Below are 55,789 nucleotides of genomic sequence, written 5' to 3'. Positions count from 1 at the left end.
ACGACGGCGCCGGCCTCGACTACAACCGGCCCCCGCGGCTGCGTCCGGCCGAGCGTCAGACCCACTTCCGGCTGCCCTCGCCGCCCGGAGAGTTCGAAGCGCGGCCGCTGCCCTGGCTCATGGCACTGTTCCCGCTGGTCGGCGCCGTGGTCGCGGCCATGATCTTCCAGCGCTGGTACTACCTGATCATGGCCGGGTTGAGCCCGATCATGCTCTTCGGCAACTACTTCAACGACAAGAAGCACGGCCGCAAGTCGCATGCGAAGCAGATGAAGGAGTACAAGGAGCACAAGGAGCGGATCGAGAAGGACGCCCAGGACGCTCTGCGCACCGAGCGGCTGGACCGGCGTCAGGCGATCCCCGACCCCGCCGCCGTACTGAACTTCGGCACCGGTCCTCGTACCCGGCTGTGGGAGCGGCGGCGCACCGACGCCGACCATCTGCTGTTGCGGGTCGGCACCGGCCGTGTCCAGTCGGTGGTCGTCCTCGACGACCCGGAGCAGGACGACCACAAGCGCCAGGTCACCTGGGACATCGAGGACGCGCCGGTGGCGCTGCCGCTCAAGGATCTCGGTGTCATCGGCATCGCCGGGCCCGGCGACTCGGCGCATGCGCTGGGGCGTTGGGTCGTCGCCCAGGCCGCGGTACTGCACAGCCCCATGGATGTGCAGTTCTACGTGCTGACCGAGAACGAGGCGCACAGCCGCTGGGACTGGACGCGCTGGCTGCCGCACGCGCGTCCGTCGGGCGGCCAGGACGCCAATGTCCTGATCGGCACGGACGCCGAGACCGTGGGCGCCCGGGTCGGTGAACTGACGCAGTTGCTGGACGCACGGCAGAAGGCCATGAAGGAGTCCGGAGGCGCCGGTGCCTCCCTCAGTGACGCCGACATCGTGGTCGTATGGGACGGGTCCCGTCGCCTGCGTTCGATGCCGGGTGTCGTACGACTGCTGCGTGAGGGACCGGCCGTCGCCATGTACGCCATCTGCCTGGACGAGGAGGAACGGTTCCTGCCCGGAGAGTGCCAGGCCGTGGTCGTCGCCGAGCCCCGGCGGACCGAGGAGGCCCCCGGCCAGGCCGGCGGGTTCGCGGCCCCGGCCGCCCCCTCCGCCGGCGGGTTCCCGTCCTTCCACGCCTGGCACCAGACGGCCGAGAACGCCTCCCAGGGCACGGAGAAGGCTCCCGAACTGCGACTGCGGGTCGAGCAGAGCGGCCATCGCCGCATGAGCGACGTACGGCCCGACTTCGTCTCACCCGCCTGGTGCGCGCGGCTGGCCCGCTCGCTTTCTCCGCTGCGCGACATCAGCGGCGAGACCGAGGACTCCGCGCTGCCGGGCTCCAGCCGGCTGCTCGACGTCCTCCAGCTGGAGCCGCCGACGCGGGACGCGATCGCCGCCCGCTGGCGCATGGGCGGGCAGTCGACGATGGCCGTCGTCGGTGAGTCGTACGACGGTGCCTTCGGCATCGACATCCGGCGCGACGGGCCGCACGGTCTGATCGCGGGTACGACCGGTTCCGGTAAGTCGGAGTTGCTGCAGACCATCGTGGCCGCGCTCGCCGTCGCCAACACCCCCGAGAACATGACCTTCGTCCTCGTCGACTACAAGGGCGGCTCGGCGTTCAAGGACTGCGTGAAGCTCCCGCACACCGTGGGCATGGTGACCGACCTCGACGCCCACCTCGTCGAGCGGGCCCTTGAATCGCTCGGCGCCGAGCTGAAGCGGCGCGAGCACATCCTCGCCGCCGCCGACGCCAAGGACATCGAGGACTACCAGGACCTGGTACGCAGGGATCCCTCGCACCCACCGGTCCCCCGACTCCTCATCGTCATCGACGAGTTCGCCTCGATGGTGCGTGACCTGCCCGACTTCGTCACCGGTCTCGTCAACATCGCCCAGCGGGGCCGTTCGCTCGGTATCCATCTGCTGCTCGCCACCCAGCGGCCCAGCGGTGTCGTCTCCCCCGAGATCCGGGCCAACACCAACCTGCGTATCGCCCTGCGCGTGACCGACGGCAGCGAATCCAGCGACGTCATCGACTCGCCAGAGGCCGGTCACATCTCCAAGAGCACACCCGGTCGCGCGTATGTGCGCCTGGGACATGCCTCCCTCGTCCCGTTCCAGTCCGGCCGCGTCGGCGGGCGCCGGCCCGGGGCGGCCGACCCGCAAGCGCTCGCGCCGTGGGCCGGCCCCCTTCAGTGGGAGGACCTCGGACGCGCCACGCTGGTGAAGCCGAAGGCCGAGGCGCGCGAGGAAGAGGAGATCACCGACCTCAAGGTCCTGGTGGACGCCGTACAGGAGGCCAATCAGGCGCTGGGGATTCCGGCACAGCACAGCCCGTGGCTGCCCGCTCTGGAGGAGACCCTCCTGCTCGACGCCATCCCGCCGGTCCGCAGCGCGGGTTCGCTGCCCGCTGCCCCGTACGGCGTCGAGGACCTGCCGGCCGCCCAGGACCGCCGCCCGGTGGCCGTGGACTTCGCGACGTTCGGGCACCTGCTCGTCGGCGGCGCGCCGCGGACGGGCCGCTCGCAGCTGCTGCGGACGATCGCCGGTTCACTGGCCCGTACGCACTCGGTGGCCGATGTCCATCTCTATGGGATCGACTGCGGCAACGGCGCCCTCAACGCGCTGACCCGTCTGCCGCACTGCGGAGCGGTCGTCGGACGCAACCAACTGGAGCGGGTCGTCCGGCTCTTCGCCCGGCTGAAGGGTGAACTCACCCGCCGCCAGGACCTGTTCGCCGACCGGGGGTACGCCGACATCGGCGAGCAGCGGGCCGCGGCGACCGAGGACGAGCGGCTGCCGCACATCGTGCTGTTGCTCGACCGCTGGGAAGGCTGGCTGCCCACGCTCGGCGAGTACGACCACGGCGACCTGACCGACCAGCTCATGGCCATGATGCGCGAGGGCGCGAGCGTCGGCATCCATGTGGTGATCACGGGCGACCGGCAGATCCTGGCCGGGCGGATCGGCTCGCTGACCGAGGACAAGTACGGCCTGCGCCTTGCCGACCGGGGCGACTTCTCGATGCTGGACATCAACTCCCGCAAGGTTCCCGAGGAGATCCCCCCGGGCCGGGCCTTCAGGAACGAGACGGCGACGGAGACACAGTTCGCCCTGCTCTCCGAGGACACGACCGGTCAGGGCCAGGCCGCCGCGCTGATCGCCATCGGCGAAGCCGCGGCGGCCCGTGACACGGCCGTCCCGCGTTCCCGCCGTCCGTTCAGGGTCGACGTCCTGCCGAGCCGGATCTCCTTCGCGGACGCCTGGGGGATGCGTGACACGGAGACGAGCACGTCCCCGCTGTGGGCCCTCGTGGGCGTCGGCGGCGACGAGCTCACCGCTTTCGGTCCCGACCTCGCCGAGGGGGTTCCGGCCTTCGTGATCGGCGGTCCCGCCAAGTCCGGTCGCAGCACAGTGCTGTTGAACTTCGCGCGCTCCTATCTCGGGCAGGGCGTGCGCCTGGTCGTCGCGGCGCCACGCCAGTCGCCCCTGCGTGAACTGGAGGGCCAGGAAGGTGTCCTGAAGGTCTTCACGGGACGCGACATCGAGGACGACGACCTCGAGGAGGCCATCGCCTCGGCGACACCGGAGCAGCCCATCGCCGTCCTGGTCGACGACGCCGAAGTGCTGGACGACTGCGACGCGGAGGACGTCTTCAAGAAGATCCTTCAAAGCGGCGTCGAGGACGGTCTCGCCCTCGTCATCGCCGGTGACGAGGAGGAGATCTGCGACGGGTTCTCCGGCTGGCAGGTCGACGCGAAGAAGGCCCGCCGCGGAATCCTGCTTTCGCCGCAGGACTCGTCCGCGGGCGATCTGATCGGTATCCGCACAACGCGGAGCATGGTCGGCGGTCCCATCGCACCCGGGAAGGGGATGCTGCACCTCGGCAGCGGGGAGCACATCACGGTCACCACGCCGATGTGACGATCACCGTCATACGGCGGGACGGTCGCGGCGATGGCAGCGTTCGCTGTCGCGGACACAGGAGTGACGGATGGGGCGGCGGACGAGGAGGGCGGGAACGGTGAGCGGATCGGCGAGGCCGAAGCGACGACGGGCGGCCGCACCCGCCCTCGGATACGGCGGTTCCGGCGGCGGCAGGCCTGCGCTGCCGGGGCGCAACTGGAAACGCACCCGCGCCGTCGGTTTCGCCTGCCTCGTCCTTCTCATCGCCCTTGGCATCATCGTCGCCCTGATCCTGGGCCCGCTCGCGTGGGCCGGCGACCTGTGGCGCGAGGTGGCTCCGGACTGGCCGGGCGGCGGCTACGGCTTCGCCGTCACGGCGGGACTGCTGCTCCCCGTCTCGCTGCCGCTCTTCGGCATTCCGCTGGCCCGGGTGAACTGGAAGCGGAGCAGGGTTCGTTCCCTGCGGTGGATCGCGCTCTCGCTGCCGGGCGCGGCTCTCGCGGTCCTCGTCTCGGCCATTGCGATGCAGACCTGGCACCCCACGCGCCGCAGTAGTGGAAGCTGTTCCTCCACCGAGTACTGCTGGATCAGCGGCCGTTACCCGTACGTCTCCCTCGTGGGCCTGGCCGCGACCCTCGTCGGCTCGGCGCTGCTCTTCACGGCCTACGCCGCCTACGACAAGCGGCGCCGCGCCGCCGGCACCAAGACCGCGTCCGCTACTTGACCTTCGACATCCGAGCCACCGGATCCCCCGCCTCCGCGTTGTCCGTCTCGTACTTGAGGTCGTCGCCGACGGGAGTCAGCCGTACCTCGTGTTCGCCCGTCGTGCACACGTCGCGGTTGGACTCGTCGGCGATGCTCGTGGCGATGAGCTGCTTGGGTGTCACCTGTTTCAGGATGAGTACGTCGTCGCAGATGCCGCCGATCTGGTCGGTCTGGCGGAAGGTGCCCAACTCCTTGCCCACGGCGGCCTGGTGGACGGTGACGCGGATGGTGCCCATGGGGAGGGTGCCGTTGAGGGCCAGGCCGTCGCCCTCCCAGGTGCCGAGGTAGGAGGCGGGGATGGACTGTTCCCCGGTGGCTGACGCGCTCGGTGTCGCGTAGCCGGAGTCCGCTGCCGAGGTGTCGCTCGGGCCGTTCGACTTGTCCCCGCCCGGCATCAGGTCGAACAGGAACACCGAGCCCACCGTCACCGCCGCCAGCGCCCCCGCGACCGCCAGGGCGACCGTGCAACTGAGCCTGCGGCCACGGCCGTTCATGCCGGTCGCGGAGGTGGCGGCCACGCTGACGGAGAGCTTGCCGGGACGTTCGGCGGGCGGAGGCGTGGCATCGCGCGGATCGCGCTGATCCGGTAGGTGCACGGGAGCAGGTGGCGTCATGACCGGCGGCGGGCCGAACTCCCCGCCCACGGAAGGACCGTTGATCCCCACCGAAGGGTTACTGAACTCCACCGGCCCGGAAGGCAGCCCCGCCTCCCCCGCCTCCAAGTTCAGCAACCCCACCACGCTCCGGCTGACCTGCTCCACCATCGGCCCCGGCAGCCACCCCGCCGCCACCAGCCGGGCCGCTCCCTCCGGGGCGAGGCGCCGGGCCACGTCATCGGGAGCCGGCCGCGCGCCCGGGTCCTTCGCGAGGCACTCCGCGACCAGTTGCCGCAACTCGCCCTCCAGCGAGCCGAGTCGGGGTTCCTCGTGGACCACCTTGTAGAGAAGGGAGGCGGAGGAGTCGCCGGGGAAGGGCGGCTCGCCGGTCGCCGCGTACACCAGGAGCGCGCCCAGCGAGAAGATGTCCGCGGGGCCCGCGACCGTCTTGCCGAGGATCTGCTCGGGTGACATGTAGCCGGGGGAACCGACGGAGACGCCGGTCGAGGTCAGTGACGCCGTGCCGTCCGTGGCGCGTGCGATGCCGAAGTCGATGAGCAGGGGGCCGTCGAGGGTCAGCAGGACGTTGGAGGGCTTGACGTCCCGGTGGACGAGGCCCAGCGCGTGGACCGCCGAGAGCGCTTCGGCGAGGCCGGCGCCGAGGACTCGTACGGAATGGAGCGGCAGCGCGCCGGCGTCCGCGACGGCGGCCGCCAGCGAGGGACCGGCCGCGTACCCGGTCGCGACCCACGGCACCGGCGCCTCCGGGTCCGCGTCCAGGACCGGCGCCGTCCACGCGCCGCCCACCCGCCGCGCGGCCTCGACCTCGCGGCGGAAACGGGCGCGGAACTCCTCGTCGAGCGCGAAGTGCGGGTGCACGATCTTGACCGCGACCGTACGGCCGCCCGCGCTCCGGCCCAGATACACGCGCCCCATGCCGCCGGAGCCCAGCCGGCCGAGCAGCCGGTAGGGCCCCACGACCGTGGGTTCGTCAACTCCCAGCGGCTGCATGGCGCTCACAGCTCAACCCTCCCCCGTACGTACCGCACGCACTGCTCAGCAGAGTAGTGCCGTACGAGGTGTCCCGGGCCTCAGGACTCCAGCAGCCGCACGCTGACGTCCGACGGGAACCCGGTGGTCGAGCCGACCCGGCGGGCGAACTCCCGCACGGCCGCCAACTGCGGGCCGCCGAAGCGGAAGTCGAGGGTCGTGAAGTACTGCTCCAGGACCTTCTCGTCGAAGGCCTCCCAGCGGGCAGCCTGCTCGGCGACCTTGCCGACCTCGTCCAGGGACAGGTCCCTGGACGCCAGGAACGCCTCGTGGACCTTGCGGGTGACGGCCGGTTCGCGCTCCAGGTAGTCGCGGCGGGCCGCCCAGACGGCGAAGACGAACGGCAGGCCCGTCCACTCCTTCCACATGGCGCCGAGGTCGTGGACCTGCAGGCCCAGCTTGGGGCCCTCGGTCAGATTGGCGCGCAGCGCCGCGTCCCCGATGAGTACGGCGGCGTCGGCCTCCTGCATCATCAGCGAGAGGTCGGGCGGGCAGGTGTAGTACGACGGCTCGACGCCGACCTGCTCGGCCAGCAGGAGCTGGGCGAGGCGGACCGACGTGCGAGAGGTCGAGCCGAGGGCGACGCGGGCGCCGTCCAACTGGTCGAGGGGGACCTGCGAGACGATCACGCAGGACATCACCGGGCCGTCGCAGCCGACCGCGATGTCGGGGAAGGCGACCAGCTCGTCGGAGTGCTTGAGGAACTCGACGAGCGTGATGGGCCCGATGTCGAGGTCGCCCTGCACCAGCTTCTCGCTGAGCTTCTCGGGGGTGTCCTTGGTGAGCTCGAAGTCGAGGAGCGTGCCTGTTCTCGCGAGCCCCCAGTAGAGGGGCAGGCAGTTCAGGAACTGGATGTGGCCGACGCGCGGCCGGTTGCGAGAATTGTCCACATCGCGAGGCTAGCCCCAGTGGGGTACGGTGCAGGCTTCGGGTCCCCGAGTGGTTTCGAAACCACCCGGACCCCTCGTGTCAACCCCTGTGACAGACACTGATCCACTGCGACGTCAACCCAGACCCCGCGCTGGTCAAACCTCCGGGTGACGTGATCTTGCCCTCTATTGCTTTCAGCTGCCCGGGTAGCTAAGCTCGCCGCAAGTTGCAGTTTGGTTTCCCTTGCAGTACAGAGCCTGCGGAGCATGTGACCGCGGGCTCTCGTCGTTTTCAGATGAATGCAGTTGTTTACACGCAGATGTTTACACCTTGCAGGTTCTGGAGCAGGGCAACCCTTTGGGCCCAAGGAGGGCTTATGGCTACCGGAACCGTGAAGTGGTTCAACGCCGAAAAGGGCTTTGGTTTCATCGCCCAGGAAGGCGGAGGACCGGACGTCTTCGTCCACTACTCCGCGATCAACGCCAACGGTTTCCGTTCACTCGAGGAGAACCAGTCGGTCTCCTTCGACGTGACGCAGGGTCCGAAGGGCCCGCAGGCGGAGAACGTCACCCCGCTCTAAGCCTGCGGCTCCATGAGCCCAGCGCTTTGAACAGGATCGGATAGCAGTACCCAAGGAGCCCCGCGCCAGCCCGGCGTGGGGCTCCTGCCTTTGCCCGTACGAGTGCCTGAACGCGTGCCCGTACGAGTGCCTAGATGTGCTGCATGACCAGTACGAACGTAGTCCCCGGCACCAGTGCCTCGTACGCGTGCGGCACGTCTCCGCGGTACGAGAGATAGTCGCCGGGTCCGAGCTCCACCGTCTCGCCCCGCGGGCCCGCCACCAGACGCCCGGTGCTGACGATCAGATGCTCCAGCGTCCCCGGGATGTGCGGGTCGGAGTCACGGGCGGAGCCCGGCTCCACCCGCACGTGGTAGATGTCGCGCCGCGCTCCCGGCGGGCTCGCCGACAGCAGAGTGGCCGCGTACGCCGCCCGCTCGGAGTGGACGGTCGGCCCCTCGCCCGCGCGGATCACCTGGACGGCCGGGGCCGGCGGCTCCACCAGCGCGCTGAACGGTACGCCGAGCGCCACCCCCAGCGCCCACAACGTCTCCACGCTCGGATTGCCGCTCGCCGCCTCCAGCTGGGAGAGCGTGGACTTCGCGATGCCGGCGCGCTTGGCCAGCTCGGAGAGGGAGAGTCCGGCGCGGGTGCGCTCGCGCCGCAGGGAGGCGGCGATCCAGTCGAGGGGGAGGCGGGACGGGGGGCCGTCGTCGGTCATAGGTTGTTCGCTCCGTCGGTACGATCGTTCTGCTTGACGAACAGCGGGGTCACTGTTCATTGTAGGAAACATGCGTTCGCCACTCCGAACATCCGGGACACTCGACTCCGGCCTTCTGCGTGACGTGGCCCTGGTCTGTCTCGCCAGCGGAGTCGTCGGCATCTCGTTCGGCGCGATCTCCGTCGCGGGCGGGCTGCCCGTCTGGGTGCCGGTGGTGATGTCGCTGGTCGTGTACGCGGGCTCCGCCCAGTTCAGCGCGGTGGGGATTCTGCTGGCCGGCGGCGGCCCGTTCGCCGCGGCAGCGACGGGGCTGCTGCTCAACACCCGGACGGCGGCCTTCAGCCTCGCCGTCGCGGACGTACTCGGCCGGGGCCCCTGGCCGGTACGGCTGCTCGGGGCACACCTCGTCACCGACGAGACGGTGGCGTTCGCACTCGCCCAGCCCACCCCCGCCCGTCGCCGGGCCGCCTTCTGGTTCTCCGGACTCGGTCTGTACGCGGCCTGGAACCTGTGCGTGCTGGGGGGCGCGCTGGCAGGCGGTGCGATCGGGGACACGGGCGCGTTCGGCCTGGACGCCGCCTTTCCCGCGGTGCTGTTGGCGCTGGTGCTGCCCGCACTGCGAAAGGACGCGGGCGTACGGCGGGCCGCGCTCGCCGGGGCAGTCGTGGCGCTGGCGGTCACGCCGGTGGTACCCGCGGGCGTGCCGGTGCTGCTGGCACTGGCCGGGCTGCTCGTCGTAGGGAGGGCGGCATGACCTCCCCGCTGGTCGTCGCCATCCTTGCGCTCGCGGTGGGGACGTACGCCTTCCGGCTGGTGGGGCCCGTGCTGCACGGGCGGGTCGAAATCCCGGTACGGGTGCGGGAGTTGCTGTCCGCCGGCGCGGTGGTCCTGCTCGTCGCCCTGCTCGCCACCGGGGCGCTCACCGAGGCGCAGGGGTTCGCGGGGTGGGCCCGGCCGCTCGGGGTACTGGTCGGTGGGGTGCTGGCCTGGCGGCGGGCGCCGTTCGTGGTGGTGGTGTTGGGGGCGGCCGGGGTTACGGCGGTGCTGCGGGCGGTCGGGGTGGGCTAGGGCATGTCGGGGCCGCCTAGTGCTGCTCGTAGTCCGCGTACAAGCCCTCGATCTCCCGGTTGAAGTCGCGGGCGATCTCGTCGCGCTTCAGCTTCATGGTGGGGGTCAGGTGGCCCGCGTACTCGGTAAAGGCGCCCGGGAGGACGGTGAAGCGGCGGATGGATTCGGGGCGGGAGACGAGTTTGTTGGACTCGTCGATGGCGCGTTGGAGGATCGCGAGCAACTCCGGGTCGTCGACGAGGAGTTCGGCGGGGACCGGGTGCTTGCCGTTCATCTGGCGCCAGTGGGTGATGCCGTCGGGGTCGAGAGTGATGAGGGCGGTGACGAAGGGGCGGCGGTCGCCGAGGATCATGACCTGGGCGATGAGGGGGTGGGCCCGGAGCCAGTCCTCCATGGGGGCCGGGGCGACGTTCTTGCCGCCCGCGGTGATCAGGATTTCCTTCTTGCGGCCGGTGATCGACAGGTAACCGCCGTCGTCGAGTTCGCCGATGTCGCCGGTCGCGAACCAGCCGTCCGGGGACGCGTCGACGACTCCGCCCGCGTGCGGGTCCCAGTAGCCGCGGAAGACCTGCGCGCCGCTCAGCAGGATCTCCCCGTCGGCGGCTATCCGCACCCGGGTGCCCGGGAGGGGCCAACCGACCGTCCCCAGACGGGGTTTGTTCGGAGGCGTGACCGTGGCGGCAGCTGTCGACTCCGTCAGGCCGTACCCCTCGTAGACGTCGATGCCCGCGCCCGCGTAGAACGCTGCGAGGCGGCGGCCGAGCGGGGAGCCGCCGCAGATCGCGTAACGGACCCTGCCGCCGAGGGCGTTGCGGATACGGCGGTAGACCAGGGGGTCGTAGAGCGCGCGGGCGGCGCGCAGGCCGGGGCCCGGTCCCGGGCCTGTGCCGTGCTGGCGGGCCTCCACTGCCTCGCCGTACCGCTGTGCGATGCGCGCCGCGCGGTCGAAGGACGAGCCGCGGCGCATCCGCTCGGCGGTCGCGCGGCCCGTGTTGAAGACCTTCTCCAGGACGTACGGGATGGCCAGGAGGAAGGTCGGCTTGAAAGAGCCCAGGTCGGCCAGCAGGTCCTGGGTCTGGAGGCTCGGGCTGTGGCCCAGTTTCACGCGGGCGCGCAGGCAGGCGACCGCGACCATCCGGCCGAAGACGTGCGAGAGGGGCAGGAAGAGAAGCATGGAGGGCGCGTCCTGGGTGCGGGCCCTGAAGATCGGGTAGAGCAGTTCGATCGCGTTGTCGATCTCGGCGAAGAAGTTGCCGTGGGTGATCGCGCAGCCCTTGGGGCGGCCCGTCGTACCCGAGGTGTAGATGAGGGTGGCGAGTGTGTCGGGGCCCAACACCCCACGCCGTACGGCCACTTCCGAGTCCGGAATGTTCTGGCCCAGCTCGGCCAGCCGGTCCACGTGGCCCTTCTCGAAGACCCACATGTGCCGCAGGTCGGGGATCCGGTCGCGTTCCGGGCCGAGTGCGGCGGCCTGCGCGACGGTCTCGGTGGCGAGGGCGACGGCTCCCGAGTCCTGGAGGATCCAGCGGACCTGGAAGGGGGACGAGGTGGGGTAGACGGGGACGGTGACCAGGCCCGCCGCCCAGGCGGCGAAGTCCAGGAGCGTCCACTCGTACGTCGTCCGCGCCATGATGGCTATGCGGTCACCGGGGACGAGTCCCTCCGCGATCAGGCCTTTCGCCACCGCCTGTACCTGGGCCGCGAATTCGGCCGCGGACACGTCCGTCCACTCGCCGTCCGGGCCCTTGCGGCTGAGGGCCGCCTCGTGCGGGGCCGCGGCCTCGTTGTCGAACGGGATGTCCGCGAGGGAGCCGTGCGTCATCGGGGCGACCAGCGGTGGCAGGGCCACCTCGCGCACGACCCCGTCCAGCCGCTTGATCTCGGGCTCCATGTGTGGAGGTTCGGAGGAGTACTGGCTGGACACGGGGTGGCTCCTTGTCGGCCGGGGGGCCGGGGCGGGGTGAGGGCGCGAATCCTCATACGGGCCTGGGGGGTGGGGAGTTCAGGTGTGGGGGTGCGGTGGCGGGAGCGTAGTCCCGCCGAGGTGGGGATCGTGTAAACCGGCTGAGGTGGGGATCGTACGGCGCCGGAGTGTGGGGTTTGTGGGGCTGGAGGGCGGGCGGCGTGCGGGTTACCGGGGGTACTTCGGGGGTGTGTCCGGCGTCTGGACCGGTGCCGGTTCGTTGTCGCCGGTCTTGGCCTTAACTTGGCCTTACCCCGGGTAACCTTACTTCTGCGTAAGTTGACGTCCGTCTGTGCCGGGCTCGATTTCTTTCGCCCCCTCCGCCCCTGCCCGTCCCGTTCCTGGGGGCTCCGCCCCCAGACCCCCGTTCGCCCGAAGGGCTCGTCCTCAAACGCCGGACGGGCTGAAACCGAAGGGCCCGTCCTCAAGCACCGCAGGACGGGCTGAAACCCCCTCCCCGGAGTTCCTGTGCAGAAGCGCGTTCGTGTCGACCTCGTCCGCCTCGCCGCCTATGAGCGGGTGTGCGGGTTCGCCACCGGGGCGGAGGCCATGCCCGTCACGTATCCGCATGTGCTGGCGTTTCCGATGACCTTGCGGGTCATGGCGAGCCGTGCGTTTCCGCTGCCTGTGCTCGGGCTTGTGCATACGTCGACTCGGATGACGCAGTGGCGGGGGCTGCCCGCCAACGAGGAGTACGAACTCGGCGTGCAGGTGGAGGGCGTGGTGCCCCACAGGCGTGGGACCGAGGCGACCGTGGTGACCGAGGCTCGGGTCGCGGGCACCCTCGTGTGGGAGTCGAGGAACACGTATCTGGCGCGGCATGCGACGGCCGGCGCTCCCGGGCCCCGGGACGACGTCACGGAGCGCACGCCGCTGCCCGCCGTCGCGGAGTGGCGGTTCGCCGGAGACGTCGGGCGGCGGTACGGCGCCGTGTCCAGGGACCGCAACCCCATCCACCTGTATCCGCTCACGGCCCGCCTGTTCGGCTTCGCCCGGCCCATCGCCCATGGCATGTGGACCGTCGCGCGCTGCCTCGCCGAGCACCCGGTCGACGGCAAACCCCTCACCGTACGGGCGGAGTTCAAGGCACCCGTGCTCCTCCCGGGAACGGTGACCTACGCGGCCGAGGGCAACCGCTTCGAACTGCGGGGCGCGATGCAGCGGCTCCATCTCACAGGCGAGGTCCAGCCCGCCCCCATGTGAACAACGGGCTAACAATCGGCGGCAAACCCGGCTCACCGGCCCCGCGCACCCCAGCCCGCAGGGGGTGAACTCGCAGGTGGGCCAACAAAGTTAAGAAATCGTTCACAGTAAACCCCTAGCTTCCCCAAGGTTCTTTCAAGACTCCGCTCATTCCACGCTCAGACACCCTTCCTAGCCTCGGTCCACCTGCTGGAACCGCGCCAGGAAGGCTCCCGAGCCATGCCCCCCACCCCCAGACGTATCGCCGTACTCGCCGATTCGGACACCCGCTGGAAGTGGGGCGCCTCCGTCGCGCGGCAGATCGCTCCGGACCACGCACTCGACGCGTACTTCCTGCGCACCCGGGCCACCCCGACCGAACGCCAGCTCGCCGAGGTCGGCATCGTGCCGGACAGGCAACGCGAGGTCACGGCGGCCGAGTTGGTCGACGACGAGGAGTTCGCGAGCGCCGACATCGTGGTCCTGGCGATCGTCGGCGGTACCGCACTCGCGCTCGTGCACAGCCTCGGTCTGGCGTGGGAGGCGCGCGTCTCGCGGCCCGTCACCGTCACCGGCTATGTCGGAGTGGTCTACGAGAAGATGGTCGACGGCCTGCTCACCCGCGCCGGCGCCGATGTCGTCCTCGCCAACAGCGCCTACGACAGGGACCGGTTCCGCGATGTCTTCGCAAACGTGGGCGTCGACCCGGACTCTGTCGTCGAGTGCGCGCTGCCGTTCCTCGGCGGTGACCCGTACACGCCCTCCGGCGACCGGCCCTTCACGCTCACCTTCGCCGTGCAGCCGTCGGTGCCCAAGAGCAGGGACGAACGGCTCTCGCTTCTGGAGCGCGCGGCCGCACACGCCCGGCGGCACCCCGAACGCCTCGTCCTGATGAAGCTGCGCAGCCTGCCGGGCGAGCACACGACCCACGTCGAGGCGAACCCGTACCAAGAACTCATCGGGAAGCTGGCCGAGCCGGCCCCCTCCAACCTCCAGCTCGTGTACGGGAACATGGGTGAAGTCCTCGACCGTACGGACCTGTTGGTGACGGTCAGCTCCACGGCCGCGCTGGAGTCGATGCACCGGAACATCCCCACCGGGATCCTCACCGACTTCGGTGTCCGCGAGGCGCACGGCAATCACTACTTCGTGGAATCCGGCTGCCTCACCTCCTGGGACGAGCTCGACGCCGGTGCACGACCGCGACCGGACCCGGCGTGGACGGCCGAGCAGGGCATCGGCAAGAGCGACCCGTACGCCGCGACCCGCGCCCGCATCGCCGCGCTGCGCGCCTCGGGGCCGCTGCCACAGCTGCGGCCGTACTACTCGCCCCAGCGGGCCGGCGCCTACCTGGGCGGTGTGCTGGAGCGCAACGGGTTCGACGAGAAGGGCAGGCCGCTGCCCGTGTCGTCGGGAGCGGGCGACGGCTCCCTGAAATCGGCCGTCCGGGGTGTCACGCGCCGTGGCGCCAAGCGGCTCTACCGCATGGGCTATCAGCGGGTCGCACCCGCACTCCGGCGCTGGGGGCAGTCATGACCCGCGGCGCACTCAGGCGCTGGGGCTGACATGACCCGCAACGCTCAGGCGCTGACGCAGACATGACCCGCGCCGCCTCCGGCAGAACACCGGCACCCCAATGATCCACAACCCCGGGGGAAGACCATGACCCGCACCCTCGCACTCGTCGAGAGCCCCGCCCAGCTTCTCAACCTCCTTGAGTGGGCGCTGGGCGAGCGCGACGGCGCGCCGGATCCCGCCCGGTGCGAGGTGGCGGTCCTGCTGCCCCGCGACGCGACCACGCGCCACCAGCTGGGCGTGATGGCGGAGTTGGCCCGCGCGGAGGGCATACGGGTCGGTCTGCACGACATCCGCAGGGTTCCGGCCGGCTTTCCGCGCGCCCTGTCGGCGCTCGTGCCGAAGCTGGCCGGTGCGGGGCGTCTGGTGATCGGCGACCCGTTCTCGGGGTTGATCCAGTGGCTGCTGCCGCTGGCCAGGACACGGGACCTGGTGCTGGTGGACGACGGCACGGCGACCCTGGAGCTCTCCCGCGAGCTGCTCGCGGGGCGCCCGTTGGTCCGCTGGCACCGTACGGGCTCCGCACCGGCGGCGGCCGCCCGCGCCTCCCGCCGGATAACCCCGGGACACGGGCGGCGGCTTGAGGTCTTCTCCTGCCTGACGGCCGGCCTCAGGCTGCCGCCCGGCGGTATCGCCTCGGTCAACACCTACAGCTGGGCGCGGCAGCGGTACGGGCCGCCGCAGGTCCGTCCCGGCGTCGACGTGATCGGCACCTCGCTCGCCGAGACCGGCCTGGTCGACCCCGAGCGGTATGTGCGGGAGATCGTCTCTCTCGCCGACGAGGTGAACGCGGAACGCTACTTCGCGCACCGCCGCGAGGACCCGGACAAGCTGCGGTTCATCGCGGAGTACGCCGAACTGGAAGTCGTACGGCCCGAACTCCCCCTGGAACTCGAACTGTTGAAGGGCCAGGTCGCCGAGACCCTGGTCTGCCTGCCTTCCACGGTTCTGCACACCCTGCCCCTCGTGCTCGCCGGTACGGGCGTGGAGATCACCGTCTGCGGCGACGTCTCCGACTGGCTCGAACCGGACGCGTCCGAGCGGGCGGCAGCCTTCCTGGAAGAAGTGATCCGCAAATGACCTGGAAGAGGTAGCGCACAGGTGACCTGGAACAACGACCTGAAGCGGACGGCGAAGTCCGCCTTCGAGAGCTGTACCGGCCTGCGCGTCACCCGTGCGCGCAGGCCCCTCCCCCGCACCACCGAGGCCACGCTCGTCAGACCTCCGGCAGGCCAGGTCGCCGCGAGCGCCCGGCCGCCCGCCCGCCCCGAGACCGACCGGCTGCTGCGCGCACCGGTGTTCGTGCTCTCAGCGCCTCGCTCGGGCTCGACTCTCCTGCGCGTCCTGCTGAACAGCCACTCGCAGCTGCACTCCCCGCACGAGACGCACTTCCGCCGCATCACGGTCCGCTTCACCACCGAGCCCGCGAACCAGGCGATGCAGACCGCGGGCCACAATCTCGCCGACGTCGAGCACATCCTCTGGGACCGGCTGCTGCACCGCGAACTCGCGCTCAGCGGCAAGGAGTTCCTCGTCGAGAAGACACCGAGCAACGTGTTCGTCTGGAACCGGCTCGCCACCTGCTGGCCGGACGCGCGCTTCGTGTTCCTGATCCGGCATCCGTACTCGATCGCCCGCTCCTGGCACGAGGGCGCCCCCGAGACGCGGCCGATGGAGGAGGCGGTGCGCCACACCCGCGAGTACATGCGGACCCTGGAGCAGGCGAGGCAGCACCTTCCCGGCCACACCATCCGCTACGAGGATCTGACCGCCGACCCCGAATCGGCCACCCGCGCCCTCTGCGCACGTCTCGGGATCCGCTGGGAGCCGACGATGACGGAGTACGGGCGCCACGACCACGGCGAGTTCACCAAGGGCATCGGCGACTGGACGGACAAGATCAAGAGCGGCAGCGTCCAGGCGGGACGTCCGCTGCCGGACCCGGGCGAGATCCCGGAGGGGCTGCGGCCGATCGCGCGGACCTGGGGCTACCTGGACTGAGCGTCCTCGGCGGTCGGTGACCAGGGGCGGCCCTCCATGAGGTTGCCGAGGCCCGCCCAGGCGAAGTTCATCAGGGTCGCCGCCGCCTGCTTCGCCGAGACGCCCGATGTGGCGTTGGCCCAGGCCGCGAGCGACTCGGCCGCGCCGACCAGAGCCTCGGCGAGCCCGGCGACCTCCGTCTCGGGCAGCGACGGGTCGTGGTGTGCCTCACGCGCCGCGACGACGATCAACCGCGTGACGAACGCGACGAGTTCCTCGCGCATCGCGCCGGCCTCGGCGGCGAACGGTTCGCCGTGCGTACGCGCCTGGAGGTGCAGCACGGACCAGCCGTCGGGGTTCTGCGCGGTATGCGTGAAGAACGCCCGCAGTCCGTCCCAGAGTTGGCGGTCGGCGGGCAGGTCCGGCTGTACGCCCGCCATGACGGCGCCGGTGAGCGCCGAGGCCTCGCGGCGGATGCAGGCGGTGAAGAGGTCTTCCTTCGAGTTCAGGTACAGATACACCAACGGCTTGGACACGCCCGCCAGTTCGGCGATCTCGTCCATCGACGCGGCCCGGTACCCCAACTGCCCGAAGGTCCGCACGGCGGCGTCCAGCATCTGCTGTTCCCGTACGGCGCGCGGCATCCGTTTGTTCTTCACAGCACCCATGGGCGCAAGCGTACGGTTTGCCTGCCGGCGGCTGGGCGGGTATGGGGGCGCCCCTGGAAAGGGTGCCGTTGTTCCTGGGGGCTGCGCCCCCAGACCCCCCTATCGGCCTGAACGGCCTCGTCCTCAAACGCCGGACGGGCTGAAAGACCTTCCCCTGGCCGGCGCTGAAGAAACGCCACCCGGCGCCGAAGCAAGCCGCCGGAACTACGAAGCCTGGCCCTGCGCGCCCCCGCGGGCCGCGTCGTCGGCGCTGTCCTCCTGAGTGCGGTTCTGGTCCAGGTTGGTCTTGATGCGGTCGACGCGGGCGACGACCTGGGCGGAGGCGCGGTCGCGCTCCTTGCGCAGGACGACGAAGCTGATCGGGGCGGAGATCACCAGGGAGAGCAGGACGATCCACATGTAGTTGGAGTCGCCGAAGCCGCGCGGGGCGAGACCGAGGGAGACAAGGCCCCAGACGGCCAGGAGGCAGCCCGCGAAGATCCCCAGACGCATCAGCGTGTAGCGGCCCATGTCAATCCACTCTTCCGATCCGAATCCGTTTGGAACATCCCAAAGGGCACCGTCCAGTGAAGCACGACGGGGCGTCGATCTTGCAGGGGGGCCTCAGCCACGGCAGGCGAGCGGCAGCAGCATCGTGATGTCGTCACGGTCCTCACCGGGAGCGACACGGATCGCGCCGGGCACGCGGCCGACCTCCTTGTATCCGCAGGAGGCGTAGAACCGCTCAAGGCCCTCCCCGCCCCGGCAGGTGAGCCGTATCGCCTCGATCCCCTCGAAGCCGGCGCCCGCCTCCTCGGCGGCGGCAAGGAGCTCGCGCCCGTACCCCTTGCCCTGGTGCCGGGGATGCACCATCACCGTGTACAGCCACACCCAGTGCTTCATCAGCCGGTGCGTGTTGAAGCTGAGGAACGCGGTGGCGGCGACGGTGCCGTCGTCGTCGTAGCCCACGAGCAGCCGGGTGCGGCCGTCCGAGATCGCCGTGAGGTGCTTGAGCCACTCGGGCCGGACGTCCTCGGCGTCGACCGGCGGTACGAAGCCGACGGAGCCGCCCGTGTTCGAGACGTCCACCCACAGGCCGATCACTCCGTCACGGAGCTCCGGACCTATGGGCGGGTCCAGTTGGAAGGTCAGTGCCATCGTGCGCGCCCGCTCAGACCCGCATCGGCTGGGGGGACTCACGGCGCGCCGGGTCCGGACCGTCGTACTCGCGGATGATCTCGTACCGCGTGTTCCGCTCGACCGGGCGGAAGCCGGCGTCGCGGATCAGGTCGAGGAGGTCCTCGCGGGTCAGCTTGTTCGGGGTGCCGTAGTTGTCGGCGTCGTGCGTGATCTTGTACTCGACGACCGAGCCGTCCATGTCGTCGGCACCGTGCTGGAGGGCGAGCTGGGCGGTCTGGACGCCGTGCATGACCCAGAAGACCTTGACGTGCGGGACGTTGTCGAAGAGGAGACGGGAGACCGCGAAGGTCTTCAGGGCCTCGGCGCCCGTCGCCATCTGCGTACGCGCCTGGAGGCGGTTGCGGACCTTGCCGTCCTTCACGTCCACGAAGTCGTGCTGGTAGCGCAGCGGGATGAAGACCTGGAAGCCGCCGGTCTCGTCCTGGAGTTCACGCAGCCGCAGCACGTGGTCCACGCGGTGGCGGGGCTCCTCGATGTGGCCGTACAGCATCGTGCACGGGGTCTTGAGACCCTTCTCGTGCGCGAGGCGGTGGATGCGCGACCAGTCCTCCCAGTGGGTGCGGTGGTCGACGATGTGCTGCCGGATCTCCCAGTCGAAGATCTCCGCGCCGCCGCCGGTCAGCGACTCCAGACCCGCGTCGATCAGCTCGTCCAGGATCTCGGACGCCGACAGACCGCTGATCGTCTCGAAGTGGTGGATCTCCGTCGCCGTGAAGGCCTTCAGGGAGACGTTCGGGAGGGCCTTCTTCAGTTCGCTGAGCGAGCGCGGGTAGTAGCGCCACGGCAGGTTCGGGTGCAGGCCGTTGACGATGTGCAGCTCGGTGAGGTTCTCGCCCTCCATCGTCTTGGCGAGGCGGACGGCCTCCTCGATGCGCATCGTGTACGCGTCCTTCTCGCCCGGCTTGCGCTGGAACGAGCAGTACGCGCAGGACGCGGTGCACACGTTCGTCATGTTGAGGTGGCGGTTGACGTTGAAGTGGACGACGTCGCCGTTCTTCCGCGTCCGCACCTCGTGGGCGAGCCCGCCCAGCCAGGCCAGGTCGTCCGACTCGTACAGCGCGATGCCGTCCTCGCGGGTCAGCCGCTCACCGGCCCGGACCTTGTCCTCCAGCTCGCGCTTGAGCCCGACATCCATGCTTCTGCCTCTCTTAGTGACGAACCCTGACAACCGTACGCCCCGCCCTTTACTCCTCTTCGGGCAGCTCTCCCACCCGGTTCTCCCACTTCGTGGAGAGCACGATGGTCGTACGGGTCCTGGAGACGCCCTTCGTTCCGGACAGCCGCCGGATGGTCTTCTCCAGGCCGTCCACGTCGCTCGCCCGCACCTTGAGCATGAACGAGTCGTCGCCGGCGATGAACCAGCAGTCCTCGATCTCGCTGAGGTCCCGCAGCCGGTGCGCCACGTCCTCGTGGTCGGCGGCGTCGGAGAGCGAGATGCCGATCAGGGCGATCACGCCGAGACCGAGTGAGGCCGAGTCGACCGTGGCGCGGTATCCGGTGATGACACCGGCCGCCTCCAGCCTGTTGATGCGGTCGGTGACACTGGGTCCCGACAGACCGACGAGGCGCCCCAGTTCCGCGTAGGAAGCCCGGCCGTTCTCTCTCAGGGCCTGGATGAGCTGCCTGTCCACCGCGTCCATGCGATCGATAGCCTTCCGCTGAAGAGTTCCTGAAAGTGATGAATGCCCGAAATCGGGTACTGCTCGGTGCTCACATAGCTACTGCCCGGTGCTCACGTGGTGCGCGAACCCCCGCCGAGCTCGCCCTCCCACCGCCGGTACAGGCCGTGCTCGACGCCCGCCGCGTCGAGGATCCGCCCGGCCACGAAGTCCACCAGGTCCTGGATGTGCGTGGCCCCCGCGTAGAACGCAGGCGAGGCGGGCAGTACGGTCGCGCCCGCGTCGTCCAGAGAGACCAGGTGCCTCAGCGTCTGCCCGTTCAGCGGGGTCTCGCGGACGGCGACGACCAGCTTGCGGCCCTCCTTGAGGGTGACGCTCGCGGCGCGCTGGAGCAGGTCCTTCGAGAGGCCGAGGGCGACCCCGGCCACGCAGGCGGTGGAGGCGGGCACGATGAGCATGCCCTTCACGGGGTACGAGCCGGAGGACGGCCCGGCCGCCAGATCCCCGGCACTCCAGTGACGTACGGCGTCGATGCGCACGTCAAAGGTGCCCGGCTTCCCGTCGGCGCCCCGCGCCAGCCACTCGCGCAGGTCGCTCTGCCAGTGCGCGTCCCGGAAGGAGATGCCCGTCTCGTCGAGCAGGGTGAGCCGGGAGGCGCGGGAGACCACGAGGTCCACGCTCTCCCCCGCATCCAGAAGCGCACGCAGGACGGCAGCGGCGTACGGGGTACCGGACGCGCCCGACACCCCCACGATCCAAGGCCGGCGCTGCGTCTGTCCTGGGTTCATGGTGCCGAGCCTATCCGGCGTCGCGGGGTGGGAACCGGCCAAGGGGGTCGGAGCGTTTCCCGGAGGGGACGAGTTGACCGTGGGGGTTGCCATGTCGGGTACAGGGTCGGGCACCAGGCCGGGTGCGGGGCTCGCGTGGACGCGGGGCGACCGGGCGGGGGCCGCCGCCAAGTTGATGGTGGGCTGGGTGGCCCTGCTGTGGCTGCTCGAAGTGGCCGACGCGGTCAGCGGCCACGCGCTCGACGGCCTCGGCATCGTGCCGCGCCAGGCCTCCGAGCTCGTCGACATCGTGCCCGCCGCCTTCATCCATTTCGGCTTCGCCCATGTCGCCGCCAACAGCGTGCCGCTGCTGGTCCTCGGCTTCCTCGCGGCCCTCGGCGGGCTGCGCCGGTTCGCCGCGGTCTGCGCGATGATCATCGTCGCGGACGGTCTGGGCGTGTGGCTCATAGCCCCGGCGAACAGCAACACCGCGGGCGCCTCGGGCCTGATCTTCGGCCTGTTCGGCTTCCTTCTGGTCGGCGGCTTCATCGAGCGCCGCCCGCTGGGCGTCCTCGTCGGCCTGCTGGTCGGCGCGGTCTGGGGCAGCTCGATCCTCATGGGCCTCGCCCCGACACAGTCGGGCGTCAGCTGGCAGGGCCATCTGATCGGCCTGATATCGGGGGTGGCGGCGGCGTTCCTGTTCCGCCGCCGGGCCACCACCGCGCCCGCGCTTATACGGTGAGCCCGCGCACCAGCAGATCGAGCAGGGCGCAGGCGAACAGCGCGATGCCGATGAACCCGTTGACGCTGAAGAACGCGCGGTTCAGGCGCGACAGGTCGTGCGGTTTGACGATGGAGTGCTCGTAGAGGAAGGCGCCCGCGACGATCACCAGGCCGACCCAGAAGAACGTTCCGGCGTCGGTGGCGAGGGCGTACCAGACGAACAGCGCCGTGGTGACGGTGTGGCAGGCACGCGCACCCCACACGGCCGCGGGGATCCCGAAGCGCGCCGGCACCGACATCACGCCGACCTCGCGGTCCGTCTCCACGTCCTGGCAGGCGTAGATCAGGTCGAAGCCGCCGATCCAGATGCCGACCGCGAGCCCGAGGACGACCGCGTCCCAGGACCACTCGCCGGTGATCGCCAGCCAGCCGCCGATCGGGCCCATCGCCTGGGCGAGACCCAGGATGGCCTGCGGGAAGTTCGTGAACCGCTTGCCGTACGGGTACACGACCATCGGGATGACCGCGATGGGCGCGAGGGCCAGGCACAGCGGGTTGAGCAGGGCAGCGGCGCCGAGGAAGAAGACGAGCGCGACCAGCGCCCCGGTCCAGGCGTGCTTCACGGTCATCGCGCCGGTGACCAGTTCGCGATGGGCCGTACGGGGATTGCGGGCGTCGATCTCGCGGTCGATGATCCGGTTCGCGGCCATGGCGAACGTACGCAGCCCGACCATCGCGACGGTGACGAGCAGCAGCCGTCCCCAGTGGATGTTCTCGTCCAGCTGGAACATCGCGGTCAGCGCGGCGATGTAGGCGAAGGGCAGCGCGAACACCGAGTGCTCGATCATGACCAGGCGCAGGAACGCCTTGGTGCGGCCCGGCTGCGGGAGTGCCGCGGAAGCTGAACTCACCGGTCGTACTCCCTCACACCGTTCGCAGTCCTCACAGGCCGTACTCCTTCCAGCGGCGGTCGACCTTCGCCGCCGTCTCCGGGTCGGAAAGCACCATCTCGGGCCAGCCCCCGTCCCGGGTGTAGCCCTCCTCGGGCCACTTCCTCGTCGCGTCGATGCCGGCCTTGCCTCCCCAGAACTGCTGGTACGAGGCGTGGTCGAGGTGGTCGACCGGACCTTCCACGACGGTGAGGTCGCGGGCGTAGTCCGTGTTGCCGAGGGCCCGCCACGCGACCTCGTGCAGATCGTGGACGTCGCAGTCGGAGTCGACCACCACGATCAGCTTGGTGAGGGACATCATGTGTGCCCCCCACACAGCGTGCATCACCTTCTGGGCGTGCTTGGGGTATTTCTTGTCGATCGCGACGATCGCGCAGTTATGGAAACCCCCTGCTTCGGGCAGGTGGTAGTCCACGATGTCCGGCACGATGATCTTGAGGAGGGGGAGGAAGAACCGCTCCGTCGCCCGGCCCAGGGGTCCGTCCTCCGTCGGAGGGCGGCCTACGACGATCGACTGGATCAGCGGCCGCTTCCGCATCGTCACGCAGTCGATGGTCAGCGCCGGGAACGGCTCCTGCGGCGTGTAGAACCCGGTGTGGTCGCCGAACGGCCCCTCCGGGAGCATCTCGCCCGGCTCCAGCCACCCTTCGAGTACGACCTCGGCGTTCGCGGGCACCTGCAGCGGCACCGTCTTGCAGTCGACCATCTCGATGCGCTTGCCCTGGATGAACCCGGCGAAGAGGTACTCGTCGATGTCACCGGGCAGCGGGGCGGTCGAGGCGTACGTCACGGCGGGCGGGCACCCGAAGGCGATGGCGACCGGCAGCCGCTCACCCTTGCGGGCCGCCACCTGGTAGTGGTTCCGGCTGTCCTTGTGGATCTGCCAGTGCATGCCGATGGTGCGCTTGTCGTGGCGCTGGAGGCGGTAGAGCCCGAGGTTGCGGATGCCGGACTCGGGGTCCTTGGTGTGGGTGAGGCCCAGGTTGAAGAAGGACCCGCCGTCCTGCGGCCAGGTGAACAGCGCCGGAAGCTGGTCCAGGTCCACGTCCTCACCCCGGAGCACGACCTCCTGGACCGGCGCTTCCTTGACCTTCTTCGGCGGTACGTGGGTCATCGCGCCGAGCTTCCCGAAGGCCTCGCGGACCCCGACGAAGCCGTGCGGCAGCTCGGGCTTGAGCAGCCCGCCGATCTTCTCGGAGATGTCGCCGTACGACTTCAGCCCCAGGGCCTTCAGCAGTCTCCGGTCGGTCCCGAACACGTTCATCGCGAGCGGCATCGCCGACCCGCGCACGTTCTCGAAGAGCAGCGCGGGCCCCTGGGCCTTCTGCACCCGGTCGACGATCTCCCCGACTTCCAGATACGGGTCCACCTCGGCCTTGATGCGCTTGAGGTCACCCTCGCGCTCCAGGGCCCGCAACAGGGAGCGAAGATCGTCATAAGCCATGTCTCCAAGTATCGGCCACCCGCTAACCTGTGCCCGTCACCGGGGCCCTTCGCCGCCCCGCCACCACTCACTGGGGGATCGTCCGCCCATGCTCAGGTATCTGCCCTTCCTGCTGGTCCTGGCGCTGTGGATCTACGCCTTCATCGACTGCCTGAACACCCCGGAGAAGGAAGTCCGGGGCCTGCCGAAGGTGGTGTGGGTGATCATCATCCTGCTCTTCGGCGAGGTGCTGGTCGGGCCGGTCGCCTGGCTGGTGGCGGGCAGGCCGCGCAACACGCCGGGAGACGGCTCCGCGCCCTCGGCGTGGCGGCGCGACCAGCGCACCGGATTCGTCGCGCCCGACGACAACCCCGAGTTCCTCAAGTCCCTCAAGGACGACGGCAAGGCCGATGGCAAGCCGGACGACGAGGCGCTCCTCAAGAAGTGGGAGGCGGACCTCCAGCGCCGCGAGGAGGAACTGAAGCGGCGCGAGCGCGACGACGAGGCCTGACAGCCGCTGTGGCCGACATGGAACTGCGGCTGCTCGTCACCTTCGAGAAGGTCGCGACCATGCTGAGTTTCACGCAGGCCGCCGCCGAGCTGAAGTACGCGCAGTCCAGCGTGACCAGTCAGATCCGCGCCCTGGAGTCCTCACTCGGGGCCGAGCTCTTCGACCGGCTGGGCAGCAGGATCCGGCTGACCGAGGCGGGTGAACGGCTCCTCCCGTACGCCCGGCAGATCATCGAGCTGGCCGAGGAGGCGCGGGCGGCGGTCGTCGGCGCCGGGGAGCCCAGCGGCGCGCTCACCGTCGGCACGATGGAGTCGCTGACCGCGTACCGGCTGCTGCCGCTCCTTGAACTGTTCCACCACCGCTACCCGGGCGTCCGGCTCTCGCTCCGCACGACCATCGGCGACGAGACCCGGCAGGCGCTGCGGCAGGGCACGTACGACGTGGGCTTCCTGATGGAGCGGGAGACCGAGCACGCGGGCCTCGAAACGGCGGTGCTCGCGGTCGAGCCGCTGGCGCTCGTCGCGGCGCCTGGGCATCGGCTGGCCAACACGCCCGTGGCCACCGCGGATCTCGTACGGGAGTCCCTGCTCGCCACCGAACCGGGCTGCGCCTACCGGGACTTGTTCGAGCTGGAGCTCAACTCCCTTGCGCAGGTCGCCTTCACGGAGTTCGGCACGATCGAGGCGACCAAGCGTGCCGCGGCGGCCGGCCTCGGGATCGCGCTGCTGCCCGAGGTGACGGTCGCCGCCGAGCTGGCGGACGGCAGTCTGCTGCGGCTGCCGTGGGAGGTGCCGTTCACACTTCGGACGCAGCTGGCGTGGCGGGCCGGGAAGCGGCTTCCGGCGCATGTGCGGCTGTTCGTGGAGCAGGCGCGGCGGCTGGTGCGGGAGCAGTCGTCGGGAGCGTGACCTGCGCGGGCTTCGCGGGCATGGCCTTCGCGGGCATGGCCTTCGCGAGCGTGACCTTCAGGCTGGCCGCAACGATCAGCGGGACGCCCAGCGCCTGGACGAGGCCGATGTGGTGGCCGTACACCGCCCAGTCGGCGACCATCGCGACCGCCGGGTAGGTGAAGGCGAGTACGGCGATCTTCGCGGTCGGCAGTTTGGCGTACGCGGAGTACATGAGGACGTACATCAGGCCCGTGTGGATGAGTCCGAGTCCGACCAGCCAGCCCCATCCGGCGCCGGTCCCACGCATCGCGCCGAAGTCGGCGAAGGGGAGCAACAGCGGGATGCCCACGAGGACTTGGACGAGGGCGATGAGGTGGGGGCGTACGCCGGTGATGCGCTTGGTCACGAGGGTGGAGAGGCCGTAGAGCAGGGCGGCGAGGAGTGCCTGGCCGATGCCGAGGAGGTAGGTGGTGTCACCGCCGGTGAAGTCGGCCGGGCGGATTCCCGAGACCAGGATCAGGCCGGCGAAGGCGACGACGATCCAGCCCGCCTTCGCCGCGGTGAGGCGCTCGCGGAAGAGGAGGGCGCCCAGCAGGACCACGTAGAACGGCTGGGTGTGGTAGACGACCGTCGCGACCGAGATCGACGTGTTCTCGTACGACTGGAAGAGCAGGACCCAGTTGAAGACGATGAACACCCCGCCGAGTACGGCGAGTCCGAACTTTCGCGGGGTGAAGCCGTGACCGCGGAACCAGCCGCGGGCGACGACGTACGCGCCCAGCGCCAGGGCGCCGAAGAGGACGCGGAAGAAGACGACGTTGAAGGGGGAGGCGCCGGACTCGACGACGAAGATGCCCAGCGTTCCGGAGAGCACCATCGCGGCGGTGAGTTGGGCGGTGCCCTTGTTCTCGGGGGTGCTTTTGGATGTGCTTTTCGAGGTCATGGGCCGAACGTACGAGCGGGGGTCATGGCCGGTCCACGAGCCAGTGGGGCGTCCTGCCGATGGGGGCATCGGCAGGACCTATGGCGCTTCGGCAGGACCGATGACGTGTCGGCAGGACCGGTGCCGCGTCGGATCAGCCCAGCCCCAGCCGGGTGATCTCCCGCCCCGCGGAGCGGTCCATCACCATCCGCAGGCCGGCTTCACGGGTCCTGTCGTAGGCGGGCACGTCCACGACGCCCAGTTGGAACCAGACCGCTTTGGCGCCGAGCGTCACCGCCTGGTCGGCGATGTCGCCGGCCAGGGCGGAGTTGACGAACACGTTCACCACGTCCACCGGGAAAGGGATCTCCGCGAGCGAGGCGTAGCCCTGCTCGCCGTGCACCGTCTCGGCCTTGGGGTGCACGGGCACCACCTTCTTGCCGATGCGCTGCAGCTTCTCGGCCACGCGGTAGGCGGCCCGTTCGGGGTTGCTGGACAGACCGACCACAGCCCAGATGTCTCCGGCGCTTGTGAGGATGTCCTTGATCGTCGCGTCGTCGCCATAAGTCATCGCCATCTCCATCGCCACAGAATGGCATACAGGATCCAATATGGCGATGGCCTGTCGTGCCCGAGCGATGGCTTGCCGTGCCCCATACGGCACCGCGTCCGGTACAAGGTGTACGCCCGCATGCCCCCCGAAACGGACAATGCGCCTCTGCCCCGCGGCGGCCCGGCCCCGGACACTTACGGTGCATGACGACCGCTCCCGCCAGTTCAGCACCAGCCCTCGCCCCCGAGTACGGCGACAAAGTCATCGCCGTCGAGACGGCGGGCTCGGAACCGATCGCCGACGCCGAACGGCACGGCAGCCCGCTCCAGTTGCTGTGGACATGGGCCTCCCCGAACATCGAGTTCGCGACCGTCTACATCGGCGTGATCTCCGTCCTCTTCTTCGGCCTGAACTTCTGGCAGGCGGCCGCGGCTCTGCTGCTCGGCACCGCGCTGGGCTCGCTGACGCAGGGGATCCTGTCGCTCGACGGGCCCCGGTTCGGCGTACCGCAGATGGCGATCGGCCGCTTCGCCTTCGGTTACCGGGGCAATCTGCTGCCGTCGGGTGTGAACGCGCTGGTCGCGGGTGTCGGCTGGTTCGCTGTGAACAGTGTGAGCGCGGCTTTCGCGCTCAACACGCTGACGGACCTGCGTCCGCTCCCCTCGCTGTTGATAGTGGTGGCGGCCGAGATCGTGATCGGCTTCATCGGCCACAACTTCGTGCACGCCTTCGAGAAGTACGCGTTCCCCGTCCTTGCGGTCGTCTTCCTGCTGGCCGGTGCCTGGACCTTCAAGGAGGCCGACCTCGGCGGGGCCGGCGCGGGCGGCGGCATCGGCGGCTTCCTGCTCGCCTTCAGCACGGCCTGGGGTTACACGGCCGGCTGGAACCCGGGCGCCTCCGACTACTCCCGCTACCTCCCGCGCACGGCGAACCGCTTCAAGACCGCCCTCTACCCCGCCGTGGGCCTCTTCGTGTCGATCGCGGTCGTCTCCCTGATCGGCGCCGCCTCGGCGACGATCGTGGCCCCCGAGGGCGCGACCCCGACGGCCGCCTTCACCGGCCATCTCCCGTCCTGGCTCAGCAACTTGGTGCTCCTCGCCATCATCCTGGGCGCGGTCTCGGCGAACGCCATCAACGTCTACTCCTCCGCCATGTCGGTCACCTCGCTGGGCCTACGGCTGCCGGTCTGGCTCGGGCGCAGCGCACTGGTGGTCCTGTCCGGCCTGGCGGGTACGGCGGCGGCATGGGCGTCACTGGCCGACGCGGGGCACGCGTACGAGGCGTTCCTGCTGGTCATCGCGTACTGGGTGGGTCCATGGCTGGGCGTGGTGCTGGTCGAGCGCTGGATGCGCTCACACACCCCGGCCGAGGAACTGACCCTGCGGCTCGGCGACCGCTCGTACACCAACTGGCCCGGCATGGCCGCCCTGTTGACCGGCATCGCGGTATCGGTCCCGCTCTTCTCCAACCAGGAGAAGTACGTGGGGTGGGTACCGGAGCAGTGGCCGGCGTTCGGGGACATCACCTGTCTCGTGGGGTTCGTGGTGAGCGCGGGGCTGTATGCGGGGCTTCGGCGCCGGGCGGCGTAGGGCCCCTCAGGCGGCTTCCGGGGCGAGTGTCCGGTGCAGGGCGTCCAGGCCGTCGCTGTAGATGCCGTGGAAGAGGGCGATGGCCTCCTCGTCGGTCACACCGTTCGGAGTGAAGGTGCCGGACCACTCGACGCGGGCCGTGTCCTGTCCGGGGACGGTGTGCACAGTGAGGGTGGAGAGGTAGCCGGTTACGGGGAAGGGGGCCTGGAGGATGGAGTACGTGTACGTGCGTGCCGTGTTGTCGAAGGCTTCGAGGCGCTCGATGATGACGCCGCCGTCCTCGGCCCGGAGGGAGCGGACGCGGCCGCCCTCGCTGAGTTCGCTGGTGGGGATGTAGGGCAGCCAGTCGGGGAGCGAGTCGAAGCCGCCGATGAGCTGCCAGGTGCGGTCGGGGGATGCGGGCACGTCGATGGACGCGGTGGTGGTGGCCACGGGGGTCTCCTGGGGAGGGTGGGTTACGGGCTGAGGGTCAGGCGGTCGGTGCGGGCCGAGGGTCAGGCGGTCGGCACCGGCCGAGGGTCGAGCAGTCGGTACGGGCCGAGGGTCGAGCAGTCGGTACGGGCTGACGGTCAAACGGACGGTACCGGTGCGGAGTCGGCGATCAGCTTCTGGTCGCGCAGGGCCGTCCAGAACTCGGCCGGGATCGTCTCGCCGAGTGCGGCCACGTCCTCCGCGATGCGGCTGGGCTTGGTGGCGCCGGGGATCGCGGCGACGGTCGCCGGGTGGGCGAGGGAGAACTGCAGGGCGGCGGCCTTGATGCCGACCCCGTGCCGCTCGGCGAGCGCCTTGATCCGCGCCACCTTGTCGACGATGGCGGCGGGCGCCTTCTGGTACTCGAAGTGCGTACCGCCGGCGAGGATCCCCGAGCTGTAGGGGCCGCCGACGACGATGTCCACGTCCTGGGCGGAGGCGGCCGGCAGCAGGCGCTGCAGGGCACGGTCGTGGTCGAGAAGGGTGTAGCGGCCGGCGAGGAGGAAGGCGTCGGGCTTCGGCTCGTCCAGGTCGAGGGTGAGCTCCAGGGGCTCGACGCGGTTGACGCCCAGGCCCCAGGCCTTGATGACGCCCTCCTCGCGCAGCTTCTGCAGGACGCGGAAGGCACCCGTGCGGGCCGTCTCGTAGGCGGCCAGCCACTCGTCCCCGTAGAAGTCCTGGGCGACGTCGTGCACCCACACGATGTCGAGGCGGTCGGTCCCGAGCCGCTTGAGGCTGTCCTCGATGGAGCGCAGGGTGGCGTCGGCGGTGTAGTCGTTGATCATCTTGTTCGGGCGGCCGTGCTCGAAGAGGCCGCCCTTCTCGCCGAGGTCACGGGCGGCGGGGTCCTCGATCTCGTCGAGGACGACCCGGCCGACCTTGGTGCTGAGGACGTACTCGTCGCGCGGCTGCCGGCCCAGTACGTCACCGAGGCGGATCTCGGAGAGGCCCGCGCCGTAGAAGGGTGCGGTGTCGAAGTAGCGGATGCCCTGGCCCCAGGCGGCCTCCACGGTGGCCGCCGCCTCCTCGTCGGGGATGGCGCGGAACATGTTGCCGAGCGGGGCGGTGCCGAATCCGAGCGCACCGGGCAGGAGGGACTTGATGGTCATGAGAGATCCTCTTCGAATCGATTTCTGCGGATCTGCTACCGAATGAGAGATCCGCCGGGCTTGCGTGTTCGAGGCTATGATCCCTGCATGAGACTGTCCAAGACTTACTTCGACTCACTTGAGTCCCCCGAGGTCCCACATGCTTGACCTGCGACAACTCCGCTACTTCGTGGCCGTCGCCGAGTCCGAACACGTCGGGCGCGCCGCCGAGCAGCTGCACATCTCCCAGTCCCCCCTCAGCCGGCAGATCGCCCAGCTCGAGAAGAACCTCGACCTGACCCTCTTCGAGCGCAGCCAGCAGCGCATCCGGCTGACCTCCGACGGCCGGGTCTTCCTGACCGAGGCCCGCGCCCTGCTGCGCCACGCGGACAGGCTGGAGAACCTCGGCCGGCGACTCGGCCGCGGCGAGGAGGGCGGCCTGTGCATCGGGTACGTCGCCGACGCCATGCACACGGGCGTCCTGCCCTCCGCCCTTCGCACCCTGCGCGAGGAACGCCCCGGCATTCACGTGGCGCTGTACGACCAGGAGTCCACCGAGCAGTTCGAGGGCCTGCGCCAGCGCAGCCTGGACATCGCGCTGGTCCGCACACCGCCGCCCGAGGACGACGCGGATCTCCAGGCTGCCCCCTTGCTGCGGGACCCGCTGCTGCTCGCCCTGCCCGCGCACCATCCCCTCGCGGAGCAGGCGGAGTTGACGCCCGAGGCGCTCGACGGGCAGCCGTGGATCGCGGTGGGCGACGAACCGGACCCGGCCTGGCGCGACACGTTCGTCGCGTCATGCGTGAACTCCGGCTTCACGCCCGACATCCGCCTCGACGCCGCCGACCCGCTCACCGCCCTCGGCCTGGTCGCCTCCGGCCTCGGCCTCGCCCTCGTCCAGCAGAGCATGATGCGGGGCACGACCGAGGGGATCGTGGTGCGCGAACTCCCTTGGTACGGAGGCTCGGTACAACTGTGGGCGGCCTGGCACCGGGTCGATCTCCGCCCGGTGGTGACGTCGTTCCGCGAGACGGTCCTCGCGGAACGGGGGCCGTCCGCCCCTGCCGGAGACCAGGACTAGCCCACTTCCACTTCGGTCACCCGTACGAGCCGAGTCCGACCAGGCAGTACACGTACTCGTAGAGGGGTATCCCGTTGCGGGTGTAGCTGTAGGAAAACGCGTACTCCGTCCGGGGGTTGGCGTTGCAGCGGCTCAGTTCCGAGGTCAGCGGGATCGTCTCGATCACCTTGTAGTGGGCGTCGGACGCCGAGCAAGAGACCTCGTCGACGCCGCTGACCTCCTGCGCGGTCGAGGAGTCCGGCAGGGTTCCGTTGAGGCAGGTGCCGGATTCGTACGGGTCGGGGGCCGCGCTCTCAGTGCCGTACGGGTCCTCGGTGTACGGGTCTTCGCTGTACGGCTCGTCCGAGTACGGATCCTCGGTGTACGGATCTGCGGTGTACGGATCTGCGGTGTACGGATCTGCTGTGTAGGGGTCCTCCGAATACGGTTCCTCGGCGTACGGGGAGCTGGTCGTGTCCACGCCGGAGGCGTTGTCGCTGTCGCTGCCGTCGCCCCCGTTGGCCAGCACCACCAGGAACACGAGCACGGCGGCGACTGCGAGCACGCCCAGCCCTTGGAGGCCGCGCGACGGGGTCGCCGGGCTCGTTACCCGTATGCGCAGCAGCACCTCCGTCTCACCGACGCGGATCCGTACGACGTCGCCGTCCCGTACGGGCGGGACACGGACACGGGTGGCGCCGGACGGCAGAGGAACGGTGACGACGGCACCGGAAGCGGCCTGTTGAGGCGTGAGAGACATGGAGAGTTCCACCGCGCCAGTGTTCACCAACGGGCAACCGCGCTGAGGAAGCTTTCCAAAACATCGACCTCGGCGACGCCGCACACCTTAAGTCGCACCCGACTTCATACCTTCGACGGCCGTACGCAGACCATCGGCGGACGGCGGGACCCCGCGCCGCTTCCCAGACTGGGTCGGGACGACGACATGGGACAGGGGGAGACGCGATGCAGGGGATCACTCGGGCACGGTTTCTGGGGATGGCCGCGGGGGTCGGGGGTGCGGCGGTGTTGCCGGCAGCGGGGCGGGCTTCGGCAACCGGGGCCGGGCAGAGGAGCGGGGGCGGGCACGGGCTGACGTACCGGGGTGTCGTCTACGAGGTCGGTGAAGGGGAGACACCCGGTACCGCGTGGGACCCGGTGCGGATGCGGGCCGACATGCGGGCCATCGATCGCGACCTGCACGCCAACTCCGTCAAGGTCACGGGCTACGGCGTCGAGCGGCTCACCGCCACGGCGGGTGAGGCGGCGGAGCGGGGGCTGAACGTCTGGCTCGAACCCACGTTGGGGGACGTACCGGAGAAGGAGATCCTCGAACACCTCGCGGAGACAGGGCGGTTCGCCGAGCGGCTGCGGCGACAGGGGGCCGGGGTGCACCTCAGCGTCGGCTGCGAGTTCTGGCTCTTCGTTCCCGGCATCGTGCCCGGCGACAATGCCCTGGAGCGGATCGAGAACCTGATGAGCGGCAACTTCGATCCGGTGCTGATGGCGCGCCGCCTGAGCCGCTTCACCGCGAAGGCGGCCGGGGTCGGCCGGTCGGTCTTCGGCGGGCGGCTGACGTACGCCGCAGCCCAGGACGACGACGTCGACTGGGGCCTCTTCGACCTCGTCGGCATCGACTACTACTCGTACTTCCGGAGCCGGAACGAGTACGTCCGCGACCTCGACCGGTTCCGGCGCTTCGGGAAGCCGGTCGCCATCACGGAGTTCGGCTGCTGCACCTTCAGGGGCGCGCCGGAGCAGGGCGGCATGGGCTGGGACGTCGTCGACTACACGAAGGAGCCGCCCGAGATCAAGGACGGGCTCGGGCTCGTGCGGAGCGAGCGCACCCAGGCCGCGTATCTGACGGACGTGCTCTCGGTGTTCGAGTCGATGGGCCTGTACTCGGCGATGGCGTTCACCTTCGTCACACCGGACGCCCCGCACGTTCCCGACGATCCGCGCCACGACCTGGACATGGCGAGCTACGGCATCGTGAAGCCGGTCAAGGACCGGTCCGCCGACCCCGCGTCCGACTGGCACTGGGAGCCGAAGGAGTCCTTCCACGCGCTCGCCCGGCAGTACGGGCGGGCGGCCCGGGGCTGCTGACCCCTTCAGGCCACCGTCCGCAGGCCGCCGCCCCGCACGGCCGGCACCCCGCGCACGATCCGGTGGGCGCACAGGGCCGTGAGGAGGTCGCCGAGCAGGTCGGGGTCGTCGATCTCCAGGCCGAGCAGGGACTCGATCCGCTCCAGGCGCTGGTAGAGGGACTGGCGGCCGATGTGCAGGAGCGCCGCCGTGCGGGTGGGTGAGCAGCCGTGGCGGAGGTGGACCTCCAGGGTGCGTACGAGGTCGCTGGGGTGGGCGGCCTCCCAGGCCAGCAGGGGGCCCAGCGTGTGCTGGACCAGCCGGGCGAGCCGGTCGCGGTTGGCGTCCACGCCGCCGCGGGTCAGCTCCCGTTCCAGGGCGAGCGCCCGCGAGGAGGTCACCGACGGTCCGCCCTGCGCGGTGGGCGGTTCGGCGGGCGGCACGGTGAGGGCCAGTTCCAGCGTCGTACGGGCCGCCCGCAGCGTCTCGCTCCAGCGCAGCCACCCGCTCCCCACCGCGACCGCGTGTCCTACGGCCACGGTCAGGGCCGGTTCGGCGGCGGCCGCGGCGCGGAAGGCGTCCTGCACGGCGCGTACGGGGTCGCGCGTGCTTCCGGAGCGCGCTCCGGCGCTCAGCACACGTTCCGCGCCCCCTCCCGCCCCCGACATAGCCACCAACGCCAGCACATCCCCCGGAAACGCCGCCCGCAGCACCGACACCCCACCCAGGGCCCGTGCCGCGCGGTCGACCACGCCCAGGTCGCGTGCCCCGTGCACCGAGACGCCGAGCAGGCGTGCGCCCGCGCCCGGATGGAAGCCGGCGAGCGCCGCGCGTGCCTCCACTTCGGGCTGGTTGAGGGCCTGGCCGTCGGCGAGGTCGGCGAGCAGGGCGGCCGTGTGGTCGCCGCCCCAGGGGCGTGCGGCCGAGCGCCCCGAGAGGCCCCGCGCGACGATCGCCCGGTTCGCCGCCTCCGTGATGCGGACGAACGGGACCACGCGGTGCAGGGCGAGCAGCGGGAGACCCAGCAGACGGGCCTCGTCCGCGACCTCCTCCGGCATGTGTGCCAGGGAGCGCCCGACCTCGACCGCGAGCCCCGCCGCACCACGGGCGGCGAGTTCACGGACGTACCGCCGTCGCGTCCCCTCGTCGGCGTCGGTCAGCCCGAAGCCGTTGGTCAGCAGGAGTTCCCCGCCGTCCAGGAAGTTCGCGCCCTCGTACACCTCACTCGAATGCACCCAGCGGACGGGGCGGTCCAGGGAACCCTCACCGGCGAGGAGTTCGGGCTCGGTGGAGCGGACGGGATCGAGGGCCAGGATGTCGCGGAGGGTCAGTGCGGGCATTCGCGTCGCCTCCCGGCGGGTCTGGGGCGCGCCCCGGCCGACAGTTCGTCCGGATGCGGGTTGCCGGGAGAGTACTTTCCGCACGTTGCCCTGGTGTTTCGGCCACAGGAGAGTGGGACCCATGGAGCGTACGGATCGCATCGATCAGGCACAGGCGCGCGACTGGCTCGCCACCGCCGTCGCCGAGGCCCGCGCCGGGCTCGCCGAGGGCGGCATCCCCATCGGGGCCGCGCTGTACGGCGCGGACGGCACCGTCCTCGGCCGCGGCCACAACCTCCGCGTCCAGGACGACGACCCGTCCATGCACGCGGAGACCGCCGCGTTCCGGAACGCGGGACGGCAGCGCTCGTACCGCGGTACGACGATGGTGACCACCCTCTCCCCCTGCTGGTACTGCAGCGGTCTGGTCCGGCAGTTCGGGATCTCCCGGGTCGTCATCGGCGAGTCGGCCACCTTCCACGGCGGCCACGACTGGCTCGCCGGGCACGGTGTCGAGATCGTGATGCTCGACGACCCCGAATGCACCGCCCTGATGCGCGACTTCATCAAGGACCACCCCGACCTTTGGAACGAGGACATCGGTGACTGACCCCCTGCCCGAGGCCACCCCCCGCATCCCCACCATCGACCTGCGCCCCTGGCTCTCCGGCGACCCGGACGCCCGCGCCGGCATCGCCCGCACCGTCGACCAGGCGCTCCAGACGGCTGGTTTCCTGCTCGTCACCGGACACGGTGTGGACCCGTCGCTGCGCAGGAACATCCGCGCGGCCGCCCGCGCGTTCTTCGCCCTCCCCGCGGAGACGAAACAGCCGTACGCCGTCACCGTCGGCGGCCGCGGCTGGCTCGGCCCGGGTGCCGAGGCGAACGGCTACTCGGAGGGTACGGAGACCCCGCCGGACCTCAAGGAGTCGCTGACGTTCGCGACGCACGAGGAGTTCGAGGACCCGGAGACCAACGCGGAGTGGTACGCGCCGAACGTCTGGCCCGCGGAGGCGCCCGAGCTGCAGAAGCTCTGCGAGGAGTACCTGGCGAGGATGGGCGAGCTGGAGAACCACCTCCTCGCGCTGCTCGGCGAGGCCCTCGGTCTGGAGCCGGACTTCTTCACGAAGCACATGGACCACCCGACGTACGGCTTCAACATCAACTGGTATCCGGGGACGGAGGTCGTGGGCGAGCCCGAGCCGGGCCAGTTCCGCATCGGCCCGCACACCGACTTCGGGACCGTCACGATCCTCGACCGGCAGGCGGGCAAGGGCGGGCTGCAGGTCTTCACTGACGAGGGCGGCTGGGAGGACGCGCCCTTCGACGCGGAGGCGTTCACCATCAACATCGGGGATCTGATGGCCCGTTGGACGGGAGACAGGTGGCGCTCGGGCCGGCACCGCGTGCTGCCCCCGCCCGCCGACGCGCCCGCCGAGGAGCTGATGTCGCTCGTCTACTTCGGCGAGTGCACACCGGGGACGGTCGTGGAGTCGGTGCCGGCTCCGGTGGGACGGGTGGCCTACGAGCCGGTGGACTCGCACGTGTACCTGCGCGCGAAGCTGGACTCGATCACGGTCGGCTGAACAGCCTGCCGAGGCACGGGAGTTGGCGGATACGAACCGAAGTGGGGTGTGTCAGCGGTGTGTCAGTTTCCTGGCAGCGGACCGTCAGGAACATGGGATTCGATGCTCCCGCACGATCCCCCACCGCGCCCCACCGCGAGGAGTGCAATGACCGACACCGTTGCCGACGCCCAGGCCGAGGCCCTCCCCGAGTTCCCGTTCCCCCGCGACTCCGCGTGTCCGTTCGCGCCGCCCCCGGAGCTTCGGAGGCTGCACGCGGAGAAGCCCGTCTCCCGGGTCCGCCTGTTCGACGGCACCGCGCACTGGCTCGTCACCCGCTACGACGACCAGCGGGCCCTGTACAGCGACCAGCGCCTGAGCGTCGACGTCACCAAGCCGGGCTTCCCGTACCTGAACGAGGCCTTCCGCGAAACCGCCTCCAAGATGCCGCCGTCCATCCTCAACATGGACGACCCGGATCACGCGCGGATCCGCCGGATGGTCACCTCCCCCTTCACCATCAAGCGCATCGAGGCCCTGCGTCCCGCCGTCCAGAAGATGACCGACGACCTGATCGACGCGATGCTGGCCGGGCCGAAGCCGGTCGACCTGGTGGAGGCGTTCTCGCTGCCGCTGCCGTCGCTGGTGATCTGCGCACTGCTCGGAGTGCCGTACGAGGACCACGACTTCTTCCAGCGCAACAGCTCGGTGGGGCTCCGCCGGGACGTGACGCCCGAGGAGTCACGGGCCGCCTTCGGCGAGATCTTCGCGTACCTGGGCGGACAGCTCGCCGCGAAGGCCGCCGACCCCGGCGAGGACCTGCTCTCCGACATCGCGGCCCGGATGCGGGCGGGTGAACTCACCGGCACGGAAGCCTCCCTGCTCGGCGTCCTGCTGCTCGGCGCCGGGCACGAGACCTCCGCCAACATGATCGCCCTGGGTGTCCTCGCGCTCCTGGAGCACCCCGACCAGCTCGCCGTCGTCCGCGACACCGACGACCCGAAGGTGGTCGCCAACGCGACGGAGGAGCTGCTGCGTTACCTGACCGTCGTGCACAGCGGTCAGCGCCGCCTCGCCCTGGAGGACATCGAGGTCGGCGGCCAGGTCGTGCGCGCCGGGGAGGGCGTCATCATCCCGGGCGCCACCGGCAACTGGGAGGCCGGCCACTTCCCCGACCCCGAGCGGCTCGACGTCACCCGGGACGCCCGCCGCCACATGGCGTTCGGGTTCGGCATCCACCAGTGCCTGGGGCAGCCGCTGGCCCGACTCGAGCTCCAGATCGTCTACCGCACCCTTTTCCGCCGCATTCCCGGACTGCGTCTGGCCGTCGAACCGGAGAAGGTCCCCTTCAAGGACGGGATCGTCTACGGCGTCCATGAGCTGCCGGTGACCTGGTAGCCACAGGCTCCACACCGGTCACAGTCGACCGACAGAAGGAAAACTTTCGTAACCCAACGGTCACCACGCGCCCTATCCCGAATCAAGTCCCCCTTTTTACACTGGTGTTGATACACCTCAAAGCAGCACATCGGAACGGACCGCCCCGGGGGGAGCTGCGGTGCACAGAGGGCTGCACGGCCGGGGGGCGCTGTTCGACACCGATCCGCCCGGTCTCGCTCCACGGCTCATCGGCCTGCGTCCGTACCAGCACCGCTCGACGCCGTACGAGCACCCGAAGGAACTTCCCTTCGTGGTGTTCGCGGGCGGCCGGGGTCTCGGAAAGAGCGCGCTGCTGGCCGAGTTGAGGAAGGCGTGCAAGGGGCATACGCCGGTCGCGCTGATCGACGGCGAGGACGCGCAGTTCGCGGGGCCGCCGCCGGAGCGGCCCGCGGAGTCCTGGTCGTCGGTCGCGCAGGCGCTCACCACGGTCGCCGAGCAGCTCGCGGAGCCGGTGACGGGGGCCAGGCGGATCAGTTTCCCGCGGCTCGCGGCGGGGCTCCTCGCCGTCGCGGCGAGCGGCTGGAGCGACCGCGATCTGCCGCGCATCCGGCAGGAGGCGGAGCGGATCCTGCTGCTCAACGAGTCGGGCTCCCGGCTCTCCGGGTTCGCGAACCGCTGGGTGAACAAGGTCGTCGCCAAGCTGATCGCCTCCATGTCGGGCACGGGACCGGTCCTTGAGCCGATCATCGAGGCGACCCTGGAGGCGTTCTCGGAGGGCGTCTCCCCCACCCACCACCGACTGCGCCGGGCGGCCACCTGGTACCGCGACTACCCCAACGCGGGCGGCAACCCGAAGCTCGGACTCATCCTGCTCTCCCGGCACTTCAGGGCGGGCGGCAACTCCCGTACGCACGCCGAGCGTTATCTCGTACGGGCCCTGCTGGCGGACCTCGACGACGCCTACACGGGGGCCTTGCAGCGCTCGCACCGGCTCGGCCGCCCGGTCGTGCTCATCGACAACGTGCAGGCGCCCGCGGGCCGGGGCCTCATGGAGTCGGTGCTGCGGGACCGCGCCGACGGCATCGCCGACCAGGTCGTCTTCTTCACCTCGCTGCGGGGGTACAGCCATCCGGCGCTCCGCAACGCCGTCCGGCGCACGCTGCCCGACGTGGCCAGGCGCTGCGACTGGACGCCGGACACCTCGCCCTCCTCGCGCGCACTGCTCGTGTCGCTGCCGCCGCTCACCCCGGACGACACCCTGCACATCGTCGGCGCCACCTGCCTCGACGTCCCGGTCCCGCCCCAACTCCCGCACGCCACCCACCGGTTGACCGGAGGCAGCCCGCTCGGCATCGCCCTGCTCGCCGAGTCCGCCCACCAGAACCTTCCCCGGGCCACCACCCTGGGCGCACTGCTCACCGCCGACGTCGCCCTGCGCGACGACCATGACGGGCAGGCCACCTACCGGGAGCTCCTGGACCGGCTGGTGCCCGGCGGAGGCCTGGACGAGCTGACCGTGCTCGCCGCCGCCCACGACCCCGACTCGGCGCGCGCACTGGCCGAGGCCCAACTCCCGGACGACTTCGGCGCGTCGGGCGTACTGGACCTGGAGGCACGGCTCGCCGCGGAGGGCTGGCCGGTGGCGGCGGACCAGTTCGTCGGCGACCCGTTCCTGCGCGCGCTCCTGCTGCTGCGCCTGCACCACCGCGACCCCGGCCACGAGCAGTGGAGGGCCGCACACCGCACCCTCATCGACCACTACGCCGACCTACCCGGAAGCGAGGACGACCCCGGCCGCGCCCAGTACCGCCTGCACCACGAACTCGCCCTGGGGAAAGCCGACTTCGCGATCGCCTACCTGCGCGACACCTTCCACGACACCGAGACCCGCGCCTGGCTGTCCGCGCTGGTCTTCATCGCCTCCGCGCCCTACTACCACGCACACGATCCGGACGGCCGCGACTTCGACGGCCACGACCACCGGGCGTCCGTCGCACTCGGTCACACCGACGCGGCACAGTCCCCGCCGGAGGCCGTGGACGCCGTACTGCATCTTCGGGTACGCCGACTCCTGCACGCCGTCTGGCAGTTGACCGACCCGCTGGTGCTGCCGGACCCGAAGGTGACCGACCGGCTGCGGTTCGAGCTGGAGCAGCTGTCGAATCTGCGGCCCGCGGGCAACGCGCTGCTGTGGCGGGCGTCCAGGGACTGGCCTGCGGACGCGCTGACCGGCCGCCCGTTCCGCATCCCGGGCGACGAGGACGACGAGGGCGAGGGCGGGTCATGACGCAGGACGGGGGCGAGTGATGGCGCGCTTGTGGGTGTGGTTGCGCGAGGACGTCTGGGAGATCCGGTTCCGGCGGTACATCGCCCTGCTCCTTGCGGCCGTCCTCATCGCCCTCGGCGTCTGGGGTGGTACGACGCTCGCGAAGGAGGACCGTTCCTGCGCGCCCGGCGTCGAACGCGCGCAGGACAGCGACGAATGCGTGGGCGTCTCGGCGACCTCGTACAACTGGGGCCGCTCCCAGTTCACCGAGGCCGTACGGGCCATCGACGCGGAGAACAAGCGCCTCAAGCCCGGCAGTTGGGTCACCGTCGCCCTGCTCGAACCCTTCACTGCGACCGACGCGGACAACCTGGGAGACGCGCTGCACGAGCTCCAGGGCGCCTATCTCGCCCAGTACCGGGCCAACCACGACTCCAACGACCAGACGCCGAAGATCCGGCTCGTCCTCGCCAACCCCGGTGCCACCGGCGAGCAGTGGGAGCACACGGTCGGCCGGCTGGCGCGGATGGCGACCGGGCCCGACCGGCTGCGTGCGGTGACCGGCGTCGGCCTGAGCACCGAGAACAACATGAAGGCCGTCAAGGAGCTCACCCGCCTCGGCATCCCGGTGATCGGCTCCTCCATCACGGCCGACGACCTCGCCAACGGGCAGGCGGGCAAGGACCCTTACCCCGGGCTGGCCCGCGTCTCCCCCACCAACACCGACGAGGCCCGCGCGCTCGCCTCCTTCGCCGACGTCTCGGCGGGCAAGGCGCTCCTGGTCTACGACAAGCCGGGCGACCCCTACTCGCGCACGCTCCAGCAGTCCTTCGAGAAGCTGCTCGAAGGCTCGCCCTACCAACCTCAGCCGTTCACCCCGCCCGCCGACCGCAGCAAGGAGGGCACCACCGCCAACACCTTCCGGCAGATCACCCACCTCGTCTGCGACACGGCACGCTCCACGGACACCATCCTGTTCGCGGGCCGACACACCCAACTGCGGCAGTTCATCAACGCGTTGGGCGACCGCGGCTGCCAGGACCGCAGCTTCACCCTGCTCACCGGCGACGAGGGTTCATATCTCACCGGCGACAAGGACCTCGACCGCACCGCCCTCCAGCACCGCATCTCCGTGCGCTACACGGCACTTGCCCACCCGGACGCCTGGGCCGCGAAGGACGCGCCGAAGAGCGGGGGCAGCGCCGCCGACGCGAAGGTGCTCGACGAGCTGCTCGCCGGCAGCGAGCGCAAGCCGGTCGGTCCCATCGGCGAGGTCTCCCTCGAGGACGGGCAGACGATCATCGCGTACGACGCCATGACGCTCGCCGTCCAGGGCATCCGCGAGGCCACGGCCGACGGGAAGACTGTCCCGCCCATCGCGGACGTCGCCAACCAGTGGACGCTGACGAAGGGCTCCCAGAGGGTGAGCGGCGCGAGCGGCTGGATCTGTCTGGACGTCCACGGCAATCCGTACGACAAGGCCGTACCGATCGTGGAACTGACCTCGGAGGGCAAGGCCCGCTTCGTGGAGATCGCCTGGCCGGAGGGGAAGCCGCCCGCGAAGGAGTGTCTGCCGCCTAGCTCCTAGCCAGCGTGGCGAGCAGCCGCTCGAAGCGTGCCCGCCATCCGGGCGGCTCCCGCTCCCCCTCGTACTCGTGGGTGAACCGGACCGTGGTCCCGTCCGGCACCCCGGGCTCCAGGTGGAACCTGACCCGCCCCTCGACCGTGTACTCGGCGACCCGCTCCACGTCCCAGGCGGTGACCCGCCCGCTGCCCAGCCCCTGCAGGGCGACGGCCCCGCCCAGCCGCGGCTCGAACACCTCGACGGCGGCCAGCCACCCCCGCAGCCCTTCGGGGGTGGCCACCGCCGCCCAGACCTTGTCCACAGGCTGGGGAAGACGCAGCAGGTAGTGCAGGGTGCGCGTGTCTTCGCGGGTCTCGGCGGCGCCCTCTTCGATGGACGGGATGGGTCGGTTCATGACACCAGCGTGGCCCGTGAGCGGGGGTTTTGCACCCGTTAGGGCCGCTGACCCGCCTTGTCGACGACCGCCCGGTCGAGGATCGCGGTGTTGCTGGTGACGTCGCCCTTCTCGACCCCGCCCGACCAGTCGCTGGTGGCGACCGCGCGCTCACCGAGGAATTCGTGGGTCTTCTTGTCGAAGATCCACTCATCGCGGCTCGGATTGTCCGGGTCGTTGCGCGCGATCGCGATCCCGGGGCGCCCGGCGGCGTCCACCGCGTTGTCGATCACCATCACGCCGGGGATCTTCGCGACGGCCCGGTAGAGCGCAGCACTCACCTCCGGCGGCACGATGGCCTGGCGGATCAGGTCACCGACGAGGACGAACATGGCCTGGCCGGTCTCCTGTCCGCTGTACTTCGGGGCGGTCTCGCGCAGCCAGTCGTACATCTCGTCCGCGTCGGTGGGCAGCGTCGACAGATGGCGGTAGTTGGTGGACACCTCGTAGCCGCGCTCGCCGGGCTTGGGTGCGGGTTCCCCGGCCCACTGCCCGCGGCCCGTCTCCCGGTAGAGCCCCGCCCGGCTTCCGTCCACGGAGTCCCAGCTCTCGAACCGGTGCAGCGGCGGGATCTTCGTCTTCATGCCCTCACCGCTCTGCGAGTACGAGACCTTCGCATCGACGTACACCCACTGGTCGTCGCGGATCGCGCCGAGCGCGTCCTCGTGCTCGGCGGCCAGCGCGACGTTCTCCAGCAGTGCCACGGCCTCCTTGGACGTGGTCGGGGTGCTCTCCCCGGCCGGCAGCGCGACGATCGCCGTCGCCGCCACCACCGCGACGGCCGCCGCGGCGATCGCGGGCCGAAGCCACTTGTTGCCGCTCCGGGCAGGTGCCTGGTCTTCTCGCTCTTCGCGCCGGATCTCGGTCATCAGATGCTCCTTGAGGAGTCGGTGACGGCCCGGCGGAAGGTCCTTCTCGGGAAGCTGGTTCATCGGTTCCCCTCCCTCTTGGGCCCGACCGCGGTGATGCGGTCACCTCTCATCTGTCCGCGTTCTGCGGGGAGTTCCGTGGTTTTGAGATGTTTAGCGAGCTTTGTTCTCGCCCGTGAGAGGCGCGACCGTACGGTGCCGACGGGCACCCCGAGCGCCTCGGCCGCCGCCGCGTAGTCGAGCCCGGACCAGACGCAGAGGGCCAGCACTTCCCGCTCGGCCCGCCGCAGTTCCTGAAGGGCCGCCCGTACGAGGGCCAGTTGCGCCGTGTCGTCGAGGCGCCCGGCGACCTCGTCCGCGAAGTCGCGTACGGCCTCGTCGCGGGGCAGCCGGGCGACGGCGGCCGCGTGTCTTCGGGCCGCGCGGCGCGTGTTGCGCGTGACGTTGGTGGCGATCCCGAGCAGCCAGGGCCGTACCGAACCGCCTTCCTCGTCGAGCTTGTCGCGCAGGCGCCAGGCGTCCAGGAAGGTCAGCGACACCACGTCCTCGGCCTGCGCCCAGTGGCCCGTGAGCCGGAAGGCATGGTTGTAGACGGAGCGCGCGTACGCGTCGAAGAGCTCGCCGAAGGCGTCGTGGTCCCCCGCGCGGATGCGTCTCCGCAGATTCGTATCCACACCCCTGTTCTGTCCGTACGCCGAAGGCCGGTTCCCGTGACTCACGTCACAGGAACCGGCCTTCGCCTCAAGGGATTTGAAGAGACTTACACCCCGGCGTACGAGTGCTTGCCGGTGACGAAGATGTTGACCCCGTAGTAGTTGAAGAGGAAGCAGGCGAAGGCGATCAGCGCGATGTACGCGGCCTTGCGGCCCTTCCAGCCGGCCGTGGCGCGGGCGTGCAGATAGCAGGCGTAGGCGACCCAGGTGATGAACGCCCAGGTCTCCTTGGGGTCCCAGCCCCAGTAGCGGCCCCAGGCGTCGCCCGCCCAGATCGCGCCCGCGATGATCGTGAAGGTCCACAGCGGGAAGACGGCGGCGTTCACGCGGTAGGAGAACTTGTCGAGCGAGGCCGACGCGGGCAGCCGCTCCATGACGGAGGTCGCGAAGCGGCCGGGCTTGCCGCCGGCGGCGAGCTTGCTCTCGTACGAGTCCTTGAAGAGGTACATCAGGGTGGCGACCGCGGCCACGTAGAAGACGGCGCCGCAGAGGATCGCGGTCGAGACGTGGATGTACAGCCAGTACGAGTGGAGCGCGGGAACCAATTGGTCACTGGCGGTGTACAAGACAGTGACGGCGAGACCGAGATCGAGGAGGACCGTGGTGACCAGGGGGAGGCCGAGCCAGCGGATGTTCTTCTTCAGCGCGAGCATCACCAGGTACACCGTGACGGCGACGGTGGAGAAGGTGATGTTGAACTCGTACATGTTGCCCCACGGCGCCCGCTGCACCGACAGAGCGCGGGCGACCACACCGGCCGTCTCGACGGCCCAGGCGACCACGGTGAGGGACACCGCGATACGTCCGTAGAGGTCGCCCTGCACATCCCCGCCGTGCGCGCCGGGCCCGTCCGGCACATCGCGGGCACCGGCCGCGGCCCGGGTGACGACCTTGGGCCGCTCCAGTACCGCGGTGCCGCCCGCCTTCTTCACCGTGACCGCGGGAGCCGCCGCCTTCTGCGGGGAGGTCAGCGCCGCGGCCGTACGGGCGACCTTGCTGCGGCTGCCGAAGATCCACTCGGCGATGTACGTGAAGAAGGCCAGCATGTAGACGGCCATCGCGGAGTAGATCAGCGTGTTGCTGACGTTGGCGAGGTGTTCGTTGGTTGCGGTGGCGAGAGTCATCGCTTCTCAGCCTTTCCGGCGGCAGTTACGGGGGGTTCGGCGTCGGGATCGGGGGCGGCGGGTTCGTCTTCGTCGTGCTTGGTGGGCGCCTGTTCGTGCACGAGCTCGGCCAGGTCGCCGAGTTCCTCGGGGAGCTTCGCGGACTCGCTGCGGCCCAGGCCCGCCATCTCGACGACGGTGACACCGTCGGCGCCGGTGGTGGCCCGCACCCAGACGCGGCGGCGCTGGATGAAGAGCGACCCGGCGAGACCGAAGATCGCGGTGAAGGCTCCGACCAGCGCCCAGTCGCTGCCGGGCTGCTGAGTGACCTGGAAGCCGGCCCACTCCTTGATGTCCTTCTCGAAGGTGATCGAGCCGGCGCCGTTCGGCAGCGTCATGGTCTCGCCGGGCGCCAGCCTCGACTTGAGGATCTCGCCCTTCGAGTCCTTGAACTGCTTCATCTCGGAGGTGTCCAGTTGGTACACGTTCTGCGGAAGGCCCGAGTCGACCCCCAGGCTGCCGTGATACCCGGTCAGCGCGAGCACGGGGTCCTTGAGCGCGGGGAACTGGGAGAACATGTCGCCCGCACCGGCGCCCGCGAAGGTCGGCACGAAGAACGCGGCGAAGCCGAGCTGCTCCTTCTCGCCCTTCGCATTCCGGTAGCCGTCCATCACCTTGATCGCGCCCTGCGAGGTGACGTTCGAGTCGAGGGGCAGCATCGGCACGGGCTCGGAGTAGACGACCTTGCCCTTGCCGTCCCGGACGGTGACGACGGGCGCGTAGCCGTGGCTGACCAGGTAGACCTTCGAGTCGCCGATCTCCAGCGGCTCGTTGACCTTGACGGTGGTCTTCTTCTCCTTGCCGTCGGCGCCCACGCTGTAGGTGATGTCCGCCTGGTAGGTGCGGGGGGTGCCCTTGTTGGGGCCCGTCTCCTCGTACGTACCGGTGAACTTCTTCAGGTCGAAGCTGAACGGCGTGAGGTCGTCGGTGGAGAAGAGGTTGCCGGACTTGAAGTCGTCGTAGGACAGGAGCGTGTTGGAGAAGCCGTCGCCCTCGACGATCAGCTTGTTGCCCTCGGACTTGAAGAGCTGGCCCCAGGCGAAGGCGATCAGCATCACGATCAGTGCGAGGTGGAAGAGCAGGTTGCCGGTCTCGCGCAGATAGCCCTTCTCGGCGGCCACGGCGTTCCCGTCGACGTGCGCCCGGAACCGCCGCTTCTTCAGCACCTTGAGGGCGACCTCGCGGACCTGCTCGGGCTCGGCGTCCGTGCGCCAGGTCGCGTACGCGGGCAGCCGGTTCAGCCGCCTGGGCGCGCCCGGCGGACGGCTGCGAAGCTGCCCCACGAACTGCCAGGTGCGCGGCACGATGCAGCCGATGAGCGAGACGAAGAGAAGGATGTAGATCGCCGAGAACCACACCGAGCTGTAGACGTGGAAAAGTCCGAGCTTGTCGTAGACGGTCCCCAGCACGCTGTGCGCGTCCTTGAAGTCCTGCACCTTCACCGCGTCGGTCCCGGACTGCGGGATCAGCGAGCCTGGGATCGCCCCGAGGGACAGCATGAACAGCAGGAGCAGCGCGACCCGCATGGAGGTCAGCTGCCGCCAGAACCAGCGGGTCCAGCCGGTGATCTCACGCCCGGTCCACGCCAGCCACCCGGCGGCGCCCGGCTTCCGCACGCCGCCGAAGGAGCCGGGGACGACGGTCTCCACCGGGGCGGTGGAGAGCTGGGATCCGGCCGCGCCGAGTTCACCGTCAGCGCTCACGCCGACGTGGCGCTTGGCGGCGGGCGCCGGATCCGTCGCCTCGCCGGTGCCGTCCGCCGCCGTCTTTCCGGTGTCAGTGGTGCTCATGGATCAGATCCCTACCGTGAAGCCTTGGGTCCAGCCCTGCATGTCGTAGACGAGGCTGTCCCACACCCCGGTCAGCAACAGCAGTCCGGTCGCGATCATCATGCCGCCGCCGATGCGCATCACCCACGCATAGTGCCGCTTGACCCAGCCGAAGGCGCCGAGCGCCTTGCGGAAGGCGACAGCGGCGAGGACGAACGGGATGCCGAGACCGGCGCAGTACGCGACAGTCAGTATGGCGGCGCGGCCCGCGCTCGCCTCGTTGAAGGCCAGCGCCTGCACGGAGGCCAGCGTCGGCCCGATGCACGGTGTCCAGCCGATGCCGAAGAGCGCGCCGAGGACGGGGGCGCCGACGAGGCCGGTCGAGGGGCGTGTGTGGAAGCGGAACTCGCGCTGGGTGAGCCAGGGCATCATCCCCATGAAGAAGACGCCCATCAGGATCATGAGCGCGCCGAGCACCTTGGACAGGGTGCTCTGGTGCTCCTGCAGCGTCTGCCCGAAGTACCCGAACAGCGCCCCGCCGGAGACGAACACGACGGTGAAGCCGAGTACGAAGAGGGAAGCGCCCGCGACCATCCGCCCCCGCCGGGCCTCGGCCAGGTCCGTGCCGGTGACCCCGGTGACGTACGAGAGATAGCCGGGCACCAGCGGCAGCACGCACGGCGAGAAGAAGGAGACGAGCCCGCCGAGCACCGCGATCGGCAGTGCGAGGAGCAGGGCTCCGCTGTAGACCGTGGTGTTCATCCCGGGCGTTGCGGCAAGGTCCACGGAGGTGGCGAGAAGGGACACGTCAGGTCACTTCTCCGCGATGACGGGCTCGAGCATCTTGCGCAGGTTCGCTTCGCTGAGCGCCTGCAGCGTGCGGGCCGCGATCTTCCCGTCCCGGTCGATGATGAGCGTGGACGGGATGGCCTGCGGGTTCAGCGTGCCCTTCTTGAAGCGGAGCATCAGCCTGCCCGTCGGGTCGTACAGGCTGGGGTACGTGACCCCCTGCTCCTCCTCGAACGCCTTGGCCAGACTCGTGCTGGCGTCGCGCGTGTTGATGCCGACGAACTGCACGCCCTGGTCCGCCGTGTCCGCGGCGACCTTGACGAAGTTCGGCGCCTCGGCGCGGCACGGCGGGCACCAGGAGCCCCACACGTTGAGGACGACGACCTTGCCCTTGTAGTCGGCGACATCGAGCTGCTTGCCGTCGACGGTCTTCCCGGAGAGGTCGGGTGCGTCGGCCCGCTCGCCCTTGGCGACGGTCGCGATGCCGTCCTTGCCTGCGACGAAGTTGGTGTTGCCCGAGCCCCCGGACGTACCCCCGGAACCGCACGCGGACAGGGCGAGCGCCGCGACGGCGGCCCCGGCGGTCAGCAGGGCGGCACGACTACGGGAACGACTACGAGAACGGCTACGGGTGCGGTTCGAACGCTGGTCGGTGCGGCAGGCAGCACTCATGTGAAAAGTTTCGCATGTCCGTTCCGGGGATCTTGCGCACCCCCCTTGCGGGCGGAAACCCGCATTTCAGGCGGCCTTTTCGGACCCCTTGGAGGACTGTGTGCCGACATCGCCGAGGAAGGCCTTCCAGCCACCGGCCGGCTCCTGCCCCACGTCCAGCGACCGCAACTTGTCCAGCACCTCGGGCTTCTGCACGTCCAGCCAGTCCACGAACTCCCGGAAGGAGACGAGGCGTACGTCCTCGCCCTTCTCCTTCTCCCGCGCGATGTGCTTGAAGGCGTTCTCGACGGCGTCCATGTAGATGCCGCCGTTCCAGTCCTCGAAGTGGTTGCCGATGAAGAAGGGCGCGCGGTTTGTCTCGTATGCCCGCTTGAAGCCCGCGATGTAGGACTGCGTCGCCTGGGTGCGCCAGGCCGGGTAGTTGTACGCGGGGGCCCTGGTCGAGTTGACCGACTGGTTGGCGAGGATGTTGTAGTCCATCGAGAGCACCTCGAAGCTGTGCCCCGGGAAGGGCATCGCCTGGAGCGGCAGGTCCCACAGCCCCTGGTTCTTCCGCGGCCAGCGCTGGACGCCGCCGGGCGAGGAGGCGTCGTAGCGCCAGCCGAGCTCGCGAGCGGTGGGCAGCAGGTTGCTCTGGCCGAGCAGACACGGGGTGCGGCCGCCGATGAGCTCCTTGTCGTAGTCGAAGGGCAGCGCGGGCAGGTCGGTCCAGCCGCTGTTGGTCCGCCACTCCTTGACGAAGGACTTCGCCTGGTCGATCTCGCTGCGCCATTGCGCGGGCGTCCAGTTGGCGACGGTGCCGGTGCCGGCGCAGAAGTGGCCGTTGAAGTGGGTGCCGATCTCGTGGCCCTCGAGCCAGGCCCGGCGGACGAGTTTCAGCGTCGTCCTGATGTGGTCGTCGGTCAGATAACCGATGTCCGAGGCGCCCTTGGGATTGTTGGGCGGCGAGTACATGCGCTTTTTCGACTCGGGCAGCAGATACAGCCCGGAGAGAAAGAAGGTCATGTGGGCGTCATGGTCTGCGGCGAGTTCGAGAAAGCGGGAGAAGAGACCGGTCCCGACCTCTCCGGCACCGTCCCAGGAGAAGATCACGAACTGCGGCGGAGTCTCGCCGGGTTCGAGTGGCACCGGCTCCCCGGGCCGGCCGGGCTGCTTGCCGGTGAAGGCGGTGGAGCCGTCCCCGAGTGGCTTGACCGGGTGCTTCGGTGCACCCGGCTGCCCACTCCGGGAACCGCCGCCCTGCCCCGTGCCCTCTTGCAGTGCGGTACCGCACGCCGTGAGTCCCAGCGCGGCCGCGGCACCCGCCCCGAGGCCGATCATTCCCCTGCGACTGATGTCCCGCATTCCATCCCCGTTTCCTCGCGCCCTCTCGGCCGACTGCCGGCCGGCATCCCATGAGAGGGCGCGAGAAAGACGGGGGTTCCGCCAAACTCGCGCATATTTAGCTGTTTTTACGAAGATACGCTCGGATGGCAGGAATCCATACGCTACGTGACGACGCGTACGCCTTACGGAGAGACGTACGCACTACGCCCGTTACGGACACTTACGCGCCGAACGCCTTGTCCTTCCCCTTCACCGGCTTGGCGCCCGCGAGGAGATGGGCGGGGACCAGGTCGCGGGCGGGCTCGGTGTAGCCCACGGAGACGATCTTGTCGCCGCGGTAGGTGAAGGTCGTCAGGGACGCCAGCGTGCACTGGCGCTTGCGCGGGTCGTGCCACAGCCGGCGCCGCTCCACGTAGGAGCGCACGATCCAGATGGGCAACTGGTGCGAGACACACACCGCCTCATGCCCGCGGGCCGCGTCCTTGGCGGCGTCCAGCGCCCCCATCATCCGTACGACCTGGTCCACGTACGGCTCGCCCCAGGACGGCTTGAAGGGGTTGACCAGGTGCTTCCAGTTCTCGGGCCGCCGCAGCGCGCCGTCCCCCACACCGAAGGTCTTGCCCTGGAAGACGTTGCCCGCCTCGATGAGCCGCCCGTCGGTCGCCAGGTCGAGCCCGTGCGCCTTGGCGATGGGCGTCGCGGTCTCCTGCGCCCGCTCCAGCGGCGAGGCCACGACATGCGTGACGTCCCGCGAGGAGAGGTGCTCGGCGACCCGGTCGGCCATCTGCCGCCCGAGCTCGGAGAGGTGGTAGTCGGGCAGCCGTCCATACAGCACGCCGTCCGGGTTGGCGACCTCACCGTGCCGCATCACATGTACGACGGTGATGGCGCTGTCGTCGTTGCGCTCGCTCATGCCGTGGCCTCCGCTGCTGCCCGTGCCGCCGCCGGAAGGGCGTCGGCGATCCGCTGAATCGCCCGTTCGTCGTGGGCGGTGGAGACGAACCAGGACTCGAACGACGACGGCGGCAGATACACACCCTGCGCCAGCATCGACTGGAAGAACGCGGTGAACCGGAAGGACTCCTGCGCCTTCGCGCCCTCGTAGTCGCGCACCTCACGCCCGGTGAAGAAGACGGAGAACATGTTGGAGGCGTTCTGCAGCCGGTGGGCCACGCCTTCCTTGCTGAGCGCGTCCGTGACGAGCGCCCGGATCTGCTCGGAGACCGCGTCGACCTTCTCGTACGCCGCGTCGTCGAGCAGTCGCAACTGCGCGAGCCCGGCGGCGGTGGCGACGGGGTTCCCGGACAGGGTGCCCGCCTGGTACACCGGCCCGGCAGGCGCCAGGTGCCCCATGATGTCGGCCCGTCCACCGAAAGCGGCGGCCGGGAAGCCGCCGCCCATGACCTTGCCGAAGGTCATGAGGTCGGGCTTGACCCCGTCGATGCCGTACCAGCCGGCCTTGCTGGTCCGGAACCCCGTCATGACCTCGTCGGAGATGAACAGGGCGCCGTTCTTGGCGCAGGCGTCCTTCAGTCCCTGGTTGAACCCGGGCCGCGGCGGAACGACGCCCATGTTCCCGGGCGAGGCCTCGGTGATCACGCAGGCGATCTCGCCGGGGTGCGCGTGGAAGGCGGCGTTCACGGCTTCGAGGTCGTTGTAGGGCAGGACGATGGTGTCGCCGGCCTGGGCCCCGGTGACGCCGGGGGTGTCGGGCAGCGCGAACGTCGCCACCCCGCTCCCCGCCGCCGCGAGCAGCGAATCGACGTGACCGTGGTAGCACCCGGCGAACTTGATCACCTTCGCGCGCCGGGTGAATCCCCGGGCGAGCCGGATGGCGGACATGGTCGCCTCGGTCCCGCTGGAGACCAGGCGGACCTGCTCGACGGGCTCGACACGGGCGACGATCTCCTCGGCGAGGGCGACCTCGCCCTCACCGGGCGTACCGAAGGACGTACCGCGGGATACGGCGTCCTGGATCGCGGCGATGACGTCGGGCTGAGAATGCCCGAGAATCATCGGCCCCCAGGAACAAACGAGGTCGACGTACTCCCTCCCGTCGGCATCGGTCAGGTAGGGACCGTTACCGGACACCATGAACCGGGGCGTACCGCCCACGGCGCGGAACGCGCGCACGGGAGAGTTCACGCCACCTGGTGTGACGAGAGACGCACGGTCGAATAGCGACTGCGAGACTGGGGCTTCATAGGGATAAGGCAGTTCGGTCATGACCTGCGACGTCTCCGACTCCGGGGGGCTAGTGACCTACTCAGGGTAGGCCAGCGGCTTCGGGCCATCGCGGGCGAGAGAGCGCGGCGGCGCGGGTACCGGACCGGACCCCCTTGAACGCGGGCGCCCGGCTTCACGTACGGAAGATCCCAGCCATCGCACGTCCGGCGGGCCCGTTCTCGGTACGACAAACGGGCTGCGGCCGCCGGCCATCTGCGAAACTGGGGCCTGGTACGGACAGCTCACATGAACGATGGTGTTCAGAGGCCGCGAAGATCCTGCGGACAGGTGTTTCAGCGCACGTTTCGGCGTGCGGCCGTGGGGGAGGTCACTGTCACGATGATCGGGTTGCGTGACGGGGGTCGCGCGCCTTAGAAAAGCAGTCGGGTGGAGATATGCATCGCGGTGGCGGACTGGGCGAGGGGACCGATGACCTCGGTCCTCGGCGTGCCCGCGGGGGAAAGCACCGACGCGAGGCGGAGGAAGCGGCCGAGGCCAGAGCCGGCCATGAGCCCGAGCGTGCCGACCGCAGGGTCGAGCGGCTGGGGGCAGGGAGCGGGAATGGTGGCCGGGTGGGGGTGACGTACAAATACTTCGGCGCGCCCGACGGCGCGACGGCAGCCCGCGTCCCGATCTCGATGCGCCCCGAAGAACTCGGCGGCGACGAACTCGGCATGAACGGCATGTTCACCAAGATCAAGCCGGAAACCATGGCCGCCATGGTCCTCACCGGCATAGAAGGCGTCCCCCTCAACAAGGTGCCCCCGCTCGAGCTCGTCGTCCTCCACCCCGACTACGCCGTGGTCAAGCTCCCCATGACCGTCGTCGATCCGCTTCGGGGGATCGGAGAGGAAGCGGTGGGTGCGGCCGCGTTCATCTGGTCGACGGTGCCGGACCGGGGTGGGCCCCGGGACGCGTTCAACGTGTATCAACTGCTGCACGAGTGGCAGGACTTCAGCCACCGCCTGCATGAGGCGGGGCATCAGCCTTACTGCCTTGTCTGGCCGTGAGCCGGGGTTCTGCCGGTAGTAGATCCAAGGCTTCCTCCTGAGCTGCGCAGGTCTCGGCGAGACGACGCCGGGCACCACGGGCGCGAGGAAGGTTCCCGCGGCTCCACCTTGGGGGTTCCCACTCAAGTGGCGAGTGACTTCGGCCAGGGTGATGATCACCAGAAGGCCATGAACAAGATCCTCGCCTAGGACCTCGTCCAGGAGCCGGACCTCGTACCCATGCTGTGCCGCACAAGGTCTCCGGAGGTCGCCCATGGGGGACGCCATCGGGCAGATGCTGGCACCGGCAGTCGGCATCGCCATCAGTCCCGTTCCTCTGATCGCCATGGTGCTCATGCTGGCCACGCCGCGCGGGCGGACCAACGGCGTCGTCTTCACTGTGGGCTGGATCGTGTCGCTGTCCCTCCTGGTGACCGCGGTCGTCCTGCTGAGTGCGGGTGCGGACGCCGCAGGACACGATGACGGCCCGGCGTCCTGGACGTACTGGCTGAAGCTGGCGTTCGGCGTGCTGTTCCTGCTGCTCGGCGCCAGGCAGTGGCGGGGCAGGCCCAGGGATGGGCACGGTGGCGGGACGCCCGGCTGGATGAGGACGATCGACGCCTTCACCCCCGCCAAGGCGGCCGGCCTCGCGGTGGCGCTGGCCGTCGCCAACCCGAAGAACCTGGTCCTGGCCGTCAGCGGTGCCGTGTCCATCGCGGGCTCCGACGCGACGGCGGCCGGCAGGACGGTCGCCGTCGTCCTGATGGTGCTCATCGCCTCCCTCTGCACCCTGGCGCCCCTCGCCGTCTACCTCTTGGGCGGAGACCGCTCGGCCCAGGTGCTCGGCGGGTGGAAGGACTGGATGACAGAGCACAACGCCGCCGTCATGGCGACGCTGCTGATCGTCCTCGGCGCCAAGTACGTCGGCGACGCGGTGAGCGGGCTCACGGGCTGATGGGCCTGCACATGCCCCGCGGGCGGTTGCTGTCGCGGCTGGGCAGGCCCCGCCCGTCCGATGTGGGTTCCGGCCTGGTGACGGGGCTGTTCTCCATTCCGGAGGGCATGGCGTACGCGTCGATCGCCGGCTTCAACCCGGTCGCCGGCCTGTACGCGGGCATCGTCCCGGCGATCGTCGGCTCGCTCACCGCCCGTACCGTGCTCATGGTCACCACGCTGACCAGTGCCATCGCCCTCACCTCGCAGAGCGTGCTCAAGGACGCCGGGCTCGATCCCACGGACGCCGGCAGTGTCGCCACCCTCACGCTCATGGCGGGGGCGGTCATGGTGCTGATGAGCGTGCTGCGGCTCGGTGTGGTGCTGAGCTTCGTGTCCAACGCCGTGATGACCGGCTTCTCCGTCGGCATCGCCCTGCAGATCGTCACCGGCGTCCTCAAAGACGCCACCGGCTACGACCCGCAGGGCGAGAACCGTCTCTACCAGGTGGGCGACTGGCTCGCGCACCTGGCCGACTGGCAACTCGACGCCACCCTCGTCGCGCTGGCCACCATCCTCCTGTGGGCCCTCGCCCGCCTGGTCCACCGGCTGGAGCCGGTCGCGCTGCTGATCGCCATGGTCCTCGCCACGGCCGGCGTCGCCGTGCTCGGCACGGACGTGGAACTCGTCCGCGACATCGCGCACATCCCCGCCGCCCTCCCCGGGTTCTCGACACCTGACCTGTCCGCCGTACCGCACCTGGCGGGCGGGGCGTGCGCCGTCGCGCTGGTCGCGCTGGCGCAGGCCGCGAGCATCGCACCGTCGGTGCCGAATCCGGACGGCTCCCGCTCCTCCGTCAACGGTGACTTCGCCGCCCAGGGACTGGCCAACCTGGCCGGCGGCTTCTTCCAGGCCCTGCCGGCGGGCGGTTCGCTGTCCCGTACCGGCGTCTCCGTCTCCGCCGGTGCCCGTACGCGCTGGGCGGGAGTGCTGTCCGGGGTGCTGCTCGCCGTGGTGGTGCTGGTGTGCGCACCGCTCGCCGAGCGCATTCCGATGCCGGTGATCGGCGGGCTGATCCTGGTCGTCGGCGGGGAACTCATCTGGGGCAAGCGTCACGACGTACGACTGGTACTGCGCACGTCACGGCTCTCCTCCGCGGCGATGGTGGCGACCTTCCTGGCCACGACCCAACTCCCCCTCCAACAGGCCATCGTGCTCGGCGCGGTCCTGTCCCTGCTGTTGTACTGCGTCCAGGCCGCGCGCCGAGCCCGCCTCGTGGCGCTGGTGCCCGATGCCGAGGGCCGCTGGAACGTGGCCCTGGCACCCGAGCGTCTGACACCGGGCGAGGTCACCGTCCTGTACTACGACGGGGTCAGCCTCTTCGCCGAACTACCGCGTATCGAGGCGTCGTTGCCCCGAGTCGGCAGCGACGGCGCGGACGGCTCGGTACTGATCCTCGTCATGCGCGGCCTGCCCGACGTGCCGTCCTCCACGATGGTCAAGCTGCTGAGCCGCCGCATCCAGGAACTCCAGCGGTACGGCGCCCGGCTCGTCCTCGTCGGCGTGGAGCCGGAACTCGCCCGCGTCCTCGACGCCACCGGTATCACCGATCAGCTCGGCCCCGGTGGCGTGATCGCGGCGGAGGCCGAGCTGTTCGCACCGCTGGAGCGGGCGCTCGTGCAGAGCCGGGAGTGGAGCCGCCGCGTCAGGGAGTGACGATGGCGAAGTCCGGGTCCGGTGCGCCGAGGTGGCCGAGCAGTTCGTTGATCTTGGCGGTGTCGCCGCTGACCTTGATGTCGTCGCGGGCTGTCAGGTCGGCCGGGGCGACGGCGCCGAGCAGGACCGCACGCAGGTCCGCCTCGGCGAGGCTGATCTCGACGTCCGGGTCGGCCGCGGCGGGCCCGGTGCCGGTGACATGGGTGAGGACGCCGTTGCGCAGCCGCATCGTGACCACCGGATCGCTGTCGTCCAGATTCCAGCGCACCGTGATGTCCGCGTCCCAGCTGCGCGGGCCCTCGACCCGGATCGCCAGGGCGTCGAAGAGCTGGTCCAGGGTCAGCGCCGCGAGCAGATCGGGCGAGACGGTGTTGGTGGGGGTACCGACCGAGCCCTCGCGCAGTTCCAGGGCGCCCATGAGATAGAAGTTGCGCCAGGTGCCGTTCTCGCTGCCGTATCCGAGCTGCTCCAGGGCGTCGGCCTGGAGAGCGCGGGCCTCTGCGTTGTCCGGGTCGGCGAACACGACGTGGTTGACGACCTGGGCCACCCAGCGGAAGTCGCCGTCGGTGTACGACTGCCGGGCGCGCCGCAGGATCTCGTCGGCGCCGCCCATGAACTCGACGTACCGCTGGGCGGATTCGACCGGCGGGTGCTCCCACAGGTGGGCCGGGTTGCCGTCGAACCAGCCCAGGTAACGCTGGTAGATCGCCTTGGTGTTGTGGCTGACGGAACCGTAGTAGCCGTGGGTGTGCCAGGCCCGCTCCAGGGCCGGAGGCATCTCCATCCGCTCGGCGATCTCAGAACCGGTGAGGCCCTGGTTGAGCATCCGCAGGGTCTGGTCGTGGAGGTAGGCGTACAGGTCGCGCTGCTCGGACAGGAAGCCGACGATCCGCTCACGGCCCCAGACCGGCCAGTGGTGGGAGGCGAAGGCGACGTCCGAGGAGCCGGTGAAGAGGTCGACGGCCTCGGTGAGATAGCGGGCCCACACGCGCGGGTCGCGGACCTGGGCGCCGCGCAGGGTCAGCAGATTGTGCAGGTTGTGGGTGGCGTTCTCGGCCATGCACAGCGCCCGGCGATCGGGGAAGTGGATGTTCAGCTCCGCCGGCGCCTCGGTGCCGGGGGTCAGCTGGAAGACCATCCGGATCCCGTCGACGGTCTCCGTCTGCCCGGTGCGGGTGATGTCCACCGTCGGGGGGATGAGGGTGACCGCGCCGGTCGAGACCGTCTGCCCGAGGCCCGCCCCGATCTGCCCGCGCCCTCCCTTCGGCAGGGCGGCGCCGTACATGTAGGCGGCGCGCCGGCCCATCGCCGTACCGGCGTACACGTTCTCGCTGACGGCAT

The 55,789-nt window shown here is 70.1% G+C and carries 53 protein-coding genes (2 of these 53 running past the window's edge); 23 read left to right on the top strand and 30 right to left on the bottom strand.

Annotated elements, in window-relative coordinates; genetic code table 11:
• A protein-coding gene (locus OG219_RS27970) for an FtsK/SpoIIIE domain-containing protein (RefSeq protein ID WP_266830979.1) crosses the window boundary here: on the top strand, positions 1-3,926 show its 3' portion. 646 nt of this gene lie to the left of the window's left edge; 3,926 of the gene's 4,572 nt are visible here — the last part of the coding sequence; its start codon lies beyond the left edge, outside the window; it ends in the stop codon at positions 3,924-3,926.
• Between the two features lie 100 nt (positions 3,927-4,026).
• Positions 4,027-4,632 carry a hypothetical protein gene (locus OG219_RS27965; protein ID WP_266830977.1) on the top strand — a complete coding sequence of 202 codons (606 nt, stop codon included), beginning with the start codon at positions 4,027-4,029 and terminating at the stop codon, positions 4,630-4,632.
• Here the strand turns inward: OG219_RS27965 and OG219_RS27960 are convergent.
• Positions 4,625-6,280, bottom strand: coding sequence for a serine/threonine-protein kinase (locus tag OG219_RS27960; protein ID WP_266836257.1), 1,656 nt, complete (start codon positions 6,278-6,280; stop codon positions 4,625-4,627). The two genes, OG219_RS27965 and OG219_RS27960, sit on opposite strands and share 8 nt — an antisense overlap.
• A gap of 80 nt (positions 6,281-6,360) precedes the next feature.
• Complete coding sequence (locus OG219_RS27955) at positions 6,361-7,209, bottom strand: menaquinone biosynthetic enzyme MqnA/MqnD family protein (RefSeq protein WP_266830975.1); 849 nt, start codon at positions 7,207-7,209, stop codon at positions 6,361-6,363.
• A gap of 356 nt (positions 7,210-7,565) precedes the next feature.
• Here OG219_RS27955 and OG219_RS27950 point away from each other — a divergent pair, with 356 nt between their 5' ends.
• Positions 7,566-7,769: a cold-shock protein gene (locus OG219_RS27950; RefSeq protein ID WP_037627265.1), complete on the top strand. Its 204-nt coding sequence runs from the start codon at positions 7,566-7,568 to the stop codon at positions 7,767-7,769.
• A gap of 130 nt (positions 7,770-7,899) precedes the next feature.
• On the opposite strand, the gene OG219_RS27945 is transcribed toward OG219_RS27950, so the two are convergent.
• Entirely contained in the window at positions 7,900-8,469 is a 570-nt protein-coding gene (locus tag OG219_RS27945; protein WP_266830973.1) for a helix-turn-helix domain-containing protein, read from the bottom strand.
• 70 nt (positions 8,470-8,539) lie between these two features.
• Between OG219_RS27945 and OG219_RS27940 the strand changes: the two genes are divergently transcribed.
• Positions 8,540-9,223 (top strand): AzlC family ABC transporter permease, encoded by a 684-nt coding sequence (locus OG219_RS27940; protein WP_266830971.1) that lies wholly within the window; start codon positions 8,540-8,542, stop codon positions 9,221-9,223.
• Positions 9,220-9,537: an AzlD domain-containing protein gene (locus OG219_RS27935; protein ID WP_266830969.1), complete on the top strand. Its 318-nt coding sequence runs from the start codon at positions 9,220-9,222 to the stop codon at positions 9,535-9,537. The genes OG219_RS27940 and OG219_RS27935 overlap by 4 nt, the downstream gene beginning before the upstream one ends.
• Before the next feature lie 16 nt (positions 9,538-9,553).
• Here the strand turns inward: OG219_RS27935 and OG219_RS27930 are convergent, their stop codons facing one another.
• Positions 9,554-11,428 (bottom strand): long-chain fatty acid--CoA ligase, encoded by a 1,875-nt coding sequence (locus tag OG219_RS27930; RefSeq protein ID WP_266836256.1) that lies wholly within the window; start codon positions 11,426-11,428, stop codon positions 9,554-9,556.
• 540 nt (positions 11,429-11,968) lie between these two features.
• Here OG219_RS27930 and OG219_RS27925 point away from each other — a divergent pair.
• From OG219_RS27925 to OG219_RS27910, 4 genes are all read left to right on the top strand, one after another.
• Entirely contained in the window at positions 11,969-12,703 is a 735-nt protein-coding gene (locus OG219_RS27925; protein ID WP_266830967.1) for a MaoC/PaaZ C-terminal domain-containing protein, read from the top strand.
• A gap of 219 nt (positions 12,704-12,922) precedes the next feature.
• Entirely contained in the window at positions 12,923-14,218 is a 1,296-nt protein-coding gene (locus OG219_RS27920; RefSeq protein WP_266830965.1) for a DUF6716 putative glycosyltransferase, read from the top strand.
• A gap of 126 nt (positions 14,219-14,344) precedes the next feature.
• Positions 14,345-15,337 (top strand): hypothetical protein, encoded by a 993-nt coding sequence (locus OG219_RS27915; RefSeq protein WP_266830963.1) that lies wholly within the window; start codon positions 14,345-14,347, stop codon positions 15,335-15,337.
• 21 nt (positions 15,338-15,358) lie between these two features.
• Positions 15,359-16,258, top strand: coding sequence for a sulfotransferase (locus OG219_RS27910; RefSeq protein WP_266830961.1), 900 nt, complete (start codon positions 15,359-15,361; stop codon positions 16,256-16,258).
• On the opposite strand, the gene OG219_RS27905 is transcribed toward OG219_RS27910, so the two are convergent.
• From OG219_RS27905 to OG219_RS27880, 6 genes are all read right to left on the bottom strand, one after another.
• Positions 16,246-16,905 (bottom strand): TetR/AcrR family transcriptional regulator, encoded by a 660-nt coding sequence (locus OG219_RS27905; RefSeq protein WP_266830959.1) that lies wholly within the window; start codon positions 16,903-16,905, stop codon positions 16,246-16,248. The genes OG219_RS27910 and OG219_RS27905 overlap by 13 nt on opposite strands.
• A 204-nt stretch (positions 16,906-17,109) precedes the next feature.
• On the bottom strand, positions 17,110-17,415 hold the full coding sequence (locus tag OG219_RS27900; RefSeq protein ID WP_266830957.1) for a DUF4229 domain-containing protein: 306 nt from the start codon (positions 17,413-17,415) through the stop codon (positions 17,110-17,112).
• A gap of 93 nt (positions 17,416-17,508) precedes the next feature.
• Positions 17,509-18,042 (bottom strand): GNAT family N-acetyltransferase, encoded by a 534-nt coding sequence (locus tag OG219_RS27895; RefSeq protein ID WP_266830955.1) that lies wholly within the window; start codon positions 18,040-18,042, stop codon positions 17,509-17,511.
• Positions 18,043-18,055: 13 nt separating this feature from the next.
• Complete coding sequence (gene mqnE, locus OG219_RS27890; RefSeq protein ID WP_266830953.1) at positions 18,056-19,219, bottom strand: aminofutalosine synthase MqnE; 1,164 nt, start codon at positions 19,217-19,219, stop codon at positions 18,056-18,058.
• A gap of 49 nt (positions 19,220-19,268) precedes the next feature.
• Positions 19,269-19,724, bottom strand: a complete 456-nt coding sequence (locus OG219_RS27885) for an Lrp/AsnC family transcriptional regulator (RefSeq protein ID WP_266830951.1) — start codon at positions 19,722-19,724, stop codon at positions 19,269-19,271.
• 92 nt (positions 19,725-19,816) lie between these two features.
• Complete coding sequence (locus tag OG219_RS27880; RefSeq protein WP_266830949.1) at positions 19,817-20,491, bottom strand: UbiX family flavin prenyltransferase; 675 nt, start codon at positions 20,489-20,491, stop codon at positions 19,817-19,819.
• A gap of 91 nt (positions 20,492-20,582) precedes the next feature.
• On the opposite strand from OG219_RS27880, the gene OG219_RS27875 reads away from it, so the two are divergent.
• The gene (locus OG219_RS27875; protein WP_266830947.1) at positions 20,583-21,212 is read left to right on the top strand and encodes a rhomboid family intramembrane serine protease; all 630 of its coding nucleotides are present in this window, start codon (positions 20,583-20,585) and stop codon (positions 21,210-21,212) included.
• Here OG219_RS27875 and mqnP read toward each other — a convergent pair.
• Complete coding sequence (mqnP, locus tag OG219_RS27870) at positions 21,202-22,104, bottom strand: menaquinone biosynthesis prenyltransferase MqnP (protein WP_266830945.1); 903 nt, start codon at positions 22,102-22,104, stop codon at positions 21,202-21,204. The two genes, OG219_RS27875 and mqnP, sit on opposite strands and share 11 nt — an antisense overlap.
• Positions 22,105-22,135: 31 nt before the next feature.
• Complete coding sequence (locus OG219_RS27865; RefSeq protein WP_266830943.1) at positions 22,136-23,587, bottom strand: menaquinone biosynthesis decarboxylase; 1,452 nt, start codon at positions 23,585-23,587, stop codon at positions 22,136-22,138.
• Positions 23,588-23,675: 88 nt separating this feature from the next.
• Between OG219_RS27865 and OG219_RS27860 the strand changes: the two genes are divergently transcribed.
• Positions 23,676-24,077 (top strand): PLD nuclease N-terminal domain-containing protein, encoded by a 402-nt coding sequence (locus OG219_RS27860; protein ID WP_266830941.1) that lies wholly within the window; start codon positions 23,676-23,678, stop codon positions 24,075-24,077.
• Between the two features lie 17 nt (positions 24,078-24,094).
• On the top strand, positions 24,095-24,985 hold the full coding sequence (locus OG219_RS27855; protein ID WP_266836255.1) for a LysR family transcriptional regulator: 891 nt from the start codon (positions 24,095-24,097) through the stop codon (positions 24,983-24,985).
• Here OG219_RS27855 and OG219_RS27850 read toward each other — a convergent pair.
• Entirely contained in the window at positions 24,873-25,910 is a 1,038-nt protein-coding gene (locus tag OG219_RS27850; protein WP_266830939.1) for a DMT family transporter, read from the bottom strand. The genes OG219_RS27855 and OG219_RS27850 overlap by 113 nt on opposite strands.
• Positions 25,911-26,043: 133 nt before the next feature.
• Positions 26,044-26,460, bottom strand: coding sequence for a CoA-binding protein (locus tag OG219_RS27845; RefSeq protein ID WP_266830937.1), 417 nt, complete (start codon positions 26,458-26,460; stop codon positions 26,044-26,046).
• Between the two features lie 185 nt (positions 26,461-26,645).
• Between OG219_RS27845 and OG219_RS27840 the strand changes: the two genes are divergently transcribed.
• Positions 26,646-28,031, top strand: coding sequence for a cytosine permease (locus OG219_RS27840; RefSeq protein ID WP_266830935.1), 1,386 nt, complete (start codon positions 26,646-26,648; stop codon positions 28,029-28,031).
• A gap of 6 nt (positions 28,032-28,037) precedes the next feature.
• Here the strand turns inward: OG219_RS27840 and OG219_RS27835 are convergent, their stop codons facing one another.
• On the bottom strand, positions 28,038-28,463 hold the full coding sequence (locus OG219_RS27835) for an SRPBCC family protein (RefSeq protein ID WP_266830933.1): 426 nt from the start codon (positions 28,461-28,463) through the stop codon (positions 28,038-28,040).
• A gap of 137 nt (positions 28,464-28,600) precedes the next feature.
• Positions 28,601-29,611 carry an aldo/keto reductase gene (locus OG219_RS27830; RefSeq protein ID WP_266830931.1) on the bottom strand — a complete coding sequence of 337 codons (1,011 nt, stop codon included), beginning with the start codon at positions 29,609-29,611 and terminating at the stop codon, positions 28,601-28,603.
• Between the two features lie 139 nt (positions 29,612-29,750).
• Between OG219_RS27830 and OG219_RS27825 the strand changes: the two genes are divergently transcribed.
• On the top strand, positions 29,751-30,671 hold the full coding sequence (locus tag OG219_RS27825) for a LysR substrate-binding domain-containing protein (RefSeq protein ID WP_266830929.1): 921 nt from the start codon (positions 29,751-29,753) through the stop codon (positions 30,669-30,671).
• A gap of 16 nt (positions 30,672-30,687) precedes the next feature.
• On the opposite strand, the gene OG219_RS27820 is transcribed toward OG219_RS27825, so the two are convergent.
• Positions 30,688-31,410: a hypothetical protein gene (locus OG219_RS27820; protein WP_266830927.1), complete on the bottom strand. Its 723-nt coding sequence runs from the start codon at positions 31,408-31,410 to the stop codon at positions 30,688-30,690.
• Between the two features lie 206 nt (positions 31,411-31,616).
• On the opposite strand from OG219_RS27820, the gene OG219_RS27815 reads away from it, so the two are divergent.
• Complete coding sequence (locus tag OG219_RS27815; RefSeq protein ID WP_266830925.1) at positions 31,617-32,756, top strand: abortive phage infection protein; 1,140 nt, start codon at positions 31,617-31,619, stop codon at positions 32,754-32,756.
• A gap of 5 nt (positions 32,757-32,761) precedes the next feature.
• On the opposite strand, the gene OG219_RS27810 is transcribed toward OG219_RS27815, so the two are convergent.
• Positions 32,762-34,075, bottom strand: a complete 1,314-nt coding sequence (locus OG219_RS27810) for a PucR family transcriptional regulator (protein ID WP_266830923.1) — start codon at positions 34,073-34,075, stop codon at positions 32,762-32,764.
• Positions 34,076-34,196: 121 nt separating this feature from the next.
• On the opposite strand from OG219_RS27810, the gene OG219_RS27805 reads away from it, so the two are divergent.
• The 5 genes from OG219_RS27805 to OG219_RS27785 all read left to right on the top strand — a co-directional run bounded on the left by OG219_RS27805 (position 34,197) and on the right by OG219_RS27785 (position 40,853).
• Positions 34,197-34,664, top strand: coding sequence for a nucleoside deaminase (locus OG219_RS27805; protein ID WP_266830921.1), 468 nt, complete (start codon positions 34,197-34,199; stop codon positions 34,662-34,664).
• Positions 34,657-35,640 carry an isopenicillin N synthase family oxygenase gene (locus OG219_RS27800; protein WP_266830919.1) on the top strand — a complete coding sequence of 328 codons (984 nt, stop codon included), beginning with the start codon at positions 34,657-34,659 and terminating at the stop codon, positions 35,638-35,640. Before OG219_RS27805 ends, OG219_RS27800 begins: the two co-directional genes overlap by 8 nt.
• Positions 35,641-35,787: 147 nt before the next feature.
• Positions 35,788-37,017 carry a cytochrome P450 gene (locus OG219_RS27795; RefSeq protein WP_266830917.1) on the top strand — a complete coding sequence of 410 codons (1,230 nt, stop codon included), beginning with the start codon at positions 35,788-35,790 and terminating at the stop codon, positions 37,015-37,017.
• Between the two features lie 160 nt (positions 37,018-37,177).
• A complete protein-coding gene (locus tag OG219_RS27790; protein ID WP_266830915.1) occupies positions 37,178-39,286 on the top strand; it encodes a hypothetical protein in 2,109 nt (702 codons plus the stop codon).
• A gap of 19 nt (positions 39,287-39,305) precedes the next feature.
• A complete protein-coding gene (locus tag OG219_RS27785) occupies positions 39,306-40,853 on the top strand; it encodes an ABC transporter substrate-binding protein (RefSeq protein WP_266830913.1) in 1,548 nt (515 codons plus the stop codon).
• Here OG219_RS27785 and OG219_RS27780 read toward each other — a convergent pair.
• From OG219_RS27780 to OG219_RS27730, 11 genes are all read right to left on the bottom strand, one after another.
• Complete coding sequence (locus tag OG219_RS27780) at positions 40,843-41,244, bottom strand: SRPBCC domain-containing protein (protein ID WP_266830910.1); 402 nt, start codon at positions 41,242-41,244, stop codon at positions 40,843-40,845. The two genes, OG219_RS27785 and OG219_RS27780, sit on opposite strands and share 11 nt — an antisense overlap.
• A gap of 38 nt (positions 41,245-41,282) precedes the next feature.
• Positions 41,283-42,215 (bottom strand): CU044_5270 family protein, encoded by a 933-nt coding sequence (locus OG219_RS27775; RefSeq protein ID WP_266830908.1) that lies wholly within the window; start codon positions 42,213-42,215, stop codon positions 41,283-41,285.
• Positions 42,212-42,826, bottom strand: a complete 615-nt coding sequence (locus tag OG219_RS27770; protein ID WP_266830906.1) for an RNA polymerase sigma factor — start codon at positions 42,824-42,826, stop codon at positions 42,212-42,214. The genes OG219_RS27775 and OG219_RS27770 overlap by 4 nt, the downstream gene beginning before the upstream one ends.
• An 86-nt stretch (positions 42,827-42,912) precedes the next feature.
• Positions 42,913-43,989, bottom strand: coding sequence for a c-type cytochrome biogenesis protein CcsB (gene ccsB / locus OG219_RS27765; RefSeq protein WP_266830904.1), 1,077 nt, complete (start codon positions 43,987-43,989; stop codon positions 42,913-42,915).
• The gene (locus OG219_RS27760) at positions 43,986-45,818 is read right to left on the bottom strand and encodes a cytochrome c biogenesis protein ResB (RefSeq protein WP_266830902.1); all 1,833 of its coding nucleotides are present in this window, start codon (positions 45,816-45,818) and stop codon (positions 43,986-43,988) included. Before OG219_RS27760 ends, ccsB begins: the two co-directional genes overlap by 4 nt.
• 3 nt (positions 45,819-45,821) lie before the next feature.
• Positions 45,822-46,559: a cytochrome c biogenesis CcdA family protein gene (locus OG219_RS27755; protein ID WP_266836254.1), complete on the bottom strand. Its 738-nt coding sequence runs from the start codon at positions 46,557-46,559 to the stop codon at positions 45,822-45,824.
• Positions 46,560-46,610: 51 nt separating this feature from the next.
• Entirely contained in the window at positions 46,611-47,258 is a 648-nt protein-coding gene (locus OG219_RS27750) for a TlpA disulfide reductase family protein (RefSeq protein ID WP_266830900.1), read from the bottom strand.
• A gap of 66 nt (positions 47,259-47,324) precedes the next feature.
• Positions 47,325-48,602, bottom strand: a complete 1,278-nt coding sequence (locus OG219_RS27745) for a hypothetical protein (protein ID WP_266830898.1) — start codon at positions 48,600-48,602, stop codon at positions 47,325-47,327.
• Between the two features lie 202 nt (positions 48,603-48,804).
• Positions 48,805-49,497: a histidine phosphatase family protein gene (locus OG219_RS27740; protein WP_266830896.1), complete on the bottom strand. Its 693-nt coding sequence runs from the start codon at positions 49,495-49,497 to the stop codon at positions 48,805-48,807.
• Complete coding sequence (gene hemL, locus OG219_RS27735; RefSeq protein ID WP_266830894.1) at positions 49,494-50,810, bottom strand: glutamate-1-semialdehyde 2,1-aminomutase; 1,317 nt, start codon at positions 50,808-50,810, stop codon at positions 49,494-49,496. The genes OG219_RS27740 and hemL overlap by 4 nt, the downstream gene beginning before the upstream one ends.
• A gap of 371 nt (positions 50,811-51,181) precedes the next feature.
• On the bottom strand, positions 51,182-51,319 hold the full coding sequence (locus tag OG219_RS27730; protein WP_266830892.1) for a hypothetical protein: 138 nt from the start codon (positions 51,317-51,319) through the stop codon (positions 51,182-51,184).
• A 63-nt stretch (positions 51,320-51,382) separates the two neighbouring features.
• Between OG219_RS27730 and OG219_RS27725 the strand changes: the two genes are divergently transcribed.
• The 3 genes from OG219_RS27725 (at position 51,383) to OG219_RS27715 (ending at position 54,448) form a co-directional block, all read left to right on the top strand.
• Positions 51,383-51,820: a hypothetical protein gene (locus tag OG219_RS27725; RefSeq protein ID WP_019061278.1), complete on the top strand. Its 438-nt coding sequence runs from the start codon at positions 51,383-51,385 to the stop codon at positions 51,818-51,820.
• A gap of 253 nt (positions 51,821-52,073) precedes the next feature.
• Positions 52,074-52,754, top strand: a complete 681-nt coding sequence (locus tag OG219_RS27720; protein WP_266830890.1) for a GAP family protein — start codon at positions 52,074-52,076, stop codon at positions 52,752-52,754.
• A gap of 11 nt (positions 52,755-52,765) precedes the next feature.
• On the top strand, positions 52,766-54,448 hold the full coding sequence (locus OG219_RS27715; RefSeq protein ID WP_266830888.1) for a SulP family inorganic anion transporter: 1,683 nt from the start codon (positions 52,766-52,768) through the stop codon (positions 54,446-54,448).
• Here OG219_RS27715 and OG219_RS27710 read toward each other — a convergent pair.
• Positions 54,438-55,789: the 3' portion of an alkyl/aryl-sulfatase gene (locus OG219_RS27710; RefSeq protein ID WP_266830886.1), read on the bottom strand. The gene runs 553 nt beyond the window's last position; only the last 1,352 of its 1,905 coding nucleotides appear in the window; its start codon lies beyond the right edge, outside the window; it ends in the stop codon at positions 54,438-54,440. The two genes, OG219_RS27715 and OG219_RS27710, sit on opposite strands and share 11 nt — an antisense overlap.

The sequence above is a fragment of the Streptomyces sp. NBC_00038 genome (genome assembly GCF_026343635.1).
In the GTDB taxonomy this organism is placed as follows: domain Bacteria; phylum Actinomycetota; class Actinomycetes; order Streptomycetales; family Streptomycetaceae; genus Streptomyces.
The sequence above is the reverse complement of the archived record's forward strand: the minus strand, read 5'-3'. Positions and strand labels throughout refer to the sequence as shown.

Bases quoted from the DNA above. Each gene is read 5' to 3' on its own strand.
- OG219_RS27960 (WP_266836257.1), bottom strand. From the start codon at position 6,280: ATGCAGCCGCTGGGAGTTGACGAACCCACGGTCGTGGGGCCCTACCGG.
- OG219_RS27950 (WP_037627265.1), top strand. From the start codon at position 7,566: ATGGCTACCGGAACCGTGAAGTGGTTCAACGCCGAAAAGGGCTTTGGT.
- OG219_RS27945 (WP_266830973.1), bottom strand. From the start codon at position 8,469: ATGACCGACGACGGCCCCCCGTCCCGCCTCCCCCTCGACTGGATCGCC.
- OG219_RS27940 (WP_266830971.1), top strand. From the start codon at position 8,540: ATGCGTTCGCCACTCCGAACATCCGGGACACTCGACTCCGGCCTTCTG.
- OG219_RS27935 (WP_266830969.1), top strand. From the start codon at position 9,220: ATGACCTCCCCGCTGGTCGTCGCCATCCTTGCGCTCGCGGTGGGGACG.
- OG219_RS27930 (WP_266836256.1), bottom strand. From the start codon at position 11,428: ATGGAGCCCGAGATCAAGCGGCTGGACGGGGTCGTGCGCGAGGTGGCC.
- OG219_RS27920 (WP_266830965.1), top strand. From the start codon at position 12,923: ATGCCCCCCACCCCCAGACGTATCGCCGTACTCGCCGATTCGGACACC.
- OG219_RS27915 (WP_266830963.1), top strand. From the start codon at position 14,345: ATGACCCGCACCCTCGCACTCGTCGAGAGCCCCGCCCAGCTTCTCAAC.
- OG219_RS27905 (WP_266830959.1), bottom strand. From the start codon at position 16,905: ATGGGTGCTGTGAAGAACAAACGGATGCCGCGCGCCGTACGGGAACAG.
- OG219_RS27900 (WP_266830957.1), bottom strand. From the start codon at position 17,415: ATGGGCCGCTACACGCTGATGCGTCTGGGGATCTTCGCGGGCTGCCTC.
- OG219_RS27895 (WP_266830955.1), bottom strand. From the start codon at position 18,042: ATGGCACTGACCTTCCAACTGGACCCGCCCATAGGTCCGGAGCTCCGT.
- mqnE (WP_266830953.1), bottom strand. From the start codon at position 19,219: ATGGATGTCGGGCTCAAGCGCGAGCTGGAGGACAAGGTCCGGGCCGGT.
- OG219_RS27885 (WP_266830951.1), bottom strand. From the start codon at position 19,724: ATGGACGCGGTGGACAGGCAGCTCATCCAGGCCCTGAGAGAGAACGGC.
- OG219_RS27880 (WP_266830949.1), bottom strand. From the start codon at position 20,491: ATGAACCCAGGACAGACGCAGCGCCGGCCTTGGATCGTGGGGGTGTCG.
- OG219_RS27875 (WP_266830947.1), top strand. From the start codon at position 20,583: ATGTCGGGTACAGGGTCGGGCACCAGGCCGGGTGCGGGGCTCGCGTGG.
- OG219_RS27865 (WP_266830943.1), bottom strand. From the start codon at position 23,587: ATGGCTTATGACGATCTTCGCTCCCTGTTGCGGGCCCTGGAGCGCGAG.
- OG219_RS27860 (WP_266830941.1), top strand. From the start codon at position 23,676: ATGCTCAGGTATCTGCCCTTCCTGCTGGTCCTGGCGCTGTGGATCTAC.
- OG219_RS27855 (WP_266836255.1), top strand. From the start codon at position 24,095: ATGGAACTGCGGCTGCTCGTCACCTTCGAGAAGGTCGCGACCATGCTG.
- OG219_RS27850 (WP_266830939.1), bottom strand. From the start codon at position 25,910: ATGACCTCGAAAAGCACATCCAAAAGCACCCCCGAGAACAAGGGCACC.
- OG219_RS27845 (WP_266830937.1), bottom strand. From the start codon at position 26,460: ATGACTTATGGCGACGACGCGACGATCAAGGACATCCTCACAAGCGCC.
- OG219_RS27840 (WP_266830935.1), top strand. From the start codon at position 26,646: ATGACGACCGCTCCCGCCAGTTCAGCACCAGCCCTCGCCCCCGAGTAC.
- OG219_RS27830 (WP_266830931.1), bottom strand. From the start codon at position 29,611: ATGACCATCAAGTCCCTCCTGCCCGGTGCGCTCGGATTCGGCACCGCC.
- OG219_RS27825 (WP_266830929.1), top strand. From the start codon at position 29,751: ATGCTTGACCTGCGACAACTCCGCTACTTCGTGGCCGTCGCCGAGTCC.
- OG219_RS27820 (WP_266830927.1), bottom strand. From the start codon at position 31,410: ATGTCTCTCACGCCTCAACAGGCCGCTTCCGGTGCCGTCGTCACCGTT.
- OG219_RS27815 (WP_266830925.1), top strand. From the start codon at position 31,617: ATGCAGGGGATCACTCGGGCACGGTTTCTGGGGATGGCCGCGGGGGTC.
- OG219_RS27810 (WP_266830923.1), bottom strand. From the start codon at position 34,075: ATGCCCGCACTGACCCTCCGCGACATCCTGGCCCTCGATCCCGTCCGC.
- OG219_RS27805 (WP_266830921.1), top strand. From the start codon at position 34,197: ATGGAGCGTACGGATCGCATCGATCAGGCACAGGCGCGCGACTGGCTC.
- OG219_RS27795 (WP_266830917.1), top strand. From the start codon at position 35,788: ATGACCGACACCGTTGCCGACGCCCAGGCCGAGGCCCTCCCCGAGTTC.
- OG219_RS27785 (WP_266830913.1), top strand. From the start codon at position 39,306: ATGGCGCGCTTGTGGGTGTGGTTGCGCGAGGACGTCTGGGAGATCCGG.
- OG219_RS27780 (WP_266830910.1), bottom strand. From the start codon at position 41,244: ATGAACCGACCCATCCCGTCCATCGAAGAGGGCGCCGCCGAGACCCGC.
- OG219_RS27775 (WP_266830908.1), bottom strand. From the start codon at position 42,215: ATGAACCAGCTTCCCGAGAAGGACCTTCCGCCGGGCCGTCACCGACTC.
- ccsB (WP_266830904.1), bottom strand. From the start codon at position 43,989: ATGACTCTCGCCACCGCAACCAACGAACACCTCGCCAACGTCAGCAAC.
- OG219_RS27760 (WP_266830902.1), bottom strand. From the start codon at position 45,818: ATGAGCACCACTGACACCGGAAAGACGGCGGCGGACGGCACCGGCGAG.
- OG219_RS27755 (WP_266836254.1), bottom strand. From the start codon at position 46,559: ATGAACACCACGGTCTACAGCGGAGCCCTGCTCCTCGCACTGCCGATC.
- OG219_RS27750 (WP_266830900.1), bottom strand. From the start codon at position 47,258: ATGAGTGCTGCCTGCCGCACCGACCAGCGTTCGAACCGCACCCGTAGC.
- OG219_RS27745 (WP_266830898.1), bottom strand. From the start codon at position 48,602: ATGCGGGACATCAGTCGCAGGGGAATGATCGGCCTCGGGGCGGGTGCC.
- OG219_RS27740 (WP_266830896.1), bottom strand. From the start codon at position 49,497: ATGAGCGAGCGCAACGACGACAGCGCCATCACCGTCGTACATGTGATG.
- hemL (WP_266830894.1), bottom strand. From the start codon at position 50,810: ATGACCGAACTGCCTTATCCCTATGAAGCCCCAGTCTCGCAGTCGCTA.
- OG219_RS27730 (WP_266830892.1), bottom strand. From the start codon at position 51,319: ATGGCCGGCTCTGGCCTCGGCCGCTTCCTCCGCCTCGCGTCGGTGCTT.
- OG219_RS27720 (WP_266830890.1), top strand. From the start codon at position 52,074: ATGGGGGACGCCATCGGGCAGATGCTGGCACCGGCAGTCGGCATCGCC.
- OG219_RS27715 (WP_266830888.1), top strand. From the start codon at position 52,766: ATGCCCCGCGGGCGGTTGCTGTCGCGGCTGGGCAGGCCCCGCCCGTCC.